Raw genomic sequence first — 57,671 nt, forward strand, 5'->3', positions numbered from 1 at the left:
ACAATCCGCCTCAGCAGCGGATATGATATGCCGATAGTTGGTCTCGGCACATACAGCCTTACAGGCGACGTGTGCGTGAACTCCGTGAAGTCGGCTATCTCTCTCGGCTTCCGAAAGATTGACACCGCGCACATGTACGGCAACGAGGTAGAGGTGGGTCGTGGAGTACGTGAATCGGGTGTGCCGCGTGAAGAAATCTTCGTGGCGACCAAACTCTACCCCAACCAGTATGGCAACCCCGAAGCCGCAATAGATGAGTGTCTTCGCAAACTCGACCTCGGCTACGTTGACCTGATGCTTCTTCATCATCCCGGCACTAATGACGTGAAAGCCTACAAGGCGATGGAACGATATGTCAGGGAGGGAAAGATCCGCTCCATAGGCGTGTCATGCTACTATATCAGGGAAATCGACGAGTTCATCCGTCAGGTCGATATAAAGCCTGTGCTTGTACAGAACGAGGTTCATCCCTATTATCAGGACACTGATGTCGTTCCCCATATCCAGAATCTCGGAATAGCGGTCGAGGCGTGGTATCCGTTAGGGGGCAGAGGGCATCAGAAGGAATTGCTTAACGACCCGGTACTGACCGAAATCGCCGGGCGGCACGGCAAATCAGTCGCACAGGTCATTATGCGCTGGGACTTGCAGCGTGGTGTTATAGTGATTCCCGGATCAAGCAACCCCGACCACATGAAAGAAAACATCTCAATATTTGACTTCGAATTGACCGAAGATGAGATGACCGCGATTGCCGCACTTAACCGCAACGAGAAACATGACTGGTATTGACGTGAAAATTCTTAATCATTTTGTTATTATAATTGTGACATTAATCGCACTCATGGCAAACGCGCAAAACAAAATAGAAATCATGGCAAACGGCCGAACCATGACCGCCACACTTGCCGACACCGAAGCAGCCAGGCAACTGCTTACGCGGCTTGACAACGGTCCTGTTACAATCAGAATGAACGATTACGGCGGCTTTGAAAAAGTAGGTGACCTCCCTTGGTCGCTCCCTACATCCAACCGTCAGATTACGACCTCAGCCGGAGACATAATGCTCTATCAGGGTGATAACATCGTGATATTTTACGGCTCCAACTCATGGTCCTATACTCCTCTTGGACGTATTGACGGAGCCGGTGTCTCTGAAATCCGCGATTTCCTGTCGGGAAGTTCAATCAATGTGATTTTTGCAAAACAGGGGCAATCAGGAATCGACGACATCACTGCCGATACATACAAAGAGCCTGAGATATACACTTTGCAAGGTCGTAGAATCACTCTTGCAGGACGGAAAATATCAGACCTGCCCAAAGGTATATATATCATAAACGGAAAGAAACAACTCATAAAATAACCAAACTATGTTAGGAAATTTCATATATGCCAACCCCACTAAGCTATTCTTTGGTGACGAGGCGCAGAAAAATCTCGCAAAAGCTCTCATACCTTTCGGGAAAAAGGTATTACTCACTTATGGCGGAGGATCTATCAAGCGCAATGGAGTCTATGATGATGTCATCTCCGCGCTCAAATCCGTTGGTAAAGAAGTGGTGGAACTACCCGGCGTAATGCCTAATCCTACGGTAGAAAAATTGAATGAGGGCATTAAGGTTGCGCGTGAGAACAACGTGGATTTCATTCTTGCCGTAGGCGGAGGATCGACAATCGACTATGCCAAAGCGGTCAGCGTTTCGGCGTGGTATGACGGCGACGCATGGCAGCGATTCTGGGTAAGACAGGAAGACCCAACACCCGGTGAAAGAATAATCCCGGTAGGTGCTGTTCTGACAATGGCAGGTACAGGCTCGGAAATGAACGGAGGCTCGGTGATCACCAACCACGCCGCCAAGATGAAAATCGGCAAGGTGTTTGGTGAAGATGTGATGCCGAAGTTTGCGATACTCAATCCTAAATATACTTTCAGTCTGCCACAACGCCAGTTGGTAGCCGGAATATTTGACACCATGAGCCACATTATGGAACAGTACTTCTCCGGCAATGACGACAGTACATCCGATTATCTCGCCGAAGGACTTATGCGCTCTGTAATCGCATCGAGCCGCGTGGCTGTTAAAAATCCGGAGGATTATGAAGCCCGCTCCAACCTCATGTGGTCGGCCACATGGGCACTCAACACCCTCATCGGCGAGGGCAAACCACAGGACTGGATGGTACACATGATAGGTCAGGCTATAGGTGCATATACTGATGCCACTCACGGTATGACTCTTTCCGGTGTATCAGTGGCATACTACCGCCACATCATGAGATACGGACTGGACCGCTTCGTGCGTTTTGCAGAAGTCGTATGGGGCGTTCTTCCTGAAGGAAAGACTGATGAGCAGATTGCTTCCGAGGGTATTGAGGCTCTTGAATCATGGATAAAGGAAATAGGCGCAGCTTCCGATATATCATCGCTCGGTGTCACACCTGACATGCTCGACGGAATTGCTGATTCCACCATCATTCTCACAGGCGGCTATAAGACACTTGACCATGCTGAGATTGTTGACATACTTCGCAATAGCCTCTGATCATAAACCGCATGAACAGACGCGATGCGATTAAACGGATGGGGGTACTGACGGCTGGTGCTGTTATTAGTTCAACAGGACTGGCGGGTGCCTCCGGTCTAATTAGTGAGGATAATAGCTCGATGAAGATACTTGCGATAAATGGCAGCTCCAGAAAACAGGGAAACACCGGTGACATGATTGATATTGTCCTATCGGAATTGTCAGGTCAGGGACACCAAGTAGACAAAATAGATCTCGCCGGACACACTATAAATCCGTGTAAAGCATGTTTTGCCTGTGCCGGAAAGCGAAACTGCGTGTTTTCCGACGACATATTCCGAGATGTTTATGAACGGATGACCGATGCGGACGTAATAATAATGGGATCTCCGACTTATTCGGCAGATGTCTCGTCGACATTGAAGGCGGTAATTGAGCGAGCAAGTGTTGTCAGCGACACCAATCCCGGAATGTTCAGCCACAAAATTGGTGCAGGAATAGCGGTAGGACGCCGTGCCGGAGCGATGAACGTGCTCGACACCATCAACCGTTTCTTCCTGAACAAAGAAATGTTTATTGTCGGCTCTACCTATTGGAATATCGCATACGGCAGATTACCCGGCGAGGCACTGAAAGATGCCGAAGGCGTGGAAACTATGCGCAACCTCGGCAAAAACATTTCGTGGCTCCTTTCCAGAATATCATAGCCTTGTTATTTATAATAAAAAGAGACTGACTGATCTCAAAAAGTAAATACAGGTCTTGCATTTCCTTTGGGGCGTTTATCATGAATTCATGAATTTATTTTGCCGGATATGAATTAATGCTTTTTATTCTGCCGGTGTAGAAATCTCAGGATTTATATGTAACTTTGCAATATTAACTAAACCGATTATTGCTTTGTCACGTAAACGTAGAGAGCTCCCGCTGTTGGAGCGGATTGAGATAACCGATGTCGCTGCTGAAGGCAATGCCCTTACGCGGGTTAATGACATGGTGGTGTTTGTACCGTTCGGTGCCCCCGGCGACATTGTGGATATACAGCTTACCAAAAAGAAAAAGAATTATGCCGAGGGCAGGATTACTGCTATTCATCAGCCTGGCGATGTGAGGGTAGAGCCTAAGTGCAGTCACTTCACGGTTTGCGGCGGTTGCCGTTGGCAGCATCTTCCCTATGAGTTCCAGCTTGCATGTAAGGAGCGGCAGGTAAAGGATGCTATCGAGCGCATTGCCAAAGTTGATGCCCCGGAAGTGTCGCCTATTCTCGGTTCGGAAGAGATATGGTGTTACCGCAATAAGATGGAGTATACTTTCTCCAATAAAAAGTGGCTCACCTATGAGCAACTTTCATCGGGCGAGGAGTTCAGTGACCGTGATGGAGCCGGATTTCATATTCCAGGAGCGTTTGACAAAGTGCTTGACATAGACTGTTGCTACCTGCAGGATGATTTTGGCAACAGATTGCGCTGCTTTGTGCGTGATTTCGGAAAGGAGCATGGCTATACATTTTATGACCTGCGTCAGCAGCAGGGACTGCTGCGCACACTGATGATACGCATTGCCTCGACAGGAGAGATTATGGCGGTCATGGTGTTTGGAGAGGATGATGCCGACAGGATAAATACACTGCTTTCAGCTGTGAAAGAGCGTTTCCCCGAGATAACGTCGTTGCTTTATGTGATAAACACAAAAGTCAATGATACAATCGGAGACCAGGAGATTCTTACGTTCTCAGGCAGGGATTATATAGAGGAGAGCATGGAGTCGCTGCGATTCAGGATTGGCTCGAAATCATTTTATCAGACCAACTCACGTCAGGCTTACAGACTATACAGTGTAGTGAGAGATTTTGCCGGTCTTACAGGAAACGAGCTGGTATATGACCTCTATACCGGAACCGGTACTATCGCTAATTTTGTTGCCGGAAAAGCCTCTAAGGTAATCGGTATTGAATATGTGCCCGAGGCTATTGCCGACGCAAAGATAAATTCGGAGGTCAACGGTATTGAGAACACTCTCTTTTATGCCGGAGACATGAAAGATGTGCTCACTGATAGTTTTGTCGCTGAGCATGGTCGTCCCGACGTGATGATTGTAGATCCTCCGCGTGCCGGCATGCATGAGGATGTTGTCAATGTGATTCTTAATGCTGCGCCGCGCCGTATTGTCTATGTCAGCTGCAACCCTGCCACTCAGGCACGCGATCTTGCACTGCTTGATGCCAAGTATAAGGTGGAGGCTATTCAGCCGGTGGATATGTTTCCCCACACGGCACATGTTGAGAATGTCGTGAATCTTACCTTGAAATAACAAGAACCCGCGGTCTATGTATTTTGTAACAAAACGACTTGAAATATCGGCGGCTCACAGTCTTTCGCTGAGCTATGAGAGTAAATGTAGTCGGCTGCACGGTCACAATTGGGTGATTACCGTGTGCTGTATGTCTCGTGAATTGAATGTTGACGGAATGGTATGCGACTTTACCGCTATAAAAGAGATGATTCACGGCTATCTCGATCATGGCAATCTTAACGAGCTGCTGCCGTTTAACCCTACGGCAGAAAATATTGCGAGATGGATTGTCGACCGTGTCCCTCAGTGCTACAAGGCATGTGTAAGGGAGTCGGAAGGCAACGAGGCTGTCTACATTGATGAAGAGAAGGCTGGAGTATGGCTGAGACTTACCGAATAAACGAGATATTCTATAGCATCCAGGGTGAGGGCATCCATGCGGGCGTGCCCGCCGTGTTTGTCAGGTTCAGCGGCTGTAATCTGAAGTGTCCTTTCTGTGACACCGACCACTCTTCTTTTCTTGAAATGTCGCGTGACGAGATTGTCTCGGAAGTGAAGCGCCATAAAGGCGTGATTGTCGTGCTGACAGGTGGTGAACCCGGGTTGTTTATTGATGCCAGACTTGTCAGTGAGTTGAAAGATACAGGTAAAAAGGTGTGTATCGAGACCAATGGCACCTGTGCCTTGCCTGACAATATCGATTTTGTAACGATGTCGCCTAAAGACGCTTTCTGTAGCAATGCTATGCCGGTCTTGCGTAGATGTGATGAACTCAAGATAGTATATAGCGGTGACAATAACCCTGCTGATTACGATTATATAGAGGCTACCTTCCGTGTTCTTCAACCGTGTGATACGGGTGACAGCCTGAAAAATGAGAAGTTGACTGCTGCCGCGTTTGAATATTGCCTTGACCATCCGCAGTGGCGTCTTGGTCTACAGATGCACAAGCTGCTGAATGTGAGATGACTCTATGTCATTGCCCGGCACGTCCGGCGATGGCTGAGTTGTAATATGCCGGGTCGCCCGTAACTTCTTTCCCGATGAAGGGGGGAATGGCAAACCGCTCGTCGGGTGACGTGAGCTCGATTTCCGCGACCACAAGACCGGCGACCGGCGACTTGAACGAGTCGATTTCCCAGCGTTTGCCCTCATAGTCTACGATGTATCTGGTCTTCTCGATAACCGTGCCGGTGGTAAGCCTGTCGAGCATCTCTGTCGCGTCTTTGACCGGAATTGGATATTCCCACTCATCGCGTACAGCGCCGTCGTTTTTCCCTTTGACTGTCAAAAAGGCGTTGTCATCCACGATGCGCACACGTATTGTCGCCTTGATCTCAGTCGACAGATAACCCTGTATTATATGCTTTTTGCCTGATGCGACATCTTTGTAGGAATCGTCCTTAACAAGAAACTTACGCTCGATTTCTTTTGCCATAGGTCATAATTATAGTAAATTTGCAAGCGGTAACGGCTTGTGCCTGTTACCGAACATTGCAAAGATATATTTGTTTTTTGAGAAAGATACAATTTTTAGAGTAAAAGTTTTGAAAAGTTCCCTGCTGAGGTATATTTTATGCTGCCTGCTTGTTATGGTGCAATTTCTGCCTGTGAGGGCGGCAGTAGGCGCTACCGCTTTGTCCGGGTCGGTGATTGATTCGCTCACTCATGAAGGCGTGCCTTACGTGGCGGTATATGTAGAGGGGACCAACACCGGCACCATGACCGATGATTCCGGGCATTTCAGAATTTCAGCAAAGATTCCCGGCGACTCACTGCGCTTTTCGATAATGGGATACTCTTCCAAGACAGTGGCGGCTGTGCCTGGTCTTGTCGTGGAACTTGTGCCTACCGGGGTCACGCTTAACGAGATAGTGGTGAAGCCCAAGAAGGAGAAGTACAGTAAAAAGAATAATCCCGCCGTTGATTTCCTTAACCGTATAAGGGCTGCTGCTCCTCTTACCGACCCTAGGCGTCATGATTATTATAATTATGACAAGTATGAGCGCATCAACATGGCAATCAATGATTTTGACCCTGATAAGAATTACAGTTGGATAGGCAATAAGTTTAACTTTCTGAAAGAGCATCTTGATTATTCAGAATTGTCGGGAAGCCCTGTCTTGAACTTCCTGACAAAAGAGAAGTCATCGGAGGTAAATTACCGGAAAAAGCCTGAGGCGACGCGAGAGACTGTGCTTGGTTTGCGTCAGGTGGGACTTGATGAGATGACGTCAAACAAGGATGGGGCGCGCGAGGCGCTGGAGGATGTATTTCGTGAGATTGACATTTATAATAATGATGTCACGTTGCTTCAAAATAGGTTTGTGAGTCCGTTGTCGAGTATAGCTCCCGACTTCTATAAGTTTTATCTTACCGACACGCTTGAGGTTGACGGCGATTCTTGTGTCGTGTTGAGCTTTGTGCCTCACACCTCGGAGACATGGGGCTTTATCGGCAAATTGTATGTGCCTAAAAATGACTCTACGATGTTTATAAAGCAGATAGAGTTGCACTTGCCACATACGATTAATGTGAATTTTCTTGATGCGATGACTGTGAGGCAGAAGTATGAAAAAGCGCCTGACGGCACCCGTCTCAAGAAGACCGATGACATGATTATTGAATTTTCGGTGCTTCCTGCACTGCCGAAGCTTTATTCCCACCGCAACACGGTTTATCAGAACCACAATTTTGACCGCCCAGGTCTGGAGGCGCAGGTGTTTGACGGGACTCCGCCTGAGATAATTCTTCGTGGAGCGCGTGACAGGGATGATGATTTCTGGCAGAATCACCGCCTTATCCCGTTGAAGCGCGGAGAAGGGAGTGTGGAGACGATGGTGCAGCGGTTACGGTCTGTCCCGCTTTATTACTGGACGGAAAAGACACTTAAATTGCTTGTCATGGGGTATTGGCACACCGGGAATCCGCCTAAATTTGACTACGGACCTGTTAATACGAGTATTTCCTACAACACAGCAGAGGGTGTGAGGTTACGTGCCGGAGGAATGACAACGGCATATCTTTCGCCACGTTGGTTTGCACGCGGTTATGTCGCCTATGGATTCCGTGACCGAAAGGTGAAATATCGCGGAGAGGTGGAATACTCATTCCGTGACAAAGAATATCATTCCAGGGAATTTCCCGTCCATTCGTTACGTCTTACATCCCTGTATCTCCTTGACGAACTCGGACAGAACTACTCGTTTACCAATGCCGACAATGTGTTTCTCTCGCTGAAGCGCATCGCAGATACGCGAGTCACATACAGGCGTGCCACAATGCTTGAGTACACGCTTGAACTGTATAATAACTTTTCTGTCACTGCAGGCGCGGCGTTTGAGCGGCAGGAGGCGACTCGGTGGATTCCGTTTATTGACGGATACGGACGTGATTTCGGCCATTACAATGAAATGTTGTTTAACGTCAAGCTACGTTATGCGCCGGGTGAAAAATTCCTTCAGGGTACTACCAACCGCAGCCCGATTAATATGGATGCACCTGTAATCGAACTGATGCACACCTACGCGCCAAAGGGTTTTCTGGGAAGCATGTTTACTGTCAACCGCACTGAAATGCGCTTCTTTAAACGCATTTGGCTCTCTGCATTCGGCTATATAGATGCCGTAGTCAAGGGAGGTCATTCATGGTCGCCGTCGCCTTACATGAACCTGTGTCTGCCAAATGCCAATCTCTCTTATACAATCCAGCCTGAAAGTTTTGCATTGATGAACCCGCTTGAATTTATCAATGACTCCTATGCGATGGTTGACCTCACCTATTGGATGAACGGGTTGATATTCAATCACATTCCACTGGTGAAAAAGCTGAAACTGCGTGAAGTCGTGAACTTCCGCGGACTGTGGGGACATCTTAGCCGCAAGAATAATCCGGCTTATGACAAGTCATTGTTCATTTTTCCTGAAAATGTACATACTACGCCAATGACCGATATGCCATATATGGAAATCAGCGCGGGCATTGACAATATATTCCGTATTATAAGGATTGACTCGGTGTGGCGTCTCAGCTACCGACATTCATTCGAGGCACCTGACTGGGGCATACGGTTTGCGCTTCACTTCTCATTCTGACCGCCGCCCGAAAGTGAACATTCTTTGTGGTCTCACGTTTATAAGAGAAAACGAAGAATTGTTATGAAAAAAATTGGAATATTCTATGGCTCATCAACCGGAATGACTGCCGAGGTGGCGCAGGAGATAGCAAAGAAACTCGGTGTTGCTGATGGCGATGTTCACGATGTCGCAAAATCATCGCCTTCCGATGTGGCACCCTACGATGTCTTGATACTCGGCTCTTCCACATGGGGCGCCGGAGAGCTTCAGGATGACTGGTATGATTTTCTTGACGGACTTGAGGTGCTTGAGCTGAAGGGAAAGAAAATCGCGTTGTTCGGTTGCGGCGACGAGTCTATGAGCGATACGTTCTGTGGTGCTCTCGGTGAACTTTACAACCGTCTTCAGAAGACAGGCGCGGGATTTGTCGGATACTTCAATGCCGAAGGTTATGACTTTGACGAGAGTCCCGCTTTCATTGACGGTGTATATGTAGGGCTTTTGCTTGACAATGTCAACAAAGAAGAGCTGACTGAAAACCGGTTGAACGAGTGGGTCGCTAAGGTAAAATCGGAGATTTAAGACAGGAATACCCAAAGGATTTGTCAACGGGTAATCCTGCTCCGGTAGTTTGCGGGTGAGATTGTGGTTTGTCACAATCCTCATCCGCTTAGGTTTTTTAGAACTGTCTCAAAGACTTTACACTCTTTACTTGCCTTTTCTTATCAGTATTTCTTCGTTGATGTCGCGACCGCGCCCTAAAATGATTTTGGTCACATAAGCCTTTATGAATCCTGTGCCGTATCCACCAAGCTGTATTATGGCGGCAGGTATGGCAAGTGTGGCGATTTTTGCACTCCGGGTCGATAGCAGCGCTGTAATCCAGATTGCCGCTATATAAAGAGCAAGGGGAAGCAAGAACCACGGACTTACAGTAATTGCAAGCACGACAAGGAGCAATGCGCCGATTACAGCTATCGCCGGCAGCCAGTGAACGAGCTTCATCGAGCCGGGATAGAGCAGCTTTAAGGTGATGCGCGACATGCCGAAGACATGTACCTGCCGGAAAAATTTCTTGAAATCCACGCGACGCTTGTGGTAGACGTATGCTTCTCGGATAAGCGCAATGGAGAATCCCGCATTTTTGATGCGGGTGCTCATGTCTATGTCTTCCGAAAACATTTCCCTGAATCCGCCTACTTTTTCATATACCTTACGGCTGAACCCCATGTTGAAGGTGCGCGGTGTGAATTTTTCAAGGCTCACTTTTCCTCCGCGTATACCGCCGGTGGTCAGAAACGACGTCATCGAGTAGTTAATCGCCTTTTGTGTGTCGGTAAATGAATCGTGAGCGGCATCCGGTCCGCCGAAGCAGTCTACCGGATGATTGGTGAGAGCCTTGTCAAGATTCTCAAAATACTCTTCAGTAATCACGCAGTCGGAGTCAAAAAAGATGAAGTATTCACCGCCGGCACGTTCCATGCCATAGTTTCTGGCTATTGAGCGTCCTTCATTTTCTTTGTGATAATACTTTATGGAAATTTTTCCTGCATACCGATCTACGGCTTCAATGCATGGAGCCGTAGATCCGTCTTCTACGATAATAGTCTCAAAATCCTTGAAAGTCTGTCGCGACAGACTTTCAAGAAGGTCCTCCACCTCGTCGAGGCGGTTGTAGACCGGGATTATTACAGAGTATTTCATCAACTCATGCGTGTTTTGTAGTCATTATAATCAAAGCGGCGCAGATAGCTGCATCGACCGTTGTGGTTGCAAAGCACTATCGCCGGATGCTGGATGCCGTTAAACATGGTGGTCTTTACGGTCGTATAGTGGTTCATGTCCTTCAATGTCAGCCTGTCGCCTGTTACAAGCGGTTTTTTGAAATACCAGTCGCCTACGTAGTCGCCGCTGAGACAGGAGTTGCCTCCGAGGCGGTAGGCTATGGTGTCGTCGCCTTGCTCACAGCTTTCCGCTATGGCAGGCTGATAGGGCATTTCAAGGCAGTCAGGCATGTGACAGGCAAATGAAGCGTCTATGATTGCGGTCTTGACTCCTTGATTTTCAACTACATCTACAACAGAGGTGATGAGGTCGCCGGTTTGCCAGGTAAACGCGCTGCCAGGCTCCATGATTACTTCAAGATGAGGGTGGCGTGACTTGAACTCTTTCAGCAGAGTTATGAGATGGTTGACATCATAATCTTTCCTTGTCATAAGATGTCCACCGCCCATATTTACCCATTTTACCCGGTTAAGGTACTTCCCAAACTGTTGCTCGAAGGCTTCAAGTACCTTTGCTAAAGCATGAGAGTCTGACTCACACAGCGAATGAAAGTGCAATCCTTCAATCCCTTCAGGTAGAGAGTCACCAATCATGTCGGCCGTCACGCCGAATCGAGAGCCGGGTAGTGCAGGATTATAGATGTCAGTCTCTATTACCGAACACTGTGGATTGACACGTAACCCCGGCGACACGTGGTGATTGCCACAGTCAGAGTTCCATTTGTCCACATATTCTCTGAAGCGCTTCCATTGACTTATCGAGTTAAAAGTGAGGTGACTGCTGCCGGCAATAAATTCGTTTATTGTTTCCGGTGTATAGGCAGGACAGTAACTGTGGACCTCCCCGCCGAGCATTTCGTTGCCGAGATACATTTCGTTTAACGAGCTTGCAGTCGAGTCGGCTACGTACTCGCGGATTATGGGAAATGTCTTCCATAACGCGTTTGCCTTGAACGCCATGATTATTTTTACTCCGGCTTCGCTTTTCACGCGGCTTATGAGTTCAAGGTTTTCTCGAAGTTTATCTTCGTAGACTATATAAAACGGGGTGGGGATGTCTTGTGGTTTCATTATCCTATTATTTTAAATCGAGCAAATTTAAGAAGCAGTTTTTTGCTTCCTACCGTATCAAATTTTACTTCTATTCTGGCATCGGTGGCGTCAGTATCGATGGTTAGTATCGTGCCTTTGCCGAAGCGGCTGTGTTCTATCCTCATGCCTTCTTCAAGTTCCGAAGCGGCATGTTGTCCTTCTCCTGCGGCAGAGACTGCCGATGAAGCCGGTTTCGGGGATGGAGTGGACGCGCGGTCGACAAGCGGATGGCTGAATGACTGGCGTTTGGGCGGAGTCATTGAGCTGCGGTAGTTGTCAATCGGGTTGATGAACGAGTCAGGGTGAACAAAATCGTTGCCGGTGGCGAGATGCAGGTAGCTCCTGTCGATGTCATTCAGAAATCGCGATGGCTGGCAAGTCTTTGTCTGCCCGTTGCGAAACCGTGATGAAGCGTAGCTTATCGTGCAGTTTATTTTCGCGCGTGTAATCGCTACGTAGAGCAGCCTTCTCTCTTCCTCTATTTCGGCAGGTGAGTCACTGCTCATGGCTGACGGGAATAGCTCCTCCTCTACGCCGACGATAAATACATTGTTAAACTCCAGCCCTTTTGCTGCATGGACTGTCATAAGCGTTATTGACGCCTCGCTGACATCCGTATTGTCCTGGTCGGTGGCAAGCGACACTTCGCCGAGGAAGTCGGTGAGAGAGGTGTCCTCGGCTCCTTCTTCGATTTTATTTGCCACAAATTCTTTTACGCCATTAAGCAGTTCCTGAAGATTCTCCTGTTTTGAGATGCTTTCCGGAGTGCGGTCGGTAAGCAACATACTCAGAAGTTGTGTTCGGGTGATGATGTAACGCGCTACACTCTCGGCATCTTCACCGGTCGAGTTCTTGTCGATAAATTCCTGTATGAGGTCACGAAATCCGAGCAGTTTTTTTGCTGTCCCGGAGTTTACGCCTGTGTCGTAGGAGGCGAGGTTACTTATCACTTTCCATGCGCTGACATTATTGTCGATAGCACAGCGGAACACCTTGTTCAGTGTAGTCTCGCCGATGCCACGTGCCGGGAAATTGATTACACGCTTCAGCGCCTCGTCATCATCGGGGTTGACCGACAGACGGAAATAGGCTATGGCATCCTTGATTTCCTTGCGCTGGTAAAATGACAATCCTCCGTATATGCGGTAAGGTATGTTTCGTTTGCGCAACGACTCTTCAAGTATTCGCGACTGGGCGTTGGTGCGATAGAGTATGGCATACTCCTCGTAGCTGTCTTGCTGGCGCATCTTCAACTGGGAGATGCGGTTGGATATGAGATATGCTTCCTCATAGTCACTATAGCTCTGCACTACCTCTATGCGTGACCCGATGTCATTGCGTGAAAACACATTTTTGCGTATCTGCTCCTTGTTTTTGGCAATGAGCGAATTTGCCGCGTTGATAATATTCTGGGTAGAGCGGTAATTTTGTTCAAGCTTGAATATGCGCAAGTCGGGATATGCGCTTTTCATGTTGAGGATATTACGGATGTTGGCTCCTCGGAACGAATATATGCTTTGTGCGTCGTCGCCTACTACACATAGGTTTTTACTCGCTTCACATATTTTTGACACAATCAGGTGTTGCGCGAAGTTTGTGTCCTGATACTCGTCAACGAGTACATAACGGAAATACTCGCTGTAATGGCGCAGCACTTCCGGATGGTCGCGGAGCAGAATGTTGGTGTAGTAGAGCAGGTCGTCAAAATCCATTGCTCCGGCAACGAAACACCGGTCGCGGTAGATTCGGTATATCTCGTGCAGTCTCGGACGCTTGGCGCGCCTGTCGGCCTCCATTATGTCAGAGGCAAGTGCATAGCGGTCAGGCGATATGAGAGCATTTTTTGCCGATGATATTGCCGACGCCACTACGCTTGGCTTATAGATTTTGTCGTCGAGCTGCAGGTCTTTTATTATGGTTTTTATCAGCGATTTTGAGTCTGATGCGTCGTAGATGGTGAAGTTGCTTTTAAAGCCGATAAGCTCTGCATTGTTTCGTAATATGCGGGCGAATATAGAGTGAAACGTGCCCATCCACAGCTTTGCCGCCGTGGCTTCACCTACCACATTCTTGATGCGTTCACGCATTTCCTTCGCAGCCTTGTTGGTGAAGGTAAGTGCGAGTATGCGCCAGGGTTCATAGCCTTGTGTGAGCAGGTGTACTATCTTGTAAGTAAGTACACGTGTCTTGCCCGACCCCGCGCCTGCAATCACAAGTTGCGGACCTCCGGTGTATAGCACCGCATCCTGTTGCTGTTTATTTAGTTTGCTTATATAGTCTTCCATATTGTATATAGTGCAAAATTAACAAATAATCCTGACATATGACACTTGTGATTTTGCAATATGGCGGGGAATGTCTAAATTTGTATAACGAAAACTATGACTGAAGAAACACTCCGTAAACTAAAAATACTTGCCGAGTCGGCTAAATACGACGTGTCATGCTCGTCGAGCGGGACTGTGCGCCGTGGCAGGAAAGGCGATGGTGTCGGCAATACTGTCGGCGGGGTGGGTATATGTCATAGTTTCGCTGACGACGGAAGGTGCATATCACTGCTGAAGGTTATGCTTACGAATGTCTGCATGTATGACTGCGCCTATTGCATAAACCGCCGTAGCAATGACATTCCACGCGCCACGCTTTCGGTGACAGAGCTGGTAGGCATAACAATGGAATTTTACCGGCGCAACTATATAGAAGGTCTGTTTCTTAGCTCCGGGGTGGTGCGTAATCCCGATTATACGATGGAGCGGCTTGTGAGAGTGGCGCAGGATTTGCGTACAATCCACCGCTTTAACGGCTATATACATCTGAAGAGCATCCCCGGGGCATCGCAGGAGCTTGTGAATCTTGCCGGACGATTTGCCGACAGAATGAGCGTAAATATCGAGATACCTGACGAGGGGTCGCTTAAATATCTTGCACCGGAGAAGGATTTCAAGAGTGTCTATGAGCCTATGGGATACATACGTCAGGGTGTGCTTGAAAACAAGGAGGATCGCAAGCGGCTGCGCCATGTGCCGCGTTTTGTTCCGGCCGGTCAGAGCACACAGATGATTGTAGGGGCTTCGCCGGAGCGTGACCGTGACATCCTCAGACTGTCATCGGCGCTGTATGCCACCCCTACCATGAGGCGTGTATATTATTCCGGTTATGTGCCCGTCAATACTTACGACGAGAGGCTGCCGATGCTGAAGCAGCCGCCTCTTGTCAGGGAGAACCGGCTTTATCAGGCCGACTGGCTTATGCGCTTCTATCACTTTACTGCCGATGAGATAGCGGGGGACTCTCACCCCGATCTTGAGCTTGAGATTGATCCGAAGCTGTCATGGGCTTTGCGACATCCGGAGGCTTTTCCGGTAGATGTCAACCGTGCCGACTATGAGATGATACTGCGTATTCCCGGGGTGGGTGTCAAGTCGGCAACCCTTATTGTCAACGCACGTCGCTTCCGGCGTCTTACTTCCGACCATCTGCGCAAGATCGGTGTCGTGATGAAGCGTGCCCGATATTTTATCACCTGCGGAGAGCTTGAGTCGGCATGTGTCGCCGATGTCTCGCCCGAGTATGTGCGTAGGCAGCTTACAGAGCCTCCGCGCAAGGCTCCAAAGGGAGATAATTCGTTACAGATGACTCTTGATTTTGGCGAATGACGGTTTTTCAGTTTGACAGTACATTTGAGGGATTGTTGACCGCACTCTTTGACGCCTATTCATGGAGGTGCTTCCCCGACATGCTCGTTAGGGAGGGTGAGGTTCTTCCCATGTTTTATGATGATTGCCGAGAGGTGATTACCGATGAGGAGAAGGCGGGACGTGTGTGGCGCGCTCTTGAAAAGAAGCTGTCAAGAGAAGCGTTGTCGGCTGTAGTGGCAAGTTTTCTTTGTGAGATTGCCGACTATGACATCGTGCTTTTCCGCTATCTCCGCAAGGCTGTGGATTCACCGGTGAGCATTGAGACTGATTTCAGTGACCCGGATGTGGTGGAGATGACGCGCATGGTTCGTCGTGTAAGGGGTGAGGCTCACCGGGTGAAGCAGTTTGTGCGTTTTCAGAAAGCTGCCGACGGTACATACTTCGGCATGATTGAGCCGATTTACAATGTGCTTGCAATTGCTGTGCCTCACTTTGTCGACCGGTTTTCGACCATGAAGTTTCTCCTTTATGACAAACGGCGTGGATTTGGTTATTACTATGATGGCAAGGATGCCACTCGCGTCACTCTGCCGGAAGAGCTCTCTCATATCGCCACCGGAAGACTGTCGCCCGACATGATGGATGAAGAAGAGCTACTGATGCAGGACATGTGGCGCACATATTTTAAGGCAATAGCCATTAAGGAGAGATCTAATCCACGCAAGCAGCGTCAGGATATGCCGGTGAGATTCTGGAAATATCTTACGGAAAAGCAGTGACGATTCTGAAACTCGGGGTCGCCACTTTTGCAGGTAACAGACTTTATGGATAAAAATATTGAAATATCGTCTATTGGTGTGGAATTCCGATAATTTTTCGTAATATTGCAGGCGGATTAAAAAAATATTTATGAAAAAGTATATTGCATTTCTTGTTCTGTCTGTTCTGTCTGTGTCTGGCGTAATGGCGAAGCGTGTTGCTGTGGTTGATGCCGTAGATGCCTCGCCTTTGGTAGGAGCCACAGTTTTTTCGTCGTCGGGTCTTATTCTCGGTACTACCGACGTCGATGGTTTTACGCCTGATGTTTCTGCATCGCTCTTTCCTTTAAATGTGCGTTCGCTCGGCTATAAGGAGGGTGTGGCTTCTGTAATGTGTGACACTCTTAAAATGATAGCTGATACTTACACGCTTCCCGAAGTCACCGTAGTGCCGGGAGATCGCCCGATAACAAGGGTAATCTACTATGCCAGGGAATATGACACAGGCGCTACCGACAGAGACACCCTAAAACTGTTTTCGGAGTATATGATCGATACATATAACATAGAGAAAAATGCCAAAGTTAAAGGGTATAGACGTTATGACAGTATCCCTAAGTTGAAAGCGGTGAAGCGTTATGCGCATTATACGGGAGCTGATGGTTGTGATAGTGTGGCGTCACCCGAAGATGCTGATTATATTTCAAATATCAGGATGCTGTTCAGTGCTGATGTAGACATGGATGAGCCGGAAGCTATATTGAACGGTGCTGTCACGGATACAATTATGGGAAAATATTCCTGGAATGCTGTGGCTAAAAAGTCAGGCGGCTTGTTTACTGTAACTGTTGATGTTCTGTCAAACTATAAGAATCATAAGTATTCGCCTAATTTTATGAAATTATTGGGCTTAACTACTGATTTCCGAGAATTGTCGTTGTCTTTCGTTTATAATGCTAATGACAGAGGGAAATATAATATACATGATTTGATTTATCGCGTGACATCGGCTAATCTGCTTGGTCGGGGAAAGTGGATAAAAAAAGAGTTCAAGACAAAAAATCCTGTTGAGATGAACAGCTATGTTGAGTTGTATCCTATTGAGATAGATTATCTTACGGTCGAAGAATATATGGAATTGCGTGATGACAAGACTAAAATGGAGTTTCGCGAGCCCGACAATCTTCAGCCTTTGCTCCCCGCTGTAGAGCGTATAATCAAGCGTGTCAACTCATCAGGCATTAAGCTATAAGACTTTTAGTTAAGCCCGGCCCCGCTCAACGAGTGGGGCCCTTTTTGCGTTATGGCTATTGTAAGTAGCTGTGTCATAAGTATGTCGCTTGTGATGATGGCTTGTGCTGTATGTTTTCTTATTTAAAATCATTTTAAATTAATGCCGTGATTGTTTCGTAATTCGGTTGAAAATTGTGATATTTGCACTCTGAAATATTAACTAAAAAAATTCAAGCATATTATGAGACTATCGGAGCTTAAAACAGGCGAGTCCGGTATAGTGGTCAAGATATTGGGACACGGTGCATTCCGCAAGCGTGTCATTGAAATGGGATTTGTTAAAGGGCAGGTGATAAAAGTGTTGCTAAACGCCCCGCTCAAAGATCCTATAAAATACAGTATCATGGGTTACGAGCTGTCACTTCGCCGCAGTGAGGCTGACATGGTTGAGGTGCTTCCTGTCGGTCAGGAAGAGAGTGTTGCCGACCCGGTTCATGTCGGGTCTGTTTCGTCGGGAAGCGAGTCGGTTACTGTGCATCACGACTTCGAGGGAAGGTCAAAGACTATTAACGTGGCCCTTATCGGCAATCCTAACTGTGGCAAGACATCGCTTTTCAATATCGCTTCAGGGTCTAAGGAGCACGTAGGCAATTATAGCGGAGTCACCGTAGACGCTAAGAAAGGACATTTTGAATATGGCGGTTACAGGTTTAACATCGTTGACTTGCCGGGTACCTACTCTTTGTCATCTTATTCGCCCGAAGAGTTATATGTAAGACGCTATCTGCGCGATGAGATGCCCGACGTGATAATTAACGTCGTGGTGGCTTCCAATCTGGAGCGAAACCTGTATCTTACGACCGAGCTTATTGACATGGACCGGTCGATGGTGATTGCCCTTAACATGTATGACGAGCTTGAGCGCAGCGGTGCGTCGCTTGATTACAAGCTGCTTGGAGAGATGATAGGAGTGCCCATGGTCCCTACTGTCTCACGTACAGGCGAGGGTATCAACCAGCTTTTCGAGACAGTGATCGAGGTCTATGAGGGACGCGACAGGGCTGTGCGCCACATTCATGTAAACCTCGGAAAGGAGATAGAGGAAGGAGTCAGGGTGATTAAAGACGAAATCAAGAAAGACGGTGCTATCGGCGCTCATTTCTCTCCTCGCTACCTCGCGATAAAGATGCTTGAGCATGATGCCGAGGTCGATGACATGGTAAGACACTCGCCCGACCATAAGAAATTATTTGAATTGCGTGATGAAGAGGTAGGCTTGATTGAGAAGCGTAATAATGACGACATCACTTCGCTGATTGCCAATGAGAAGTACGGGTTTATTACCGGTGCGCTTGCCGAGACGCTTACAGAGTCGACGAGAGAGACTGCGAAGACAACACATATCATAGATGCGTTTGTCACGAACAAGCTGTTTGGATTCCCGATTTTTCTCATCATAATGCTTTTTATATTCTGGTGCACGTTTGAGATAGGCTCTTATCCGATGGAGTGGATTGAATCGGCGGTCAACTGGATTGCCGGCATCGTGCAGGATACTATGCCTGAAGGTCCGCTGAAGGATCTTATCGCCGATGGTATAATAGGAGGAGTAGGGGGAGTGATAGTGTTTCTTCCCAATATTCTCATACTGTATTTTTTTATATCCTTCATGGAGGACTCGGGCTACATGGCGCGCGCCGCGTTTATCATGGATAAAATCATGCACAAGATAGGGCTTCACGGAAAATCCTTTATCCCTCTTGTCATGGGTTTTGGCTGTAATGTGCCTGCTATTATGGCGTCAAGGGCGATAGAGAGCCGCAGCAGCCGCATAATCACGATACTTATAAATCCGTTTATGTCTTGTTCGGCGCGCTTGCCGGTGTATGTGTTGCTTGTCGGCACGTTCTTCAGCCGCCATGCGAGCCTCGTGTTTCTCGGGTTGTATCTTACCGGAATACTTGTGGCTGTGTTGACGGCAAGACTTTTAAGGCGCTTTTGGTTCAAGACCGATGAGACTCCGTTTGTAATGGAGCTACCTCCTTACCGCATCCCGACATTGAAGGCGTCATTACGCCACATGTGGGGCAAGGGCGAGCAGTATCTCAAGAAGATGGGAGGCATAATACTCGTGGCAAGTATAATCGTGTGGGCACTGAATTATTTCCCGCTTCATGACGAGGATTCAAGCACCCCGTCGATGGAGGCTATGATTGCCGGTGACGACTCTAAGATTGACACATCGCGCGATTCTTATCTCGAGATGATAGGTAAGGCGGTCAACCCTGTGATGGAGCCGCTGGGATTTCACTGGCGCACGACTGTCGCGGCTATTGCCGGAGCTCCTGCAAAGGAAATTGTCGTGTCTACGCTCGGAGTGCTTTACACAGGTGACGAGGAGATTGACGACAAGTCGCTGTCCGCACGTCTTACTGTGCCTAATCCCGTGACCGGACGACCCGACTTCACAGCCGCGTCGGCTTTGAGCCTGATGGTGTTTGTCTTGCTTTATTTCCCGTGTATGGCTACAGTGACGGCTATAGTAAGGGAAACGGGGTCATGGAAATATGGGGCGTTTTCTGTAGTCTATAATACAGCTGTCGCATGGCTTGTCGCATGGCTTGTCTATAATGTCGCGCTGATGTTCTGACAAGGGCATTGGCTTATTGCCATAGGGCGGGATCAGGTGGTTACAAAACCTTTTCCCGCCCATTTCATGCTCCACCACCTGCGGGTGAATATTATGCCTCTCGTTATTTCATCGGAAGCAATCATGAACCATAATGCATAAATGCCGAGCCCGAAGTATATGCCTGTAAGGTAGCCTCCTGCAACTTGAAGCGACCACATCACAATCAGTCCTACATAGAACGGATAATTGACATCGCCTGTAGCTCGCAAGGCATTGGTCGCAAAGATGTTGATAGGACGTCCGGTCTCCACGAGCACGTCAAGCCAGAGTAAAGTGGCGCCGATGGAGATAATCTCCGTATTGTCGGTCAGCAAAGACAGAATCCAGTGTCCCGCAGTGGCGATTGCGACCGAAAGCGTGACGGTGATTATGAATGCCAGGCGCATGACATATTTGCCGAGTATGAATGCTCCACGCACTTTGCCTCTTCCTACGAGATGACCTATCGTGATGGCTCCTCCCTGAGATATGGCGATACAGAACAGGTAGCCGAACATGACGATATTTACTACATATGTGCGGGCGGCAAGGACCTCAAGCCCGAGCATATTGATGAAAAATGTCATTACAATCTGAGCAGAGCTGTAGCTGAATTGCTCGCCTGCCGAGGGAAGACCTATTTTCAGTAGATTGGATAGCTCGCGTTTCGGAAATCGGCGGAATATCTCCCACGGGATTCGCTTTACGACAGTGTGAAACAGGATGATGGTCAGTATAATCATGGCAATCGCACGGCTTGTGGCAGTGGAGATCGCGGCGCCCTCCACTCCGAGTGCCGGAGCGCCGAACTTTCCGAATATCAGCATGTAATTGCCTACGATGTTAAGGATGTTCACAATGCCTACCACCACCATCGGATAGATGGCGCGGTTAGATGCGCGGAGGGCGGCTGATGCAGTGAGCGACAATGCCTGGAAAAATGCAAACGCTCCTACGATACGCATGTATCCGACACCCTCTCCAAGCAGCATGTCGTTAAGTCCCATAAGCCTGAGTATCGCTACAGCACCGAAATAGAGCATGGCGCTTATGGTGAATCCTATCACGAGATTTACAAGCAAGGACACCCCTACGACTTTCTCCACGCGGTCGTTGAGCTTTGCACCGAGATACTGGCTCACAAGCACCGACGTGCCGAGATTGATTACCTCAAATACAAGAAAGCAGAGCATCACTATCTGGTTGACAACCCCTACGGCGGCTACCGAGGCGTCGCTGTGACGCGACAGCATCACCGTGTCGACGGCGCCGAGAGTCATGATGAGAAGGGTCTCGATAAATATAGGACCGGTAAGCAAGGCAAGCTGTCGCCTTAGTCCTTTGGCTATAGGAAAGTGAATCATTTATTTTATCAGTCAATGTTTATCTCGATTATTGCACCGTAGACGGGAGCATCGGCAAATACTTCTTGCGGAGTCATGCCGCGGAGTGTCACAAGTGCCTGCGCGAGTATGCCGCCATGAGTAAAGATGGCAACGCTGTCGTGTCCGCTTGCTTTGAGGTCATTGATGAAGTCAATAAACCGTGCCTGCTGATCCATGAATGATTCGCCGCCTGTGGGCGCGACGTTTATATAGTCGTCATACCATTCCTGAAGTACAGGGTCGTCAATGTCATCAAAGCGTCTCATCTCCCAGTCACCGAAATTCAGTTCGAGCAGTCGGCGGTCGATTACAGGTGACTCGTGTCCGCATGCCGCCGCGAGTTTTCTGCAACGAGACAGCGGACTGCAATAAACCTTGTCAAATTCATACGCGGCAAGCCGCCTCCTGACCTCTGCCGCCTCTTCAGGGAATGTGTCGGTGACATCGACATCGGTCATCCCGTAACATATCCCTTTTTCAACCTTTACGGATGTGTGGCGTATAAACACTATTTTCATCGTTGTAAGTTATAAGCGGTAAAGGATTACGGCTCCCAGGTAAAATGTCAGTTCCGATATGAGAAATGCCGCTCCGCAGCAGTCGCCGGTGTAGCCGTTGATGCGACGGTGCATAAGTAATATGAGACATGCGACGGTTGCTGCCGGAAACAGTGTAGCCCCAAGAAGAGCGACAGGCATGTAGAGGAGCGGAAGCGCCCCTCCGATTATCGCTGCCGCAAGTTGTCCGCGAGTCATGCGGTTGTAGACAAGTCTGTTTTTCGCTTCATTCTCGGTGCGGGCGTAGGGCAGGAAATTTATTATCTGCGAAGAGCATAGTTTACTCCAGGCGTCGCCGGCAAATATCACGCAGCAGGCTACGCCCGTAGGGAACGCAAGAAGCAGGGAAGAGGCAAGCATGAAGTAAAATATCAGTGAGATGATGCCATAGCTGCCGGTGTGACTGTCTTTCATTATGGCAAGTGTGCGCGTACGGTCGCTGCCGCCGCCCATTCCGTCGCAGAAGTCGGCGAGACCGTCTTCATGAAGGGCTCCCGTGACAAGGACTCTTGACAGGAGCGCGGCAAGAATGGCTGCGAAGGGAGGCAGCAGGTGGGAGGCAAGCCACAGGACGAGACACATTATGCCGCCTGTGAGCCATCCCGCATAAGGCCAGTAGGGTACGACCTCCTTGTAGTAGCGTACATCGACACTGCCGAGACGCCAGAAAGGAAGTCGTGTGAAAAATGTAAGCGCGGCAAATATATGTCTCATCAGTCAAAGTATTTTGTCACGTTTACGTCGGAAAAGGAGTCCATGTGGTTAATCATCCTGACAGCCGACTGTAAGATAGGGTAGGCGCATACCGCACCGGATCCCTCGCCAAGCCGAAGGTCAAGATGTAGGATGGGTTTGGCGCCGATGGCTTCGAGCAACAGCCTGTGACCTGACTCGTCGCCCTGATGTCCAAACACGGCATAGTCCATTACCTCGGGATAGAGCTGGGATGCCGCAAGGATGCAGCTGCTCATTATAAAGCCGTCGACAAGGATTATCATGCCCAGTTCTGCGGCGCGCAACATTCCGCCCGTGGCCATTGCAAGCTCATAGCCTCCGAACCAAGCCATCTTTTCCTCCACGCTGTCGCCGCCACGGTAATTGTCGAGCGAGCGGGAGAGGACTTCAAGCTTGTGTCTGATTCCGGCGTTGTCGAGCCCTGCGCCTGCCCCTATGCAGCGTTCAAGAGGAATGTCGGTGAAAAGGTGCATCCACATTGATGCCGGGGAGGTGTTGCCGCTACCCATTTCTCCGAAACTCACCACGTTGCACCCGCTTTCATGCACCATGTCGACAATCTCGGCGCCTGTCTCGATGCAGCGGTCAAGCTCATCGGCGGTCATTGCCGCCTCATGAAGGAAATTGCGGGTCGAGCGGCGAATCTTTCGGTCTATTATGCCATGTCCGGCGGGTATGTCATAGTCCACGCCTGCATCGACAAGCACGAGCCTGAATCCATGTTGTTCACATAGAAAGTTTATGCCTGCGCCTCCTTTGGCGAAGTGTCCGAGCTGCTGCCAGGTGACTTCCTTGGGTGACACACTGACTCCCTCTTCGATAATGCCGTGGTCGGCTGCAAAGAGTATGTTGCAGGGATTGCGAAGCTCGGGAGTGAGGGTCTGCTGTATAAGCCCTGCCTGAAGGGCAAGTTCTTCAAGGCGTCCGAGAGAGCCTTTGGGTTTTGTTAGATTGTCTATTTTGTCGGTGAGTCGGCGGCGCATCGCGTCATCGGGTCGGGAGATGTTGAATACTCTCATCGCTCTATTTAATTTTTAAGTCAATTCCTGATATAAGCATGTGAACCTCATCGGCACTCTCTGCCACGTGGCGGTTGGCTATTCCGAGCAGGTCGGTAAACCGTCGCTGCATTGCGTTGCTGCTCGTGCCGCCAAGACCTATTTCATTGGTGACGAAAATAAATGTCGTGTCGTTGCTTGCTATAAGTGCGTCATATTCACGCCTGAACATTGCGAGCGACCTGTCAAAGTTTTCCCCGCAATGAAAAAATATATTGGTCGCCCACATTGTCACGCAGTCGACAAGCACTGTGCGTGATGTCACGTCATGAACAGAAAGATGCAGCTGCTCCTCGATGCTTGTCCATTCGCTGCCTCGACGCTGACGGTGTAGCCTGACACGTTCACGAAACTCATCGTCGCGCGGTTCGGCGGTGGCTATGTACACCGGGTGATCGGATAGCTCCAGAGCAACACGCTCGGCAAACATGCTTTTACCTGACCTCTGTCCACCGGTCACCATTATGATTCTTTTTGCACACATATATCGGTTTTTTGTCGCAAGAAATATGGCGCAAAGTTAAGCAAAAAATCACACTTTTTTATGCAAGCGGAGTCATGATTGGTGTGCTAATCGGTGTATAATTGAGGGATTGCTTGATAAATTGAATATTTTTTATTATATTTGGAAAATTAGATGTGTGGTCAATGGAAAAGCAACGGGCTAAGATAATAGGTATCGCACGGCATCGCCTTTCTACCGACGGCGATGGTGTCACTACGCTTGTGGCTTTTCACGGCTGTCCGTTACGTTGCCGCTATTGTCTTAACCCGCAGTCGTTATGCGACGGCGGACGTTTCCGCGAGTATTCGCCGGAACAACTTTATACCGAGACCCGCATTGACGAGCTTTATTTCATTGCTACAAACGGAGGCATCACTTTTGGTGGTGGAGAGCCTTGCCTGCACCCGCAGTTTATCCGCGAGTTACGTGGGTTGTGTGGCCCGGAGTGGCAACTCAATCTTGAAACGTCGCTCAATGTGCCGGTTGCCAACATCGAGGCATTGCTCCCGGTGGTCAACACCCTGATTATCGACATCAAGGACATGAACCCCGACATTTACCGCGACTACACGGGGCAAAGCAACGCTCTTGTACTCGAAAATCTCCGCCTGATAGCGGGAGCCGGACGGCAAAGCGACTGCATAGTCCGCATACCGCTGATACCCGGATACAACACCGACACCGACCGCGATAACAGCCGCTCTGCGCTTGAAGCCCTCGGCTTCACCAGATTCGATTTATTCACTTACCAAATCCGCAAACACTGACACTATGGCACGCAATATCAACATTATAAGGCTATTGATGGCGGTTGTCTTTTCGACGATTGCTGTTATTGCTTATGCGAATGGCGACCCTGTGGCAAAATTTTCATCGATCTACCGTGTAGCCAATCCTGAACCGTTATCTATTTCCGAGATATACATTATCCATGAGAAGATTGACATAACCCATCTCGACGGATACAACTGTTTTGATATCACATATACCTTCAAAAACAAGTCAGACAAGGATTTTTCGGAAATTCACTATGGTTTTCCGATAGACTATCTTGTAGCCGATGAGTTGGAAACATATCAGTTTACAGGTGATTATTACAGCGAAAGCATTGCTGAAGTCGGATGGAATAAAAAACTTATTAAGGACATTGCCTTTACGTTCAATGGAGAGGCGCTCCCGTTTCACTCTTCAAAAGAAAGCGTGAGAGAAGCCGGGTATATTGTGGAAACTTATGAAGATTACAATGACAGCATACCTGTCGATGCAGTCAATCGTCGTTGGTTTTATACCGCCTTTTCCATGAAGCCTAAAGCAGAGGCGAAACTGAATGTGCGTTATAAAGTGTATGCCAACTCCTCTGTCGGCATTTATACTGACAGTTATGATTTCTCCTATTTTGCACGAAAGAAGGAAGATTCTAACGATATTTTCAATAATCTGCCGTTTGCATACAGATATTTTTCCAATAGGTTTGACATCTTATATGACTTTACACCTGCAAAGCATTTTGGTAATGGCGCACCTTTTGTAATTGATGTGGACATCAACCTATCCAACCTTGATAGCCCGTGGATTAGAGAAACCGATGGCTATTACTATTATGTTAACCGTATAGAGCGCAACATCTATGTATCCGCACAAGATATTAAGCCTATCGACTTTACGGTGAATTTCCGCTCCGATCGCTCGGAGAACAGCATTCAGCGATTGATTAACCAATTCAGAATACCCGAATCAGAATTTACGGCGTCCATGACAACGGATACATTGTATATTGACTTTCAACGGCCGATGTTTGTTTCAGATTTGGTTTGCGATGTCAAGACATCTGTTATCAACAAAATACATTCTATCATAGAGTACGCTGACGGACAGGAAAAGCAATCTGGATATGCCATACAGGATATTAGCGGATATTCAAAATCAGACAATCGAATAAAATCACCGATACTACTCACAATCACCGACTTGTATCAGGACGGAATCACATGGGGTGAAGAATGTATAGATTTCGTTCCTCAAATAGATGGGTTTGATAAGGATAGTTTCAAGATTAAACGAATTAAACTTGTCTTTGATACTGATGCTCCACAGACGCTTTTATGTGAGAAAGTCAATGTGCTTGACACCAGATTTTAATTAAAACCTATTGACTATGGCACGAGGAAAGCAGACCTGCAAGATACTGAAAGAGATACGTCGACAGATAGCCGAGGCCAACGGCATCGAGTTCGCAACGTCGGAATGTCGCTACAAGGGCGACTGCCTCGGCACATGCCCCAAATGCGAAGCCGAGGTGCGCTACTTGGAGCAGCAGCTCCGCTCCCGCTCCCTCGCCGGGAAAGCCGTGGCCCTCGCCGGTATCTCGGCGGCATCCCTTGCCATGCTAATGCCTATCAGCACAGAGGCACAAGTACCTGCTGATATTATTATCTTGCCTACAGATAGCATAACCGCGACAAGTGTCGATTCCGTAAAGGTCAAGGGCTATGTCAGATATGAATTTGAGGCTAAAGTCGATTCAATAGCATCCGAAGAATTGATTGGTGCAACAGTATTGAATCTGACAAACGGCAAAGGCACATCAACTGACATAGATGGAAAGTTTGAAATAGATGCTCAGGAAGACGATTCTATACAGGTTTCTTTTGTAGGATATAAGTCCAAAACAACAGTTGTTACTGATGTCAGAAAACCTATCACAGTTACATTAGATATTAAGACCGTGTTATTGGGAGAAATTCCTATAGTCAAAAGAGAAGAGAATCACTATCTCGATCTAATTGTGTCAGATGAGTATGGCAATCTAATGGAAAGAGATAAATTGGACATTTCGAGAATTTGGATTGACGAGGACGGAGAGGAAGATTACGAACTATCACCGGAATACTTTGACGAGAAGCACCCATGCCGAATTTATTGGGATTATGATTATGGGTTGCAAGACGAAGACGGCAAGCCGTTAAAAGAAGCCATAATCCGAATCGAAGCCGATGGCTACGACGCCCCAGTAACAATCAAGGTCAAATATCCCAAGCGCAACGCCAAGAAAACCATCAAGTTCAAACACAAAAAGAAATAATTGCTCACTCATAAAAAACGTAATGATATGAAATATTCAAGGCTGATTATATTTTATGCGTTTTGTCTGATCTTTATGCCTGCAGCATCTGTTCAGTTGGACTCGTTGTCATATTCGCTTGGCTACATGGCATCTGCTGAACTCTTGTCGGGTGATACCGGACTTTTTACCTCAGATGCGGATATAAAGGGATATATCAGTGGTCTTGAAGAGAATGTTCCTTCCGGATCTGTGGTTGATGATTCCTGCTATATTAAGAATTATTCTATAGGAGTGATGCAGGGCGGCTATATTGTTAATCGCTTGGCTCAAACCAGTGTCGAGTGGGAAACTGCCGCTCGCTGTATTGTTTGGGGAGTAAGGAAGGTTGTTGACAAGTCAGTCTCACTCCCGGCAGATACAATAGGATTGATGAAGCGATTGACTGTTTTGGCTGACTCCAAGGCTTTGCAGATGCTATCGGCTGATGATAAGTGCGACAGGTATATTGAATATGGAATATTCACCGGTCTGCATCCTGAATTGCAGCAGCTTATAGATGAAAATGGCGGTAGCGGGATAAAAGCCGACAATATACATTTTGCGCGGGGCATTATTGACATCATTGAAAGCATGATTCCGTCATCGGCTTATGATTTAGGTCGGTCTACCGGTAAGCTGCTGATTATAAATAGTCTGGTGTTTCCATCCTTTACGATTGATGATTATATAAAAGGTGTAAAGGCAGCGCTTCGATTGACGGAGCCGCTTTTAAGCCAACAAGATATGGAGTCTGTAGTCGAAATGGCATTTGGTAAACGTGAAGCAGCCAATAATGACAGGGAAGAGAAAAAGATAAAATCAGGAAACAAAGAATATGTATCAGGTGATGCATGTAAAGTCAAATGGCGCGTAACAGTAAAACCGGTTGCCGATCCATCTGATTGTCCTATGGGATTGAAGAACGATTATGACCGGGCGATTGAGCAGGTCATGGATCGTTTTGGTATAAAAGAGATGATTCAGTTCCGGTTCAGCGGATTTATGAAGTTTTTCAGAGAGCCGGCTGTCGAGCGTGGTGAACTTATGAAATTAATAAAGTCGCTCAATAAAAAGATGAAGCAAGGCTACAAACTGTTTTGCTTTAGGAGTCTGAGCGGAGAGTGGACAATTGGACTTGCTTCTGAGAAAGATGGGTTTGACGCACAGGTAGGAGAAGTGGTTGTTGACATCTACAATGAATCGCAGCCTGTAGTTGGACTTTCATTCGTTTTCTCCTGCAAGGTTGAGCAGTGGGCAGAATTTACCAAATCCAATGTAGGCAGGGTAGTGGTGATGGAGATTAATGATGATGCCGTTATGGCGCCATTGATTAATAGCGAAATCACAAGCGGGGCTTGCTCAATCACAGCATCTTCAGTGGAAGAACTTGAGCGATTGCTTAATCTCTGAGAGTTATGAAACATTTCCATTATCGGTGTAATTCTATTTATTTTCACCTATGTAATAATTTTCAAATAAAATGAGAGCAATGATTGTACGCTCGTGGTGCATATCTCAGCTTCTCCGTTTTTATAGTTTTTCTGATTTTAATAGCCCGCTGATATGATACCAATCATCTTGATTTTGTGTGCAGTCATTGCATTTGTCGGATTTATGGTTAAATGGCCAAAGCCGGGAGTGTACTTATATAAAGTGGCTGTCTTTGTATTGTTTCTGCCGGCATTATTCTTTGCTCTGTTCTTTACACTTATGGGATTGAGTGTAAATGCACTTAACATTGACCTGCACCCTTGGAGGGAATATGTCATGTATAGGTTCATGTTTGCAGCTACTGTTACGGTAGTGTCCTTTGTTGTGTCGCAAATCCCATTGATGTTTATCCGACAGCTTTCTAAACAAGAAAAACTAAAAATAATTAAGATAGAAGGGCTTATCTATATTGTCATCTTGGCAATTGGCACCGGACTGCTCTATTATGCCGTTAAGGATTCAACCCATACTGAAAACTATGTAATTGAACGCATTAACGATTATCATAAAGAAAACGACTGCTATCCTGATAGTTTGGCTGAGATAGGTGTGCCTTCCGATACCACCTCCCATTTTGGAGATATACACATTCTGTATTCCCATAACGAAAGCGCATTTACACTATTGGTAAAATCGGAATTCGAAGAATATGTCTATGATAGCCGCAATGATATGTGGAATGATATACCGGAAGGAGAGTCCGGGGCGGATAAAATGATTGTAATGCCTGTGGATTCTGATGACATCATCTTTAGCGATTACGAAAAAGTCGCTTCGTGGGGAATTAGCGAACCTGAGTTCTTTAGACTGACACAATCACAATATGAAAGAGCGAGAGAAATACTCATAAAGCATTTCACCGACTCAATAAAACCGGCTGAAAGCGGGGATTATCTGATAGAGCATCCATCGGGGAGTTTGGAATATACCGCATACCCGTATAATAAATATCGTCATCAGTTTTTCGGATGGAAAGATTCTGGGGGTATTCAATATGCTTACATTATTCTTGTCAGCAAAGAGCTTATTGAGAGAGATATAACTAACGGCTACTTAAACAATGATAAAGAACTGATATGGCTGGAAGATGGCGGAAGTGATGAAGTTGACATCCTCATAAATCTTGACGAAAGCAAACTTGAAGTTTTCGGAGTGCATCAACATGGATAAATTCAAGGATATCACCGTTCAGCGCTGATTTTCACGCACATTTGGGACATTCGTCACATCCAATGTCGATTATTCTTCTTATATTTGCGATATTACAGATATATCGTATGAAACCAACGGCATTTGACAATGAGTAAACTGATTAAAACTGATGCTGAATACTCCCGGTGGATACAGGAGTTAAAAGAACGATACCGCTACAGCCAGATTAAGGCTGCAACACAGGTGAATCGAGAGATGCTGCGCTACTATTGGTCGCTCGGGCGTGACATAGTGGCTCGTGATGCCGAAAATGTTTATGGCAGCGGATTCTATCGGAATCTTAGTCAGGATTTGAAATCGGCTATTCCTGAAGCCGAGGGCTTTTCCCGACAGAATCTGCAATACATGAAGAAGATGTATCTCCTTTATGGTGAGTTGACTACAAATTGCCAACAACCTGTTGGCAATTATGAAGACGAGATATGCCAACAAGCTGTTGGCATATCTCAAGAGATTAATGACAATATTATCTTTTCTGTTCCGTGGGGGCACCATTGCACCCTTATAGACAAATATTTCGAAACAGGAGAACGAGAAATAGCCTTATTTTATGCTCATAAAGTAGTTGAAGAAGGTTGGTCACGGAATGTGTTGAAATCATTTATTGACACCAGTCTGCATCTGCGTCAAGGTAAGGCGTTGACAAGTTTCTCCCGTTTGCTCCCCACTCCCGACAGCGGCCTTGCACAAGAACTGACAAAAGACCCATATATTTTTGATTTTACCGAAATGACCGAGCCATACAAAGAGCGTGAGTTAAAAAAGTCACTTATGTCGAATATCTCCAGGTTCCTTCTTGAATTGGGTTCCGGCTTCGCTTATATTGGTGAGGAATACCGATTAAAAGTCGGACATACGGAGCAATTCATTGATTTGCTGTTTTATAATGTGAAATTACACGCCTATTGTGTGATTGAGGTCAAGACAGGGACATTCGGTGCAGGCGATATTGGGCAGCTGGGAACGTATATGACCGCAGTCAATCATATTCTTAAAACCGAGCAGGATAATCCTACGATAGGTCTTCTGATATGTAAGGATAAGGACAACGTACTTGCCCAATATGCCCTTGAATCATCATCACAACCTATCGGCGTGGCTGAATTTCAACTTACAAAGTTTATTCCCGATGAGTTCAAGAGTTCCCTGCCCTCAATTGAGGACATAGAGTCAGAGCTTAAATAAACTGCATATTCTGCTTAATCCTCATAATGGCTATAGACAATAAGTTTCAGCGACAAGGATTCATAATCCTGATGATATGCTCGGCTATAATGCTTGGCATAGGAATTTATATGTTTGTGGCTGATTTCAATTCGACAAGCATCGTAACGAGTTGGCGCTTCAATCCTTCCGAGCAAACTATATCATGGCAAACTCCGGTATTCGGAGCGATTGTCATGTTCATATTGGGTATTCTAATCAAAATAGACAAGCCCAAATTACCGAAAATGAACACACAAGGTAAACGCACTTTCGTGTTTGAAAAGATAACTGATTACCTGAAAGAAAATGATTTCAAGAAACGAGGCAATCATTTCTTCAAAAGCAATGGCGAGATAGGTTATTGTGCGAACATTCAGAATGATAAATGGAATGACGCCAATAAAATCCGCTTCACATTGAATGTCGGTATATTTACCGAGGCTTTTTGGCTTGAATGTGAGGATTTCAAGAATACCGGGATTATCCCTACTTTCCCGAAAGAATATGAGTGTGCTATACGGGAGAGAATCGGCGGCTTGCTTCCGGTCAAAGAGGATAAATGGTACTGCATTACCTCCAGTACGGATGTTATGAAACTATGGAGCGAAATAGAGCGCGATCTAACCGAATATATACTTCCGTTCTTTACCCGTTACAATACCGAATCTGATGTCATACCCAATCAATGTATTTATCGGAAAGGAGGCAAGCGATGAAAAGGTTAGGCAGAATAATAGCAAATTCCATCGCTGTCGGCATCGTTCTCGTTGTCGGATTGATTATTGTTGCCTCTTATCTGATGGGGTATAATGTGGCAGAAAGAAGAGATCGAGAGCTTGAGAACAGGGATAAAATAATCGAGCGCATAGACTCTTTCCGATCGGCAAACGGACATTTGCCCGAATCGATGTCGGAAGTTGGCTTCAAGCAGACAGGCGGTGGGGGATATTATTACAAAGGAATTATATTTGACTATATCAAGTTAGACGACAAAGAATACGTTGTAGAATATACCTCTGAGGATGGTGTTCTCACGCAGTATCATGATCACTGCTGGAGTGAAGAGCCAGATATTTGCCTGATAGAAATGCCTGTAAACGCAGACACGATAGCTGCAATAAACAGAATTTCAAAATTTGAACAGGATTACAATGTTCCTCCATTGATAGACAGCATATCCTTTAATCAGTCACGGATATGCCCTATTGGCGATTATACTGGACAGCCTGATTCTATCGCATATATTCGTTATCTATACAAAGATGGCAGTATCCGATGCGAGGGATGGATTGCATATTTCGATGACCCGGAAGATGATTTCAGCAACCCATTCGGCGAATGGAAATACTACGATCAGGAAGGCAACTGCTATCGCAAATTCTGGAATTACAAACAAAACGGCAAACCGTTTATATCCTTATGTAGCAGATGAAGAATGAGATATTGAATAAATCACTGCTTGAGCTTGGTGAATGGACTTGGCTCTGGCAACCGTCTGACGATAATTTGCAGTCAGACCGCATTACTATGGAGTTGGACTGTCTAAGCAAGAAGAAACTTTGCGATTATAGTAATTCGGATATATACCTTGCAGTAAGTCAAGAAAAAGGTTTGCGATTTACTCTGCCATTGGCAATCAGACTTATTGAAGATGATATACTGATTGAATGTGGGTTTTATTCGGGCGATCTGTTAAAAGCGGTTCTTCAAATACCAACGACATATTATCAGCTTAATGTCGATGATTTCATCAAAGTGGCAAGTCTGATTTCTTTGAAAGACAACAAAAGAATCATGTTTGATTATCATGACAACAGAGAACTTTGCCGGTTATATAATTTGTGGGGCTATTACCGCAAATCATATTGGGTAAGGATTATCACTAACAATTATAGGCTACCAATAGATGATGTAAAGGATTTTCTATATCAGACAGTTGGAGATGATTCGTCTTCCGAAGTTGATTTTTCAGACTATACACGCTATTGGAAATCAGACAACCAAGGAGAACTCACAGCGATGATTTCAACTGTAATACCTTTTGGAGTACTGCGCAAACGCATTGCCGAACAATGGACTCCGGCAGATAGAATCGGTAACTCATTTGTTGCCAATTCCGGAACAATGGAAATCAACTGCAAGCAAATATCTTGGATTAGCATAGACTTAGAGGATTAATCGATAGGATATGGAAGAAACTATATTCAGGGAAAAGAAGCGCAAAACCATCACATATTGGGTGCTGACGGTTTTCTTTATATTAACATTTGGTGTCTTGTCGGATTGGACGTTAAGACATCCCGCTTGGTTATTGCTTATTATGGTGACCGTTTGCGCGTTAGGTGCCTCATTCCAAACATGGGCATATGTCAAACATCCCAATAAAGTTGTAATCAATGAATTGGGAATTCACGTCTATTACCGGAGTTTTACCCTAAGTTCCAACTCTTCGTTTTGGGAGGATTCATACAGGGTGTATCATTGGGAAAATATCAAGAATGTATATCTTGACTGGGATGACAGTATCAGTAGAGAAAGGCTATATGAGACTTTTATCATAGTAGAGAATGAACAGGGGAACTTAAGCACGGTTTGGATATCCGGCATTTCATATGATAGGAATCTTCTAGCTGAATCAATCGACCATTTCAGCGGCAGCAAATGCTCTTTTGATTATGAAATCACAGCAATAAATAGTAAAAAACGCTTTGGCCTCTGTTTTTGGCCTACGATTCTTCCTCTTATAATTGGAATAGTTCTTAGTGTGATAATATTCAAATGTACGTAAGGATGAATTTATGAAACTGACTGATAAACGATTTTGGATATTTGAGGCATTTGCCATGCTGTCAACGGCTTTGACAATCGGACAGATGGAATTATTTTACAAACTCAGGTTGGATTCTGATGTCTTACCCATTTGTATCATAATTCTTATCACATACCTAATCGGGCACGCTGTGGCTTGGAAGAGCAATAAGTCTTGCGCTTGGTTAAAACTTGGATTTGCGACTTATTTGTTCTCCGCCGTCGCCTTAGCTGTCTTTTTTGCAATCATATCAGTTATAGATTGGCTTTCAGCAACTGAAGTATCTGACGATGTATCTGCTGACGTGCATGTAGGTTTTTCAGCTTTAGATTTAACATTGGTAATAATATTGATATGGAGTATTGTTTCATTTCTTCCGACTATGGTTACCGCTTTTGTAGCCTCACTTTGTTTTAGAGCAAAGACAACGGTGGCAACAGGTATGAAGTTAAGGAGTATTTCACTTGAATCAATTGGTGTGGATGGAATTGCCTATACCAAGAGTGAAGCTCTGAGAATAGCGAAGGAGTATTACAATTTAAATATACCTATTCTTGGTGGTGACGTGTATTTCTTTAATAATGGTAACATTAAACCCACATACGACAATTGGTACTGTAATCAGAATAACTCTGAAACTTCGTATGAGTACGTTGCCCGAAGCTGTCAAGTTACCTGCGACTATATCAAAAAATATCCGGACAATGCTAATATCTTTTTCAGTATCGTTAAAGGACATATAGACGAATGAAATCTGACAGCAAAATATATCGGTTTTTCTTTGGACGGCGAGGTGAGACACGCTTGCCATTTGGCGCTATGTTGCTGATTCTCGTGCCATTTATTATCGGAGGTTTGTATTTCCAAAACCACAAATACAATGCTTTGTCGGCAAATCCGGAACATACATCGACTGTAATTTCAGATATTGTCTATATAGGCAACAGTGGTCCTATAATACATTACAACTTTACAGTGAATGGTGTAACATATAAAGGTGGTATGCATGCCAATGGTTTTGCCGTTGGCGACAGCATAGGTGTGGTATATCAGAAAGATAACCCGGAGAATAATATGACGGTGTTTGAATATTATGATGACCCGTCGTATGGTTCGGTCGCAATATTCGTCCTCGCTGCGATTGTTCTGGCACTATACCGATGGCGAAAAATCAATCGAAAATACAACGACAGCTGCCCGGAGTTGGATGGCTCTGAAAGGTGTAGTATTTACCGCACTGACAAGGAATATATATTTGTTACGGTATATAATGTCACTGCGAGCCTTCCGATTAAATTCCTCCCCATAGACTGTGGTAACGGAGAATTTGAGAATACTCTCATGGAAATATTCCATGCAAGTCTGCATGGCAAATATGTGGAACTGAAAAACGCAGAACTGATCAAAGCCATGAAGCAACGCTCATGGCGACAACTTTACCAACACTCCACATGCGTGTTGCTGAAACACGACAGCCACACTTTGGAGATTTTGCCCACCCGGAAAGCTACTGATGGCAAAGGTCTTGACTGGGATTATGACCGCGCCCTGTCTTTTGACCTTGACGGCGCGTCTTGGAAAGACATCATAAACTCAACCCGAAAACTCCTTGAACACCATGAAACTGACCGATAAACGATTTTGGATAGCATGGTTTGTGCTTCTCATCTTGGCGATTGTGAGTTGTATGGCAGGAGTCTGGAACGAGGATACAGCGTTGCTCGGTGCGGCTTATGCACTGTCGCTACTATCGACATGGCTGTGTCACAGGATCAGACCGAGAGTAGCGTTTGGCAACCTGATAGTGATGATAGCTTATAATGCCGTATTGAGCTACAATCTCGTCTTCAATAGCCACTATGGAGCCGGATTGACATGGTGGTTTTTCGCACTGCTGCTGAACGCAGTCCATTCACTCGTGATGCTTGTCTGTAGCTTTGCTTCAAAGGATAGATAAGCCGTTGTGATAAGTGGGTGGTGGGAATTGCCGGCTGAATGATTGTGACTGATGGCTGTAGCGTCATGGCGGCAAGAAAAAAGTCAGGTGTTTCTCGGATAATTGAATCCGGTGCCTGACTTTTAAATCATCTTTGCCAAGGTTACGAGACCGCGCAATAAGATGTCAAAATTCAAATGTCTCAAGTTTCATCTTGGCATATTTCTGCATTGCCGATACCTCGGTTGCAAAAACCTCTGAGTCGCTATGGGCTTTCAGAGCCTCATTGTCGCGCCATGTCTCACAAATCATTATGACATCGGGTCGGGTGGCGCTGGTGAATACGTCATAGGCAATGCAGCCGTCCTGAAGCAAAGACGCCTCGGTAAGACGCTTTGCTGCATCGATGACAGTGTCGCGGTGGGAGCAGTCGGTGACTGCGATAAAGCAATTCAATCTTAACATAATCGGTTCGGTATTATTAGTTTGTAATTTTTGTAGTTCGGGATTAATAACAGCGCAGGGTGTGTAATTGTCGCGTCGCTGATTGCATGTTGACAGATTTTAACATAGCGCGGTCATGCTACGGCGCGGGATGTTACGGCCCGTATGCGAAAGCCAACCCATGCAAACAGGAGAGTGAACATTGGGCTCGCAATGTTGAAGATGCAGTAGGGCAGGTAGTGGAGTGTTGCCACGCCGAGCACAGCCGACTGAGTGAGTCCGCACGAATTCCAAGGAATCAATACCGACGTTACCGATGTCGAATCTTCAATCGAGCGGCTCAGCAGGCGCTGTTCAAGTCCGTTGCGCCTGTAAAGGTTACGGTAGAGGTTGCCGTTGAGGATAATGGACAGATACTGGTCGCCGGTGCAGGCGTTGAGCATCAGTCCGCTGCCCACTGTCGACAGCACGGTGCTGCGCGACTTGCGTACACGCTTGATGATAGAGTGGGTGATGGTCGATAACATTCCTGAGCCCATCAGTGCGCCTCCGAATATCATCGCGCTGAGAATCAGGTAAATCGTCGGTAACATGCCTTCCATGCCTCCCGTGGAGACAAGGGAGTCAAGCAGTTCATTGCCGGTCGATATTGAAGTCTCGGTTACGAGCAGGTGGATAATGGTCATGACATGACCGATGGCAGATGTCTCGCCCGAGCCCTCAAGCATGTTCAGGACCGATGGCTGGAATATGAATATTCCGGCGATGCCCATTGCTGTGCTTATCGCGAGAGTGAGCGCTGTGTTCAGGCGCAAGACAATCAGGGCCACGGTCGCTGCCGGGATAATAAGACACCACGGAGTGAGGTTGAATATACCGGAAAGCTGGTCGACCATCAAGTGGGACTGTTGGCTGTCATTGATGTCGGTAAACAATCCTGCAATGCCGAAGACGACAAGCGCCACGGTCATTGACGGTATTGAGGTCCACATAAGGTAGCGTATATGAGTGAACAGGTTGACCCCGCATGTCGATGATGCAAGCACAGTCGTGTCAGACAGCGGCGACACCTTGTCGCCGAAATATGCACCGGAAATAATGGCCCCGGCAGTCCACGCCGGGTTATATCCCCACACTGTGCCTATGCCCATGAATGCAACTCCGATGGTGGCGATTGTGGTCCACGAGCTGCCGCTTAACACCGAAATCACCGCGCATGTGGCACAGGCTGTTACGAGAAAAGCCTTGGGCGCAAGCAATTCAAGCCCGTAACTGATAAGAGTGGGCACGACACCTGACAGCATCCATGTCGCCGACACGGTGGCAATCATCAGCAATATGGGTAGGGTGGGGAGTACCTGAGTCGCGCTCTTTCTCATCCCCGTGGACATGGCTCTCAGCGGTCGCCGGCAATAAAAGAATGCGATTGCCGCACTTACAGCCGCCGCGGCAAGAAGCACACCGTGGCTCATCTGCTGAACGGCATCGGCGCCAAGAAATATAACTATGGAAATCAGACCGGCTATAAGCACGGCTATCGGGATGAGAGATATGACAAGCGACGGTTGTCGGCGTGATTTTATATCCATCTTCAGTGAATCATATTGAGAGTTGGTTACGTAATAAAATTTACTAATAAAAACTGAAATGACGGGAAAATATTGTACATGTCAATATAAATTAGTAATTTTGCAGATGTAATTACACAATAATTCGGGGCTGACTGGCTTTGACAGCGCGAAGAAGTGGTGTGTAAGCATGCAGAGCAATGATGGCTACGCTCTATAATCAGGGACATCACAATTTTAAATGGCGAAAATAACTACGCTCTTGCTGCTTAATCGAAGTACAGTAGATTAGCTTAATCTCCTCCACAGTGGGGGAGACAAGACATCGCCCGATTGTCCTTTTTCCGAGACGGATCGACATGGCGGTGCAGATAAATCGGGAATAGGAAGTCAAGAGCCTTGCGCGACTTCTGAAATTTTAAAGGCTAAGGCAACGGTTGGTGGTCTTGATCCTGCCGGTGCCCTACAATCAAGTCAAGACTAAGCATGTAGAAAGCTCATTAGTTCCGCGTTTGGACGAGGGTTCAATCCCCTCCAGCTCCACTTAGCGGGTCGGACAGATTCCGGCCAACAAAAGTCTAAACAAGACTAAACCGCAGAATATCAATCAATTCTGCGGTTTTTTCGTGCCTAAAAATGACGACTCAGGACCGTCATCGGACAGAAAAAAGACCGCTACGGACAGCCATTCGTTACCAACTCGTTACCACTTTTTTTAAAATCCAAAATGGTAACGGTTGGGTAACGATTAGTGCTGCATAAAACATAGTATCAATGGGTTACGAGAACCTAACTCGGACATAAGTCGGAAAAAGGCGGTCAAAAACAGGACATCGTTATGAGTATTTCCAAATCCCTGTTTTACCATTTTTCTGATTACCGAGAACAACGATAATTCCATCATTCATAACGAGGTGTTCGATACCGATTTGGTAAATGTCCGACATTAGTCTGACATTGGCCAAAGTCGGTCTAAGCAAACTAAAAGTTAAACTCGTTATCATGTCAAACCACGGCGAACCCGGGTTTATGATAACCACCAAATCCTCGTTAGATGAAAAAGAACACATTCAAAGTTCTATTTTACATCCGCGGGAATCGTATCAACAAAGACGGTAATGTGTCCGTCATGATACGAATAACTGTGGACGGAGAAATGGAGCAGCTAAATTCCAAATTGGTTGTAAACCCTGAAATTTGGGATGCAAAAACAGGCAGGGCTATTGGCCGCTCGGCAAAGGTTCTCGAACTTAATAGCCGTCTGAATGATATACAGGTCATTCTTAAAGAACACTATTATGACATCCAGCGTCGTCACGGCTTCGTTACCGCCGAAATGGTACGCAATGCCTATATGGGTATCACCCAAAGAGAAGAGTCGCTTCTCAAAGTCTATGAGCAACACCTCGAAGACACAAAGAAACTCGTGGGATTGAGCAAGGCTGACCCCACCTACCGCAAGTATGAGCGGATGTACCGCCGTGTGGTGGAGTTCATGAAGAAGAAATACAACATCACCGACATACCGCTCCGCGAAATCAAGTACCAGTTCATAGTGGACTTGGAGTTCTTCCTGCGTACCGAGTATAAATACTCTCAGAACACGACCTACAAGTGCATGAAGTTCTTCAAGCAGGTAATCAACAAGGCCATCCGCGCCGGGCTTATCACCGTTGATCCCTTCAACGGCTACAAAATCTCAATCGAGCGCGTTGACCGTGGCTACCTGACCGAAGACGAGCTGTGTAAGATGATGCAGAAGGAGTTCGCAAGCAAACGCTTGGAACAGGTGCGCGACATCTTCATCTTTGCCTGCTTCACCGGACTGGCATATATCGACCTCGCCCACCTACGAGTCGATAACATACAGAAGATGTTCGACGGTCGCCTGTGGATTGTTACCCACCGCCAGAAAACCAACACAAAGGTAATGGTGCCGCTGCTTCCGCCGGCTCTGAAAATCCTCAACAAATATGAGGGTTGCTACAACGACGGCCAGCTAATGCCGATAATCACCAATCAGAAGCTCAACTGCTATCTGAAGGAAATTGCCGACATCTGCGGCATCGAAAAGAACCTGACCTTTCACCTCGCCCGGCATACTTTCGCCACGACCATGACCCTCGGACGCGGTGTGCCCATCGAGTCGGTCAGCAAGATGCTCGGCCACACAAACATCCAGACTACACAAATTTATGCGAGAATAACCGCTGATAAAATCGGAAAGGATATGGACATCCTATCAAGAAACCTAGGCAATCTCGATTTCTAAGCTGAACATTCCATAAGCCTCATGTGAGTGCCGTTCGGGAATGCTCGGACGGCACTCGCTGTGTCCTGACGTAAGATTTTCAAAATATTTTCCACAAATTTCGATTTTAACACTCATTAAGAGTGTTTATATAAGTTGCTGTTATTCAATGGCAAAACATTGTAAGGATAAGAAAAACAGGCGTTTTTTATCCTACGATTATCCCAACTCTATCCCGGAGCTATCATAGATGCACCTCCTTTTCCCGAAGTAACTTTGCATCACACAACAACCGCTAAACCCACCTGATATGGACAATTACGTTATGTTCCCCCCTCAGCCCGATCTCGCACAAGAGGTACAGAGGATGCAAGGCACTCTTAGTCGTCTTGAAAAGTATCTCGCGGCTCAGGATGAGAAAATCCAGAAAGCCGAGGAATATGGATTTATCCATGAGCGGCTTCCCAACCAGCCGATGGTTAGCAAGAACGAGGCCGCAGCCATACTCTGCGTATCACCCAGACACCTTCAGCGCATCCGCAAGCGATTGGTGCTGAAATGGAAGAAGGTCGGTCGAGAAACCCACTACTTCCTGAAGGAACTGGTGGATGCAATCGAGAAGTTCCAATGCCCTTGGAATCCGGTAGCATACGAGAAAGCGATGAAACGTGTAACCCGATTACCCCGATATTGATATGACAGTATTAGAGAAAAGAGCAATCCTCTCTGATTTTAGAGCCATAATTGATGAGCTTCGAGCCGAAATCAAATGTGAAATCAGACGCGAAATCAAGGAAGCGAGCAAAGAAATTTATGCTGTCCTGACAAATCAGGGTATAATCGAGCCGGAAGAAAGAGTGCTGACCAAGGCGCAGCTCATGGAAATGTATAATGTAGGCAAAACCAAAATAGAATCCATGATGGCTGACGGCACACTGCCATTCATAAAATCCGGAGACAGCCGCCAGTCCCGCGTGACTTTCCGCTGGGCAGATGCCAGAATAGCATTTGAGACCACAAGAAGATAAAAACCATACCACACCATACACCAATAAATAACGTACCCATTATCGGGTACAAGTTTCCAACCCCAAAACACTTTTATTTTATGGCACAAGACCAAAATTTAGAAGAAGTCCTTATCGCCCGCGACAACGATACCGGGCAGGTAGGCGCAGTGACCGGACTCAACGAGGACGGCACACCCAAAATGACCGATGTAAAGTCGGCAAAACTCTCTGACCTCGTGAAATTCCAGAAAGGTCAGAACCCCATCGAGGCATTCCTGTCGAACTTTGTCCGGCAGTGCCAGAACCCATCAAGATTCGGATTCTTCCGAGTTCCGGCTGACCGCTATGACACTGTCGGCACCGTAATCGGCGACCTCGCCAAAGACCCTGAGGCGAATGCCGAGATGCTCAAAAACAATAAGGTAGAGCTTACACCGGCAGAACAGAAAGTCGAGCAACCCACTCAGACGGCGACCCCTACGGAGCAACCCGCACAGACGGAATCCATTGTTGAACCGTCTGCACAGACAGCGGACGAGTCTCAAGCTCAGACAACCATATCGCAGGAACCCAAGTGGCAGGCTATCGACCAGTCGAAAATCGACTGGGATACGCTCAAAGAGAAATGGGGTATTGACAAGGAGGCGCTCGAAGCCTCCGGCGACCTGAAGGAGATGCTCTACAACCGGAAGTCCAAGCCGGTAAAAATCACACCGACTTTCGGTGGCGAGAAATTCAACATCGAAGCTCGCCTCTCTTTCCGCACCGACCTCGACGGCAGCGTCAAGCTTGTTCCTCACTTCATCCAGAGCGAGCAGAAACTCGATGAGTTCATGGGCTACAAATTCGACAAAATCGATCAGGCCAATCTCAAAGAGAACGGCAACCTCGGTCGAATCGTAGAATTGACCGACCCGGTCACCGGGGAGAAAGTTCCCTCGCTCATCAGCCGCGACCGCTACACCAACGAGCTGCTGGCAATTCCTGCAAAGGATGTCAAAATCCGTGACATTTTCGGTCAGACGAAACTGACCATGCCGGAGATCATGACACTGAAAAAGGGTCTCCCGCTCCCTCCAAAAGAGGTAGTATGCCGTGACGGAAAGACCCGAACAGGAATACTCCAGTACAATGTTGACAGAAAGGCTGTCGAATTTGTGCCCAACGGAATGCACTGGTATGAGAAGGTGCAGCAAGCGAAGCAGGCCGCCGAAGCAAAGAAAGAACACAAGGGCGAGACTGTCTCGACCGTGACAACTGAAAAGCAGGCTGTGAAAAAGCCCAAATGGACACTTAAAGACGGCAGCATCAAGCCTCTCGGACAATGGAACAAGATTCCTCTTACCGAGCAGCAGAAGGATGACTACGCCAACGGTCGTGTAGCCAAGCTCGACAACATGGTCGATGAGAAGGGACAGCCCTGCACCGTCTATCTCTACTTCGACAAGGAGAAACAGCGTCCGATGACATCGCTCAATGACCCGCGCGTCAAGGTCGCCAACGAGTCGCAGACACAGAAGGCGGTCAACAACGACGGTCTCACCAACGAGGCGACGAAGAACATCACCGACCCTCTGACCAAGGGACAGACCCAGCAGAAGGACGATGCCCAGCAGAAGCAACAGCGTAAACCAAAGGGGCCGCGACTCTGATTCCCATAGCAGAGTATAAACCACAACCACTGAACCCACGCAGATGAAACGCCGAGGGAGGGTCCGGAACCACCCGAAGCTTTCATCTCAAAAATCCCAATAATCAAACAAATTAAAACATTTGAAATATGACAGAGAAAACACTCGTAACGGTTGTTACCTCAAACCGTTTCATGGCAGAGACTATCGCTCGTGCAATCGATGCAAACACCTATCACGAAGGCTACTATTACGGCAACGGCTATGCCGTGACATGGACCAACGGCGAAATCATCGAAGCCGAATACAAGCGTGGCGAAAAGTTCGTCATGAACTCCGGTCAGGATATGCGCCAGATGTATGCGCACCACTTCAACTTCAGAATGCGCAATTATGATGCGCTCCTTGGCTGGGAGAAGTCGAAAGCAGACGAAGCTCAGCTCTCCATCATAAAAGCACTGTGGGCAAAAAGCAGTGCCGTTGTAAACGCTATGGAACCCACCTTCGAGGGTGAACTGGCTTTCCTCAACCTCTACTGGTATCTCCGTATGCCGGTGACAGTGCGTCGTGCGTGGCTTTCCCGTCTGCGTAAGCGCATCATAATCAATGCTGTTGAGAAAGGGACATGCTCTCCCGACAAACATGAGAAGTGGCTCGCAGGGGAACTCGTGAATTTTTTTCTCAAAGCCGATGCCATGGCCGGAGAAAACGCCCTCGACATCGAATCGGCAGAGAACAACCCGACTGACGAAGGTAGCGATGTAGAACTGAATATCGTGAAGGGTCAGACTCTTCATAACATGGTCACTCTGTGGATGGATGCCACAATGGAACTCGGCTACGACTTTGAGCCGACATTCCTCATCGCTCACAAACTCTACGCCAAGGGACTGATTTCATACCCCTATCTCTACCAAAACGGAATCCCCGGCAACGTATATGATTCCATGCGCCGAGACTTCCGCATGCTGGAGCACAACGCCCAATACGGTCATATGGCCAAGGAAGTCGGATGGCTCAGCACCCGCAACACGTTCCACAATAGTGAAACGCCCTATAACGGTCATGGCATAGTCACGACCGGACTTCATCCTACCGATCTCAGCCGAGACGAGGAAAGACTGTATAATCTCATCGTGAAGCGTGTCTTCGAGGCCTTCTCTCCTGACGAGAATGAGTATCAGAAAAAGTCTCACAGTAAGCGTAAATCCTGCAAGAAAGCGGGTTAACAGACCTGGAAATCAAGTAAAATATCAATAATTCCTCCCGAATGTCCCAAAGATTTTGTATCTTTGCACTTGATTCAACGTCATATAATGTTTTTGTTTCATTTTTGACGTGGATTTAGTGGTTGGACATCGGGCGGGAACCCGGTGTCCTTTTGCTTATATACCTACCATCCACCACTTTAAGCAAATCGGAATCCCGGCAAACCACTAAATTCCCCTCCATAATGAAACAACCTCTTGAAAAGGAGATGGACTATTTCGCAGCCTATCTCTACGGTCACCTTCGTGACCACCGCTTTCCCGAAGTAACGGACACAGAGTTTATCAATGCCCGCGCCGGCGAGGCATACAAGACCATGACCCGACTTATCCTCGAAGGGCGCAGTCAGCCTGTTGCCGAGGAACTCGCCATGCGTGTTCTTCTCAACGGCTACTATGTATCTCGCTGGGATGTGATTTTCAACCTCCTCGAAGAACTGTTCCACAACGACCTGCCGACGGAAGAAGCAAAAATTGAATGGGCAGATTTACTGCTTGGCCTCCGTTATATCAACGCCATACTTGACAAGTATGAGGTAAACGGGGACTTCCTGTCGCGAGATGATTACCAGCCGCTTCAGAATGAGTTGGCCGGGATGATTTCTGAAATCATAAAAAAGACTCGCGATGTCCTTCAATAGGCTTCAGACTATGCGCGACAACATCGAGGCGATAAGGCTTGTCCTGAGCCTCGGTGTTGCCGGACGCACGGCGCAGACTGCCGAAGAAATTGCAGTGCTGCGCAAGTATGCCGGTTTTGGCGGGTTGAAGTGTATTCTTAATGATGCCAACGAGCTGGTGGATGCTGCCAAGTGGAGTAAGTCTGATATAGAGCTGTTTGCGCCGACAGTGGAACTGCGTCGTCTTATTCACGACTATTCGCATGACGACAAGGAGTTTAACCGCTATATGGAGTCGCTTAAAGCGTCAACGCTGACGGCGTTCTATACCGACGACCGCATTGTAAATGCTATCGCTGATGCACTGAAATATCAGGGTGTCGAAGTGAAAAAGTTTCTGGAACCGTCGGCGGGTCAAGGTGTTTTCGTGGATTCATTTCTGCGTACTTATCCCGGCACGGAATGTCTATCGTTTGAGAAAGATTTGCTGACTGGCAAAATCTTACAGGCTCTGCACCCGTCCACTACTGTAAATATCGAGGGCTTTGAGCGCATCGATCCCGATTTCAACGGATATTTCGATGTTGCGGCCTCAAATGTTCCTTTCGGTGATTTCGCTGTGGCAGACCCGAAGTATGCGACGAGCAAAGAGATAGGTTACCGTCAGGCGGCAAAGTCTTTGCACAACTACTTTTTTCTCAAAGGTCTTGACCAAGTGAGAGAGGGAGGACTGATTGCCTTTATCACGTCGCAAGGTGTGATGAACGCTGCTTCGCCCTTTATAAGAATGGAGTTAGTGAAACAGGCTGACCTCGTGGCTGCTCTGCGTTTGCCCAACAACACTTTCAGCGACAACGCCGGAACTGATGTTGGCTCTGACCTGATTATTTTCCAGAAGCACACCGGAAAGAAAGTATTATCGGCTGATGAAGAGTTTTTTATCCAGTCGGTTGTTGACCGAGGCACGAAGGTGCCGGGAAACAAATTCTTTCAGGCTTTTCCTAAGAATGTGATATGCACTGATGCCAAGGTTGGTACTGACCAATATGGCAAACCGGCTATCGTGTACCACCATGACGGTGGTATCAACGGCATAGCCGAGGACTTACGCAATACGCTTGACGAGTCGCTGCACCTGCGCTTGAATCTGGAATTGTATAATTCCAACGCTATCAAGCCGCCTACGCCTGATCCCGTTACACCTACGCCTACGCCCAAACAGGAGGCTAAGGAGAAAACTCCGAAGGCGGAAAAGAAGTCGAGCCTCACCAATACGCCTCTGATGCAACAGTATCAGGAGATGAAGAAGAAACATCCCGATGCTGTACTGCTGTTTAGAGTGGGCGATTTCTATGAGATTTTTGGCGAGGATGCGGTAAAAGCGTCGGAGATTTTAGGTATTACACTGACCCGCAGAGCCAACGGAAGTGACAAATATATCGAGCTTGCCGGATTTCCACATCATGCGCTCGACACCTACCTGCCCAAACTCGTAAGAGCCGGGCAACGTGTGGCAATATGTGAGCAGCTCGAAGACCCGAAACTGAAAAAGACCACTAAGCAGAAAGTGGTCGAGACGGTTACACCTAACCAACCACCAAAAGCAGAGGCAAAGCCTGAGCCTCCGAAGGTAGAACCTACCAAGGAGATTGAAACTGACGGCAGTCCCGATTATACCGATAATCCCGACCCTCGCCTGTTCGCCTACAATCTTTTCGGTGAATTGGAGCCTATTGGCAAGCCTCGCCGTCAGCCAAAACCTGCGGAGGATGCTCCCAAGCCGAAGCCAAGTGTTGAAGTCAAGGACATTCCGGTTAAAAATTTCCGCCCGCTCAATGAAAAAGAGTTGGAATTTTATGGCTCTCTGAACTGGGAGGACAATCCGCCAATCAATGGTTTTTACGAAACCATGATGTCGATTGCACACCGTCAGTTGGAGGAAATGCGTCTTGAACGTGAGGCGGAAGAAGCGGCTAAACAAGCAACCGCCAATGGTGAGACTATCCAAGAAGGCGGTACCACAGTCCTGCGCACCGAAGGCGACCTCGTACCCGGCAGACAGCCAAGAGTGGCTACACAAAAGCCGGAACCTGTCAAGGTCGATATGTCACCCCGTCCATTCTCGGAGGATATCCAATTCTTCCACCACAACGGCAGTATGGTCGTTCAGGACGGCATGGTGGGCTTCCTCTCGGAAGTCCGCAAGAATGGCGCAACATTTAATCCGTTGGAATTGAAGTCCGAACAGGCGAAACGCGCCATGCTCTATGTTACAATGTCGGAGACATACCAGCAACTCTACAACTACGAGGCTGGGACACATGAGGCAAGTGCAGAATTGCGCGAACACCTCAATCAGTATTACGATGAGTTTGTAGAGAAATACGGCAACCTCAATGAGAAACAGAATGTGAGATTTATATTGATGGATGCCAACGGCAGGGACGCTCTTGCATTAGAGCGTGGCGAGAACGGTCGGTTTGTCAAGGCTGACATTTTCGACCATCCGGTATCATTCTCCGTTGACGAGGTGACTTCGGTGGATACACCACTGGAGGCACTGACTGCATCGCTCAATAAATACGGTGTCGTCAATCTTAAATATATGTCATCACTTGTGGATATGGATAAGGTTTCCTTGTTGGAAAACCTCGAAGGTCACATTTTCTATAATCCGCTGGTCGAGAATTACGAGATTAAAGACCGCTTTATCGCCGGAAATGTCGTAGCAAAAGCCGAAGCAATCCGCTCATGGATTGACAGAGAGGAAGAACGCATCAAAGGTTTTCCCGGCTATGACGGTATAGAACCATTCATTGACTTCTCCATAATATCCCTAAAAGCGTTGGAGGATGCACGCCCCCGCCGTATCGAGTTCGACGAACTTGACTTCAACTTCGGTGAGCGATGGATACCCACCGGCATCTACTCAGCCTATATGTCATATCTGTTCCACACCGATGTGAAGATTGCCTATTCTTCCTCAATGGATGAGTATTCGGCAGAGGCGAGCCGCAAGAACATGACCATCTGGGAAGAGTTCTGCGTCAGAGGCTATTACCGCACTTATGACGGTATGAACCTGTTGAAACACGCTCTTCACAATACTGTCCCCGACATCAAGAAATCGGCTGGCAAGGACGATAACGGCAACGACATCAAGGTGCCGGACAACGAGGCTATCCAACTCGCCAATACCAAGATTGACGAGATACGAAACGGATTCAGCGAATGGCTCGAAGCACAGTCGCCGGAGTTTAAGGAGAAACTCGTAGACCTCTACAATGACAAGTTCAACTGTTTCGTGCGTCCGCAGTATGACGGCAGTCACCAGACATTCCCTGATCTCAATATGAAATTATTGGGTGACAGGTATGGAATCCACTCTATCTATCAAAGTCAGATGGACTGTATATGGATGCTGAAACAGAATGGCGGTGGCGTGTGCGACCATGAGGTTGGGACAGGTAAAACGCTGATAATGTGCATAGCAGCGCATGAAATGAAGCGTCTCGGACTGGCTCACAAACCGATGATTATCGGTCTTAAAGCCAATGTCGCCGAGATTGCCATGACATATCAGAGTGCCTATCCCAATGCCAGGATACTGTTTGCCGATGAAAAGAGCTTCAAGGCGGACAACCGCGTCAACTTCTTCAACCAAATCAAGAACAACGATTATGACTGCGTGATAATGTCGCACGACCAGTTCGGCAAAATCCCACAGTCGCCGGAAATGCAGCAGCAAATCCTTCAGGCGGAGCTTGACACGGTTGAGGAGAATCTTGAAGTGCTGAAACAGCAGGGCCACGACGTAAGCCGTGGTATGCTCAAAGGTCTTATCAAGCGTAAAGAGAACCTGACCGCAAAGATTGCGACCATTCAGTACCAGATGGACCAGAACAGGGATGCTGTCGTTGACTTCAAGCAGATGGGCATCGACCACATATTCGTTGATGAATCGCATCAGTTCAAGAACCTGATGTTCAACACCCGACATGACCGTGTGGCGGGTCTCGGCAACTCGGAAGGATCACAACGTGCGCTCAATCTTCTCTATGCCATACGTACAATTCAGGAGCGTACGGGCAAAGACCTCGGAGCAACATTCCTGTCGGGTACAACAATCAGTAACTCGCTTACTGAATTGTATCTGTTGTTCAAGTATCTCCGGCCCAACGAGCTGGAGCGTCAGGATATTCGGTGCTTTGACGCGTGGGCGGCAATCTTTGCAAAGAAGACTACCGACTTCGAGTTCAATGTGACCAATCACATTGTGGCGAAGGAGCGTTTCCGCTACTTCATCAAGGTGCCTGAATTGGCGGCTTTCTATAATGAGATTACTGATTACAGAACCGCTGAAGATGTGGGAGTTGACCGACCAGAGAAGCGAGAGATTCTTCACAATATCCCGCCGACACCACAGCAGGAGGCTTTCATTGAGAAACTGATGAAGTTTGCCGAAAGTGGCGACGCCACTATACTCGGCAGGGCACCGCTTTCAGAAACTGAAGAAAAGGCAAAGATGCTCATTGCTACGGACTATGCCCGCAAGATGGCTCTTGATATGCGTATGATTGACCCAAATGCTGATGATGACCCGAACAACAAAGCCTCGCACTGCGCCAAGATGATTGCAGAATACTACCGTAAGTATGATGCTCAGCGTGGTACACAGTTCGTATTCAGCGACCTCGGAACCTACAAGCCGGGTGAATGGAATGTCTATTCCGAAATCAAGCGTAAGCTGATAGAGGATTATGGGATTCCGGCGCATGAAATCAGGTTTATACAAGAGTGTAAAACCGAAAGGTCGAGAAAGGCTGTAATCGAGGCTATGAACAGTGGCGATGTGAGAGTTTTGTTTGGCTCAACAACGATGTTGGGTACCGGAGTCAATGCACAACAGCGGTGTGTCGCAGTCCATCACCTCGATACACCCTGGCGCCCAAGCGATTTGCAACAGCGTGATGGTCGGGCAGTTAGAGCCGGCAACGAGATTGCCAAACTCTATGCTGACAACAAAGTTGATGTAATCATCTATGCGGTTGAGAAATCATTGGACTCCTACAAGTTCAATCTTCTTCACTGCAAGGCGACATTCATCGACCAGCTCAAATCCGGTGCACTCGGAGCGAGAACCATCGACGAGGGTGCAATGGACGAGAAAAACGGTATGAATTTTTCGGAATACATGGCTATCCTTTCGGGTAATACAGATTTGTTGGAGAAAGCCAAGTTGGAGAAACGTATCGCGGCACTGGAGTCTGAACGCAAAGCCCACAACAAGGGCATTTCCGATTCCAAGTTCAGGCTCCAGACCATCCGCCTCGATATTGCCAACAATGAGGTGGCCATCGAGCGGATGAAGGAGGATGTCGAAAGGTATCAGAGAGTTGTTCAGAGAGATATGAGCGGCAACCCTGTCAACAATCTGATTTTAGACACTTGCCATCTTCGTGACGAGCAGAATATGGGTATTCACCTGCAAGGTCTGGCATTGAAAACAGACACTCACGGTCAATATCGGCATATTGGAGAAGTCTATGGCTTCCCCATCAGCATTATCTCGGAACGTACAGTCGTTGACGGCAAAAAGTCTGTTCAGAACCGCTTTGTGGTCGAAGGGAACTACAAATACAAGTTTAACAACGGATTCATAGCCATGAGCGACACCCATGCCGCCTGCATGAACTTCGTCAACGCTCTGGAGAAGATACCCGGCATCATAGCCCAGTATGAGGAACGCACCGCCAAACTCAAAGCCGACGTTCCGCAGCTCGAAGCCATAGTCGCCAAGCAGTGGGGTAAGGAATCCGAGTTGAAAGACCTGAAGAGTGAGCTTGCCGCCTTCGACCGTAAGATCACCGCCGCCCTCGCTCCCAAAAAGGAAGAACAGGACGGAGAGGAAAACAAGCAGGTCAATACCGTAGAGGTTCCAACCCAGACCAGCGATTCCAAGAAATCGATGGTGGCTGAGCCTGTAAATCCTTACCAGCGAGAGCCGCTTAGGTCTCGTATTATAATCGGAGGATGCGGAGCCACTCCACCCGGAGGGTTTCGCGCCGCCGGTCCCAAACTGTAATTTTAAGACAGCCGACTGCAATCATAAGTTGTAGCCGGCTGTCTTTTTATTTTTGATTTTTTTGTTTCGCAATATTTTTACGCTCTCTTTCCTCTCTTTGTTTTTTCTTGATTGGCGGCAAACCGAAGCCCTTAGGAATTTCCAGACCCTCCATTAGGTTATAAAGATGGCTTCGAGAAACGTCAAGTTCCTTGGCAGCTCTTGTAACCACTCCTTTGTGTTTCAACAAAGCCGCTTTGATACTATGACTCTGGTCGATTAGAGTATCATTCTTGTCAAGGTGAGGCGACAAGTTCAAATGTATCGGCTTTATATAAGTAGAGTCAGCCATCATATAGCTTTGTTTTAGCACTTGGAACAAACCTCGAAGGTTCTCATCCCATACATGAGAACGAATTGTGTCCAATGCGTCTTTAGTTAATTTTCGATCAGGAATTCTCTCGGTAAGGCAATAAGCCCTTAACAAATTTTCTGCAAGCATAGGTAATTCATCCTTGAACTGGCTAAGAGACGGGATATTGATTATATGATCGCTTATCAACGAGAACAGTTCTGTCGAGAAGTTTCCTTTGCCTACATCCTCTTCGAGATATTTGCTTGTAGCACAGATTATAAGACGAGGATTTTTCTCAGATACAGGCGCATCCACTACCTTCTTTATTTCCTCAAACATAATATGTTGTGCCACAATGTCAAGTTTGTCAATGCCATGAAAATATACCGACCCCCTGTCAGACTGGTCAAACATATGTCGTATGCTTCTGCGTAAGCGGTTCTCACACTCGGCAGTCCAGATATTATCATTCAAGCCTCCTGTTTCCGAGGGACTGCAATTAGCGAATACGAACAGGCCTTCACATCGTTGGCTACTGAAATGGGCAATTTGTGCAAGAACTGCTTTGGCTGTTCCACTGGCACCTATTATCATCACAACATTGTTTCTCCGATGGTCTAGCCTTTCTCTTATTTGCAGACATTCGCACTTCGCATGGCTCAGCCATTTTATTGGTGTTTCCTCTGTATATAATACACTTAAAGGCTCGGTCAACGGGTCTATTCCAATCATTGAATGAGTGAAGATTTTTCCACCGGAGAGTTTCCATATATCTATCTCACCGCTTGGATGACCGTTTACGCCGAGATAATAAGTCTCAATATCCGGATGGTTGACATGCACCCATGTCATTATTCTTCTGGCCATCGGATTCTGTTTAGTGACGTCAGACATCACATGGGTATAGTTTCCATGATTAAGTGCCTCAAGCGCTTTTTTGACATCATAGATTATTGTAATCCGTGACTTCAAAATCGGTATTGAGTTTAGAAGGAGCGCAAGAGGCTCATCCTTTGAGGCAAAAACAAGCACCTTCCATTCAGATAGAGGTGGTGAATTCGGTCGTTTTTTCATTTTTTCTCCTATATGGCCGTTTTATGTAGAGAAAATAAAGTCTCTATTTTTCGACTACAAAATAAGTAACATACTATCAGTAAATAATGTTTTTTGCTACGAATACAGATTATACACATTAATTTGTCGTAAATACATTTATAAATACACTCTGACTACACATTGCTACATAAAAAACACTAATATAATGTGTTGTAGCATAGCGGATAAAGAACAAATATTACCGCAGTGCTTGTTATGATACCGTACTCACGGTTGAGTGCCTCGGAACCCACTAAAAAACTATTTGCTTATGGAATCAAGACGAACGGATCTTTTCCACTTGACAAATCTTGACGTGTTCAAGAATCTGCGTCAGGGCCTTTTCTCCGCAGAACTTCCTGCGCAACTCACCGACCTCATTATAACTATTCACGAGGTCACGGCAACAGGCTCACCAATGCACAACTATGCGCTGGAGTTGCTAACTATCGCCGACATACAGTTTTCGGAAATCAAGAGCCGGATGATGCTCAATCAAGTCAATGAAGCGTTGGCATCAGCGTTCAATACCGCACACAGTTATGTGGTGCGAAAGCTTCAGTCACTCTCGGCTATGACCGGATTCACACCCGAAACCGGAATGCCAGACATCAAAAGCACACTCCGCTGGCGCAAACCAAAATCCCACTTCGCGCACCTGTGTCATGCCATAAAGGTCGGCGGCTGCATTATGGACGATGATTCGTTCTCTGAGCTTGTACGCAACATGGCTGCGGCACTCAATCTCGACGTGACAGTACACTACGTCAACAATATAATATCGTCGCTCAAATCCAAACAGTCAAGCAAAAGCCTTACTGAGTTTCTTGACAGTCTGAAGAAGGGTGTAGAAGAAGACATCCAGCGCAGACTTGACAATGAAGACGATAGAGCCTGATGTCCATCCACTAAATCCGAATTTCCCCAATATGAAAGAATCCATACACTTTAACAGGGCACAGTTTGCCGAACTGTTTCACGCTCTGAAAGAAGACGGATGCTTCAATGAAGACATTCCGCAGGAAGAACTCATAAGAATCTTCGCAGACGCTGTAACCTCAGACGCCCCCGAAGATGAAGTATTCAAATCGATAACCTCCACCGGTCACTTCGAGGGTTTCGACTCAGACGAAGAGGAAGACAACTTCGAATATATCGAAGATGACTTCGACGAATATGACGACTTCGATGAATACGACGAATACGAAAGTTTAAGTGCATAAATCACTATGTGAAAGTGTAATGCAATGAAAATCCCGACCCATTCATTGACGGAATGAGTCGGGATTGCTGTTTACATACCCTTGGGGAGTAATCTACATAGAACCGGGTCTTCCTTGATACGTTCGATTTCTCGATCCACGAGGTCTCGGACATCTTTCTTTACCTGCTCGTAATTCTTCTGAATCACATACTTCATTTTTGATTTGTCATCGGTATCATCCTTGAAGTCTGTGAGAATCGGAATAGGTTGGTATCTTGCTTCTTCCGCTTTGACCTTTTGGGAATCCACAACTATCTCGGCATGAAATATTTTCTGGTCAATACGCTGGTCAATGTTGTCGGAAACGGAACCGACAAACATACCCTGTGTCAGAGTGGAGATTTTACTCTGAGGGATAAGGCTGTCCATCTGGGTGTTGAATGAGTGACTCACGTCATTGCGGTTGATGCTCATGGACTGACGTTGCTGGAGCACCTTGCCGAAACGCTCAGAGAGAGTCTTTGCGGTTTCTCCGACAACCTGACCGGAGAATATATTACCGACGGTGTTCATCACGACGGCGGCCTCCTTGTCGCCATAGTCGCGTTTCAACTGCGAGAAGTCCTGAAAGCCGAGGCAGACGGCAACCTTGTTGCTTCGTGCCGTGGCGATAAGGTTGTCAAGACCCTTGAAGTATATGGTCGGGAGTTCGTCTATGATAACTCCGGATTTCAACATTCCTTTCTTGTTTATGAGTTTTACAATTCTGGAATTGTAAAGACCGAGAGCCGCACCATAGATATTCTGACGGTCGGGGTTATTGCCGACACAGAGTATCTTCGGCTCTTTGGGATTGTTGATGTCAAGAGTAAAGTCACTGCCTGTCATAATCCAATACAACTGAGGCGAAATCATGCGCGTAAGAGGAATTTTGGCAGATGCTATCTGTCCTTGAAGCTGCTCCTGTGCATTGCCTTGCCATGCGTCGATGAATGGCGAGAGATAATTTTCCAACTCAGTATAGGAAGTCAGGATTGGGAATATTTTCTCATAAGGACGACACAGGAACTCAATGGCATGGGGAAAAGTGCAATACCTGCCATTCTCAAAACGCTTCAAATACCAAATGATAGCCGCGAACAATACGATTGGAGACTCCACAAAGAAGTCGCCCTGCTTTTGTAACCAAGTGCGGTTCAAGTTCATCATTATGGTATATGCAGATTCATAGGCATCGGCAATGTCTGTCATGAAGTCCGGGTGTATTGGATTACAACGATGGGAATGTTCCGGATCATCGAAATTGATAAAACAGAACCGAGGTGGATATTTGCCATATTTATCCATGTTCATCAACATATGATTGTATGCAATCATCGTCAGATCAGGACTTTTGTAGTCATACACGTATAAGCTGAAGCCCTTCTCAATCTGCTGTTTGATGAAGTTGTTGACCACTGCGTATGACTTGCCGGAACCGGGTGTGCCAAGCACGATTGTCGCCCTGAATGGATTCACGACATTTATCCAGCCTTTATTCCACTTCTTCTTATAGAAAAATTTTGTGGGCAGATTTATTGAATACTCATTTGTCTTTTTCTCTGTCTCCTGCATAAACGATTCGTTTTCCTCGTTGAAGCGGTCGTCCATCATATTGTTCTTCAGCAGACGGCTCATCCACACGCCTCCTAACAACAGGCATACGAAACCTGCCACAGTTGTGATGATATAGAGAAACGTCCAAGGGATATAAAGCATCCACCAGTTGAGAAAGAACAGAGCCGCCCCGACTGACAGGATAATCCAGATTTGCCGCCATTGGATTTTCTCATTCTTGACACCTTTCGTGCCGAAGCACGAAAGGGCAAGAAAAAGCAGTGCCCACCATTTGGCGTTCCACGGATTAGAGAACAGACTCCCGGCATCATTGAGACCACTGAGCACCTTCATGGTCTCGGGGTGGAATCTCCACCCTGCAACCAGCTCCCGACAGAACCAGTATATATTGGCGACCACAAGTATCATGGCTACCCCTCGGAGCATATCCATGATTTTGGCAAGTGACCGCAGATCATCTTCTTGTTGTGACATACTTGTTAAGATTTAGAAATTTACAATTAGAGTTTCGGACCACGACGTTTCTTCTTTTTACGCCGCTGCATCTCGCGATAGAAGGCTTCCTCTTCCGGGTCGAAAGACGGGCCCACGCTGAACAGACCGCCAAGACCGAAGTCCGGCGTATAATCATAGTCGTTAGACTGACTGTGATTTGTCGTACTATGCGACTGAGAATTGCCATGAATATTACCGGAATTATCCGATGCCTGACCTCGGGTGTTCCCCTGAGTGGTATCGTCTGATTGTTGTACCGGGCGTAACGGTACCGGGCGTTCATCAGGATTCTTGAACCACCTGTCAAGAGCATTGGCAGAGAACTCCTTGCCGAGACGAGAGCCGTTGAGTACCGTCTTGGTGTTATGGTCTATATATGTCGCTCCATATATTCGGCCATCATCAGTATAGCGCATTATGAGATCAATATTATTGGCTTTGAGCCTGACGATGAAGTCATCCTTGTCTGAGGATTGATACATCACGCTACTGACTGTTCTCAAAGTCGGTTTGACATCAATACTCTCTTTGGCTTTCTGATAACGCCGGTCAATAGCCTCTCGTCCGGCAAACTTACCAAGCCGGGAAGCCTTGAAAGGAGTTGAGATGGTCTTGCCGTCATCATCCATTGCAAAATATACCAGCCCGTGATACTCACGTCCATTATAGCGACCGTCGGCTTCCTCACACCTTATATTATATAAGGAGAGTATTGCATTGTATTCTCCAAAAGTCTGGAACTTGTAGCGCATACCAACCATCTTCACAGCCATAGCCACCTGACGCTTTACGTCTCTATTTGGGTCAACCTTGGTGATTGGCATATCCGGAGTAATCTTCTGACGTTCGGCAGTATGAAGTCCATACTTCTTTTCAAGCTCGCGGGTTATCTCCTTGCTCTTGTAAAAGTTGTTCTTGGTGGATATTGCCGTGCCGTCCGGTCGTACACGAAGTGCCACAATATGGATATGGTGTCTGTCAATATCCTCGTGTTTCACGACTAAGAAAGGCATGTCACCGAAGCCCATCTTCTCCATATACTCATGTGCCAACTGAGCATACTCGGCATCGCTCAGACGGTCGTCTGGATGCGGATTCAAAGATATGTGCATCATCGGTTTCTCTGCCTTAGTGGATTGAGGCATCCACATCTTGAAGTCCTCGAAAGCACGGTGGATATTGATGGTGCCGCTGCCGTCATTGTAGATTTTATTGGTGGCAAGCACCTTGCCTTTCTCCTTGTTGATCTTTTCTCCGTTATAAACCAAACTTCCGTAGAGCGAATTGCCTACTGAGATTTTTGCAACCATTGCTCATCGAATTTTTTGGCAAGAGCGACAATATCACGGTTGAGCCTGACCAGTTTGATAGTCTCCTGCTCCAGTGCATAAAGACATTTCAGAGCTTTCTTTTCGGTGAAATTCTCCTTCAATGTCTGCACCAAGAGGTCGTAATCATTCACAATCCGACGATACTGATTATTGAAATCGGAAAGATTGCTGATGAAGATTCGGCTGTTATCATCAATATAATGTACCTTGAAAGTTTTACCAAAGACCTGCATTTTGATGAATGCCGAGAGCGACTCAATGCCGGATTTTTCCTGCATGTCGAGTAATCTCGCTTGTTCCGAAGCGGTAAAATTCACCGAACATCGGAATGCTGTGGAGGGGTCGGCCTTCTTATGACGCCCTCCACGGTAGTTTGATTGTTTCATAATCTGGATGGAATTTAGTGGATAAATAGAGATACTGCCCCGTAGGGAGACCTTCGGCGATTACGACTTTGGAGTAATCGCAAGCCCCATGCAATGGCAAGGCGGTTTATGCTGCAAAATGAGTTTCATGCAGCGTAAACCATACCTTGCAATGCACGTTTGTGCATCCTGTTCGATAGAAAAATCTTTGCCGGGATAATGACATCACTCCAGACAGTGAAAACATATCTTCAATGTAGTGCTTTCACCATATAATCAGTCCG

General features: G+C 47.0%; 50 protein-coding genes and 1 other RNA gene (1 of these 51 only partly in view). 36 read left to right on the forward strand and 15 right to left on the reverse strand.

Annotation, left to right across the window (positions count from 1 at the left end; genetic code table 11):
• The 7 genes from E4T81_RS03475 to E4T81_RS03505 all read left to right on the forward strand — a co-directional run.
• Positions 1-792 carry the 3' portion of a flavodoxin gene (locus E4T81_RS03475; protein WP_135041449.1) on the forward strand. It extends 687 nt beyond the left edge of the window, so 792 of the gene's 1,479 nt are visible here — the last part of the coding sequence; the start codon falls outside the window, past its left edge; its stop codon occupies positions 790-792.
• Positions 793-874: 82 nt separating this feature from the next.
• Positions 875-1,366, forward strand: coding sequence for a cyclophilin-like fold protein (locus E4T81_RS15560; RefSeq protein ID WP_209308148.1), 492 nt, complete (start codon positions 875-877; stop codon positions 1,364-1,366).
• Between the two features lie 7 nt (positions 1,367-1,373).
• The gene (locus E4T81_RS03485) at positions 1,374-2,546 is read left to right on the forward strand and encodes an iron-containing alcohol dehydrogenase (protein WP_135041451.1); all 1,173 of its coding nucleotides are present in this window, start codon (positions 1,374-1,376) and stop codon (positions 2,544-2,546) included.
• Between the two features lie 11 nt (positions 2,547-2,557).
• Positions 2,558-3,235, forward strand: coding sequence for a flavodoxin family protein (locus E4T81_RS03490; protein WP_135041453.1), 678 nt, complete (start codon positions 2,558-2,560; stop codon positions 3,233-3,235).
• Positions 3,236-3,428: 193 nt separating this feature from the next.
• Entirely contained in the window at positions 3,429-4,838 is a 1,410-nt protein-coding gene (gene rlmD / locus E4T81_RS03495) for a 23S rRNA (uracil(1939)-C(5))-methyltransferase RlmD (protein ID WP_135041455.1), read from the forward strand.
• A gap of 16 nt (positions 4,839-4,854) precedes the next feature.
• The gene (locus E4T81_RS03500; protein WP_135041457.1) at positions 4,855-5,220 is read left to right on the forward strand and encodes a 6-carboxytetrahydropterin synthase; all 366 of its coding nucleotides are present in this window, start codon (positions 4,855-4,857) and stop codon (positions 5,218-5,220) included.
• Complete coding sequence (locus tag E4T81_RS03505; protein WP_135041459.1) at positions 5,199-5,789, forward strand: 7-carboxy-7-deazaguanine synthase QueE; 591 nt, start codon at positions 5,199-5,201, stop codon at positions 5,787-5,789. Before E4T81_RS03500 ends, E4T81_RS03505 begins: the two co-directional genes overlap by 22 nt.
• Positions 5,790-5,796: 7 nt before the next feature.
• On the opposite strand, the gene E4T81_RS03510 is transcribed toward E4T81_RS03505, so the two are convergent.
• Positions 5,797-6,258 (reverse strand): CYTH domain-containing protein, encoded by a 462-nt coding sequence (locus E4T81_RS03510; RefSeq protein WP_135041461.1) that lies wholly within the window; start codon positions 6,256-6,258, stop codon positions 5,797-5,799.
• Positions 6,259-6,412: 154 nt separating this feature from the next.
• Here E4T81_RS03510 and E4T81_RS03515 point away from each other — a divergent pair, with 154 nt between their 5' ends.
• Entirely contained in the window at positions 6,413-8,914 is a 2,502-nt protein-coding gene (locus E4T81_RS03515; RefSeq protein WP_135041463.1) for a DUF5686 and carboxypeptidase-like regulatory domain-containing protein, read from the forward strand.
• Between the two features lie 63 nt (positions 8,915-8,977).
• Complete coding sequence (locus tag E4T81_RS03520) at positions 8,978-9,478, forward strand: flavodoxin (protein WP_135041465.1); 501 nt, start codon at positions 8,978-8,980, stop codon at positions 9,476-9,478.
• 126 nt (positions 9,479-9,604) lie between these two features.
• Here the strand turns inward: E4T81_RS03520 and E4T81_RS03525 are convergent, their stop codons facing one another.
• Genes E4T81_RS03525 through E4T81_RS03535 form a run of 3 tightly spaced genes read right to left on the reverse strand, consistent with a single transcriptional unit; the run spans position 9,605 to position 14,057 of the window.
• On the reverse strand, positions 9,605-10,600 hold the full coding sequence (locus E4T81_RS03525) for a glycosyltransferase (protein WP_167761636.1): 996 nt from the start codon (positions 10,598-10,600) through the stop codon (positions 9,605-9,607).
• Positions 10,600-11,751, reverse strand: coding sequence for a carboxynorspermidine decarboxylase (gene nspC / locus E4T81_RS03530; protein ID WP_135041469.1), 1,152 nt, complete (start codon positions 11,749-11,751; stop codon positions 10,600-10,602). Before nspC ends, E4T81_RS03525 begins: the two co-directional genes overlap by 1 nt.
• A complete protein-coding gene (locus tag E4T81_RS03535; RefSeq protein ID WP_135041471.1) occupies positions 11,751-14,057 on the reverse strand; it encodes an ATP-dependent helicase in 2,307 nt (768 codons plus the stop codon). Before E4T81_RS03535 ends, nspC begins: the two co-directional genes overlap by 1 nt.
• A 96-nt stretch (positions 14,058-14,153) precedes the next feature.
• Here E4T81_RS03535 and E4T81_RS03540 point away from each other — a divergent pair, with 96 nt between their 5' ends.
• The 4 genes from E4T81_RS03540 (at position 14,154) to feoB (ending at position 20,051) form a co-directional block, all read left to right on the forward strand.
• Positions 14,154-15,428 (forward strand): putative DNA modification/repair radical SAM protein, encoded by a 1,275-nt coding sequence (locus tag E4T81_RS03540; RefSeq protein ID WP_135041473.1) that lies wholly within the window; start codon positions 14,154-14,156, stop codon positions 15,426-15,428.
• The gene (locus tag E4T81_RS03545) at positions 15,425-16,189 is read left to right on the forward strand and encodes a TIGR03915 family putative DNA repair protein (protein WP_135041475.1); all 765 of its coding nucleotides are present in this window, start codon (positions 15,425-15,427) and stop codon (positions 16,187-16,189) included. The genes E4T81_RS03540 and E4T81_RS03545 overlap by 4 nt, the downstream gene beginning before the upstream one ends.
• A 130-nt stretch (positions 16,190-16,319) precedes the next feature.
• Positions 16,320-17,420 carry a hypothetical protein gene (locus E4T81_RS03550; RefSeq protein ID WP_135041477.1) on the forward strand — a complete coding sequence of 367 codons (1,101 nt, stop codon included), beginning with the start codon at positions 16,320-16,322 and terminating at the stop codon, positions 17,418-17,420.
• Between the two features lie 222 nt (positions 17,421-17,642).
• Complete coding sequence (gene feoB, locus E4T81_RS03555) at positions 17,643-20,051, forward strand: ferrous iron transport protein B (RefSeq protein ID WP_135041479.1); 2,409 nt, start codon at positions 17,643-17,645, stop codon at positions 20,049-20,051.
• A 32-nt stretch (positions 20,052-20,083) separates the two neighbouring features.
• On the opposite strand, the gene E4T81_RS03560 is transcribed toward feoB, so the two are convergent.
• The 5 genes from E4T81_RS03560 to E4T81_RS03580 are packed head-to-tail and all read right to left on the reverse strand — an operon-like array spanning position 20,084 to position 24,291.
• Positions 20,084-21,436 carry an MATE family efflux transporter gene (locus tag E4T81_RS03560; RefSeq protein WP_135041481.1) on the reverse strand — a complete coding sequence of 451 codons (1,353 nt, stop codon included), beginning with the start codon at positions 21,434-21,436 and terminating at the stop codon, positions 20,084-20,086.
• Positions 21,437-21,444: 8 nt separating this feature from the next.
• A complete protein-coding gene (gene cobC, locus E4T81_RS03565; protein ID WP_135041483.1) occupies positions 21,445-21,975 on the reverse strand; it encodes an alpha-ribazole phosphatase in 531 nt (176 codons plus the stop codon).
• A 9-nt stretch (positions 21,976-21,984) separates the two neighbouring features.
• Positions 21,985-22,728, reverse strand: a complete 744-nt coding sequence (gene cobS / locus E4T81_RS03570) for an adenosylcobinamide-GDP ribazoletransferase (protein WP_135041485.1) — start codon at positions 22,726-22,728, stop codon at positions 21,985-21,987.
• Entirely contained in the window at positions 22,728-23,768 is a 1,041-nt protein-coding gene (gene cobT / locus E4T81_RS03575) for a nicotinate-nucleotide--dimethylbenzimidazole phosphoribosyltransferase (RefSeq protein ID WP_135041487.1), read from the reverse strand. Before cobT ends, cobS begins: the two co-directional genes overlap by 1 nt.
• Positions 23,769-23,772: 4 nt before the next feature.
• Complete coding sequence (locus E4T81_RS03580; protein WP_135041489.1) at positions 23,773-24,291, reverse strand: bifunctional adenosylcobinamide kinase/adenosylcobinamide-phosphate guanylyltransferase; 519 nt, start codon at positions 24,289-24,291, stop codon at positions 23,773-23,775.
• Between the two features lie 164 nt (positions 24,292-24,455).
• Here E4T81_RS03580 and E4T81_RS03585 point away from each other — a divergent pair, with 164 nt between their 5' ends.
• From E4T81_RS03585 to E4T81_RS03645, 13 genes are all read left to right on the forward strand, one after another.
• On the forward strand, positions 24,456-25,079 hold the full coding sequence (locus E4T81_RS03585) for a radical SAM protein (RefSeq protein WP_135041491.1): 624 nt from the start codon (positions 24,456-24,458) through the stop codon (positions 25,077-25,079).
• A gap of 4 nt (positions 25,080-25,083) precedes the next feature.
• Positions 25,084-26,451, forward strand: a complete 1,368-nt coding sequence (locus E4T81_RS03590; RefSeq protein WP_135041493.1) for a hypothetical protein — start codon at positions 25,084-25,086, stop codon at positions 26,449-26,451.
• Positions 26,452-26,467: 16 nt separating this feature from the next.
• Entirely contained in the window at positions 26,468-27,394 is a 927-nt protein-coding gene (locus E4T81_RS15565) for a carboxypeptidase-like regulatory domain-containing protein (RefSeq protein WP_167761639.1), read from the forward strand.
• Between the two features lie 27 nt (positions 27,395-27,421).
• Entirely contained in the window at positions 27,422-28,825 is a 1,404-nt protein-coding gene (locus E4T81_RS03600; RefSeq protein ID WP_209308149.1) for a hypothetical protein, read from the forward strand.
• Between the two features lie 153 nt (positions 28,826-28,978).
• Complete coding sequence (locus tag E4T81_RS03605) at positions 28,979-30,076, forward strand: hypothetical protein (RefSeq protein ID WP_135041497.1); 1,098 nt, start codon at positions 28,979-28,981, stop codon at positions 30,074-30,076.
• A 129-nt stretch (positions 30,077-30,205) separates the two neighbouring features.
• Positions 30,206-31,303: a YhcG family protein gene (locus E4T81_RS03610; RefSeq protein ID WP_135041499.1), complete on the forward strand. Its 1,098-nt coding sequence runs from the start codon at positions 30,206-30,208 to the stop codon at positions 31,301-31,303.
• Positions 31,304-31,329: 26 nt separating this feature from the next.
• Positions 31,330-32,040 (forward strand): DUF4304 domain-containing protein, encoded by a 711-nt coding sequence (locus tag E4T81_RS03615; protein ID WP_135041501.1) that lies wholly within the window; start codon positions 31,330-31,332, stop codon positions 32,038-32,040.
• On the forward strand, positions 32,037-32,756 hold the full coding sequence (locus E4T81_RS03620) for a hypothetical protein (RefSeq protein WP_135041503.1): 720 nt from the start codon (positions 32,037-32,039) through the stop codon (positions 32,754-32,756). The genes E4T81_RS03615 and E4T81_RS03620 overlap by 4 nt, the downstream gene beginning before the upstream one ends.
• A complete protein-coding gene (locus tag E4T81_RS03625) occupies positions 32,753-33,502 on the forward strand; it encodes a contact-dependent growth inhibition system immunity protein (RefSeq protein WP_135041505.1) in 750 nt (249 codons plus the stop codon). The genes E4T81_RS03620 and E4T81_RS03625 overlap by 4 nt, the downstream gene beginning before the upstream one ends.
• A 10-nt stretch (positions 33,503-33,512) precedes the next feature.
• Positions 33,513-34,112, forward strand: coding sequence for a hypothetical protein (locus E4T81_RS03630; protein WP_135041507.1), 600 nt, complete (start codon positions 33,513-33,515; stop codon positions 34,110-34,112).
• 10 nt (positions 34,113-34,122) lie between these two features.
• The gene (gene imm40, locus E4T81_RS03635; RefSeq protein WP_135041510.1) at positions 34,123-34,884 is read left to right on the forward strand and encodes an Imm40 family immunity protein; all 762 of its coding nucleotides are present in this window, start codon (positions 34,123-34,125) and stop codon (positions 34,882-34,884) included.
• A complete protein-coding gene (locus E4T81_RS03640; protein WP_135041512.1) occupies positions 34,881-35,768 on the forward strand; it encodes a hypothetical protein in 888 nt (295 codons plus the stop codon). The genes imm40 and E4T81_RS03640 overlap by 4 nt, the downstream gene beginning before the upstream one ends.
• Positions 35,752-36,090, forward strand: coding sequence for a hypothetical protein (locus tag E4T81_RS03645; RefSeq protein ID WP_135041514.1), 339 nt, complete (start codon positions 35,752-35,754; stop codon positions 36,088-36,090). Before E4T81_RS03640 ends, E4T81_RS03645 begins: the two co-directional genes overlap by 17 nt.
• A gap of 165 nt (positions 36,091-36,255) precedes the next feature.
• On the opposite strand, the gene E4T81_RS03650 is transcribed toward E4T81_RS03645, so the two are convergent.
• Together E4T81_RS03650 and E4T81_RS03655 are read right to left on the reverse strand one after the other, a co-directional pair.
• The gene (locus E4T81_RS03650; protein WP_135041516.1) at positions 36,256-36,534 is read right to left on the reverse strand and encodes a putative quinol monooxygenase; all 279 of its coding nucleotides are present in this window, start codon (positions 36,532-36,534) and stop codon (positions 36,256-36,258) included.
• 113 nt (positions 36,535-36,647) lie between these two features.
• The gene (locus E4T81_RS03655; RefSeq protein WP_135041517.1) at positions 36,648-38,102 is read right to left on the reverse strand and encodes a Na+/H+ antiporter NhaC family protein; all 1,455 of its coding nucleotides are present in this window, start codon (positions 38,100-38,102) and stop codon (positions 36,648-36,650) included.
• A gap of 126 nt (positions 38,103-38,228) precedes the next feature.
• Here E4T81_RS03655 and ssrA point away from each other — a divergent pair.
• The 8 genes from ssrA (at position 38,229) to E4T81_RS03695 (ending at position 50,946) form a co-directional block, all read left to right on the forward strand.
• Positions 38,229-38,627, forward strand: a transfer-messenger RNA (tmRNA) gene (gene ssrA / locus E4T81_RS03660).
• Between the two features lie 508 nt (positions 38,628-39,135).
• The gene (locus E4T81_RS03665) at positions 39,136-40,353 is read left to right on the forward strand and encodes a site-specific integrase (protein WP_135041520.1); all 1,218 of its coding nucleotides are present in this window, start codon (positions 39,136-39,138) and stop codon (positions 40,351-40,353) included.
• 289 nt (positions 40,354-40,642) lie between these two features.
• A complete protein-coding gene (locus E4T81_RS03670; protein WP_135041522.1) occupies positions 40,643-41,026 on the forward strand; it encodes a hypothetical protein in 384 nt (127 codons plus the stop codon).
• 1 nt (position 41,027) lies between these two features.
• A complete protein-coding gene (locus tag E4T81_RS03675; protein WP_135041524.1) occupies positions 41,028-41,360 on the forward strand; it encodes a hypothetical protein in 333 nt (110 codons plus the stop codon).
• A gap of 80 nt (positions 41,361-41,440) precedes the next feature.
• On the forward strand, positions 41,441-42,994 hold the full coding sequence (locus E4T81_RS03680; RefSeq protein WP_135041526.1) for a DUF4099 domain-containing protein: 1,554 nt from the start codon (positions 41,441-41,443) through the stop codon (positions 42,992-42,994).
• Positions 42,995-43,122: 128 nt separating this feature from the next.
• A complete protein-coding gene (locus E4T81_RS03685) occupies positions 43,123-44,202 on the forward strand; it encodes a DNA topoisomerase (protein WP_135041528.1) in 1,080 nt (359 codons plus the stop codon).
• 224 nt (positions 44,203-44,426) lie between these two features.
• On the forward strand, positions 44,427-44,882 hold the full coding sequence (locus tag E4T81_RS03690) for a DUF1896 family protein (RefSeq protein WP_135041530.1): 456 nt from the start codon (positions 44,427-44,429) through the stop codon (positions 44,880-44,882).
• On the forward strand, positions 44,869-50,946 hold the full coding sequence (locus E4T81_RS03695; protein ID WP_135041532.1) for a helicase-related protein: 6,078 nt from the start codon (positions 44,869-44,871) through the stop codon (positions 50,944-50,946). The genes E4T81_RS03690 and E4T81_RS03695 overlap by 14 nt, the downstream gene beginning before the upstream one ends.
• A gap of 46 nt (positions 50,947-50,992) precedes the next feature.
• Here the strand turns inward: E4T81_RS03695 and E4T81_RS03700 are convergent, their stop codons facing one another.
• Positions 50,993-52,354 carry a sigma 54-interacting transcriptional regulator gene (locus E4T81_RS03700; RefSeq protein WP_135041534.1) on the reverse strand — a complete coding sequence of 454 codons (1,362 nt, stop codon included), beginning with the start codon at positions 52,352-52,354 and terminating at the stop codon, positions 50,993-50,995.
• A gap of 292 nt (positions 52,355-52,646) precedes the next feature.
• On the opposite strand from E4T81_RS03700, the gene E4T81_RS03705 reads away from it, so the two are divergent.
• Both E4T81_RS03705 and E4T81_RS03710 read left to right on the forward strand, forming a co-directional pair.
• On the forward strand, positions 52,647-53,273 hold the full coding sequence (locus E4T81_RS03705) for an RteC domain-containing protein (RefSeq protein WP_135041536.1): 627 nt from the start codon (positions 52,647-52,649) through the stop codon (positions 53,271-53,273).
• A complete protein-coding gene (locus E4T81_RS03710) occupies positions 53,254-53,598 on the forward strand; it encodes a hypothetical protein (protein ID WP_209308150.1) in 345 nt (114 codons plus the stop codon). Before E4T81_RS03705 ends, E4T81_RS03710 begins: the two co-directional genes overlap by 20 nt.
• A gap of 71 nt (positions 53,599-53,669) precedes the next feature.
• Here E4T81_RS03710 and mobC read toward each other — a convergent pair whose 3' ends face one another.
• Genes mobC through E4T81_RS03725 form a run of 3 tightly spaced genes read right to left on the reverse strand, consistent with a single transcriptional unit; the run spans position 53,670 to position 57,408 of the window.
• Positions 53,670-55,670, reverse strand: coding sequence for a conjugal transfer protein MobC (gene mobC, locus E4T81_RS03715; RefSeq protein ID WP_135041540.1), 2,001 nt, complete (start codon positions 55,668-55,670; stop codon positions 53,670-53,672).
• Positions 55,671-55,696: 26 nt separating this feature from the next.
• Complete coding sequence (gene mobB / locus E4T81_RS03720) at positions 55,697-57,001, reverse strand: conjugal transfer protein MobB (RefSeq protein ID WP_135041542.1); 1,305 nt, start codon at positions 56,999-57,001, stop codon at positions 55,697-55,699.
• Positions 56,980-57,408, reverse strand: a complete 429-nt coding sequence (locus tag E4T81_RS03725; RefSeq protein ID WP_135041544.1) for a MobA protein — start codon at positions 57,406-57,408, stop codon at positions 56,980-56,982. Before E4T81_RS03725 ends, mobB begins: the two co-directional genes overlap by 22 nt.
• Positions 57,409-57,671 lie beyond the last annotated feature (263 nt).

Source organism: Barnesiella sp. WM24 (genome assembly GCF_004570975.1).
Classification (GTDB): Bacteria; Bacteroidota; Bacteroidia; order Bacteroidales; family Muribaculaceae; genus Muribaculum.

Bases quoted from the DNA above. Each gene is read 5' to 3' on its own strand.
- E4T81_RS15560 (WP_209308148.1), top strand. From the start codon at position 875: ATGGCAAACGGCCGAACCATGACCGCCACACTTGCCGACACCGAAGCA.
- E4T81_RS03485 (WP_135041451.1), top strand. From the start codon at position 1,374: ATGTTAGGAAATTTCATATATGCCAACCCCACTAAGCTATTCTTTGGT.
- E4T81_RS03490 (WP_135041453.1), top strand. From the start codon at position 2,558: ATGAACAGACGCGATGCGATTAAACGGATGGGGGTACTGACGGCTGGT.
- E4T81_RS03500 (WP_135041457.1), top strand. From the start codon at position 4,855: ATGTATTTTGTAACAAAACGACTTGAAATATCGGCGGCTCACAGTCTT.
- E4T81_RS03505 (WP_135041459.1), top strand. From the start codon at position 5,199: ATGGCTGAGACTTACCGAATAAACGAGATATTCTATAGCATCCAGGGT.
- E4T81_RS03510 (WP_135041461.1), bottom strand. From the start codon at position 6,258: ATGGCAAAAGAAATCGAGCGTAAGTTTCTTGTTAAGGACGATTCCTAC.
- E4T81_RS03515 (WP_135041463.1), top strand. From the start codon at position 6,413: ATGGTGCAATTTCTGCCTGTGAGGGCGGCAGTAGGCGCTACCGCTTTG.
- E4T81_RS03520 (WP_135041465.1), top strand. From the start codon at position 8,978: ATGAAAAAAATTGGAATATTCTATGGCTCATCAACCGGAATGACTGCC.
- E4T81_RS03525 (WP_167761636.1), bottom strand. From the start codon at position 10,600: ATGAAATACTCTGTAATAATCCCGGTCTACAACCGCCTCGACGAGGTG.
- nspC (WP_135041469.1), bottom strand. From the start codon at position 11,751: ATGAAACCACAAGACATCCCCACCCCGTTTTATATAGTCTACGAAGAT.
- E4T81_RS03535 (WP_135041471.1), bottom strand. From the start codon at position 14,057: ATGGAAGACTATATAAGCAAACTAAATAAACAGCAACAGGATGCGGTG.
- E4T81_RS03540 (WP_135041473.1), top strand. From the start codon at position 14,154: ATGACTGAAGAAACACTCCGTAAACTAAAAATACTTGCCGAGTCGGCT.
- E4T81_RS03545 (WP_135041475.1), top strand. From the start codon at position 15,425: ATGACGGTTTTTCAGTTTGACAGTACATTTGAGGGATTGTTGACCGCA.
- E4T81_RS03550 (WP_135041477.1), top strand. From the start codon at position 16,320: ATGAAAAAGTATATTGCATTTCTTGTTCTGTCTGTTCTGTCTGTGTCT.
- feoB (WP_135041479.1), top strand. From the start codon at position 17,643: ATGAGACTATCGGAGCTTAAAACAGGCGAGTCCGGTATAGTGGTCAAG.
- E4T81_RS03560 (WP_135041481.1), bottom strand. From the start codon at position 21,436: ATGATTCACTTTCCTATAGCCAAAGGACTAAGGCGACAGCTTGCCTTG.
- cobC (WP_135041483.1), bottom strand. From the start codon at position 21,975: ATGAAAATAGTGTTTATACGCCACACATCCGTAAAGGTTGAAAAAGGG.
- cobS (WP_135041485.1), bottom strand. From the start codon at position 22,728: ATGAGACATATATTTGCCGCGCTTACATTTTTCACACGACTTCCTTTC.
- cobT (WP_135041487.1), bottom strand. From the start codon at position 23,768: ATGAGAGTATTCAACATCTCCCGACCCGATGACGCGATGCGCCGCCGA.
- E4T81_RS03580 (WP_135041489.1), bottom strand. From the start codon at position 24,291: ATGTGTGCAAAAAGAATCATAATGGTGACCGGTGGACAGAGGTCAGGT.
- E4T81_RS03585 (WP_135041491.1), top strand. From the start codon at position 24,456: ATGGAAAAGCAACGGGCTAAGATAATAGGTATCGCACGGCATCGCCTT.
- E4T81_RS03590 (WP_135041493.1), top strand. From the start codon at position 25,084: ATGGCACGCAATATCAACATTATAAGGCTATTGATGGCGGTTGTCTTT.
- E4T81_RS15565 (WP_167761639.1), top strand. From the start codon at position 26,468: ATGGCACGAGGAAAGCAGACCTGCAAGATACTGAAAGAGATACGTCGA.
- E4T81_RS03600 (WP_209308149.1), top strand. From the start codon at position 27,422: ATGAAATATTCAAGGCTGATTATATTTTATGCGTTTTGTCTGATCTTT.
- E4T81_RS03605 (WP_135041497.1), top strand. From the start codon at position 28,979: ATGATACCAATCATCTTGATTTTGTGTGCAGTCATTGCATTTGTCGGA.
- E4T81_RS03610 (WP_135041499.1), top strand. From the start codon at position 30,206: ATGAGTAAACTGATTAAAACTGATGCTGAATACTCCCGGTGGATACAG.
- E4T81_RS03615 (WP_135041501.1), top strand. From the start codon at position 31,330: ATGGCTATAGACAATAAGTTTCAGCGACAAGGATTCATAATCCTGATG.
- E4T81_RS03620 (WP_135041503.1), top strand. From the start codon at position 32,037: ATGAAAAGGTTAGGCAGAATAATAGCAAATTCCATCGCTGTCGGCATC.
- E4T81_RS03625 (WP_135041505.1), top strand. From the start codon at position 32,753: ATGAAGAATGAGATATTGAATAAATCACTGCTTGAGCTTGGTGAATGG.
- E4T81_RS03630 (WP_135041507.1), top strand. From the start codon at position 33,513: ATGGAAGAAACTATATTCAGGGAAAAGAAGCGCAAAACCATCACATAT.
- imm40 (WP_135041510.1), top strand. From the start codon at position 34,123: ATGAAACTGACTGATAAACGATTTTGGATATTTGAGGCATTTGCCATG.
- E4T81_RS03640 (WP_135041512.1), top strand. From the start codon at position 34,881: ATGAAATCTGACAGCAAAATATATCGGTTTTTCTTTGGACGGCGAGGT.
- E4T81_RS03645 (WP_135041514.1), top strand. From the start codon at position 35,752: ATGAAACTGACCGATAAACGATTTTGGATAGCATGGTTTGTGCTTCTC.
- E4T81_RS03650 (WP_135041516.1), bottom strand. From the start codon at position 36,534: ATGTTAAGATTGAATTGCTTTATCGCAGTCACCGACTGCTCCCACCGC.
- E4T81_RS03655 (WP_135041517.1), bottom strand. From the start codon at position 38,102: ATGGATATAAAATCACGCCGACAACCGTCGCTTGTCATATCTCTCATC.
- E4T81_RS03665 (WP_135041520.1), top strand. From the start codon at position 39,136: ATGAAAAAGAACACATTCAAAGTTCTATTTTACATCCGCGGGAATCGT.
- E4T81_RS03670 (WP_135041522.1), top strand. From the start codon at position 40,643: ATGGACAATTACGTTATGTTCCCCCCTCAGCCCGATCTCGCACAAGAG.
- E4T81_RS03675 (WP_135041524.1), top strand. From the start codon at position 41,028: ATGACAGTATTAGAGAAAAGAGCAATCCTCTCTGATTTTAGAGCCATA.
- E4T81_RS03680 (WP_135041526.1), top strand. From the start codon at position 41,441: ATGGCACAAGACCAAAATTTAGAAGAAGTCCTTATCGCCCGCGACAAC.
- E4T81_RS03685 (WP_135041528.1), top strand. From the start codon at position 43,123: ATGACAGAGAAAACACTCGTAACGGTTGTTACCTCAAACCGTTTCATG.
- E4T81_RS03690 (WP_135041530.1), top strand. From the start codon at position 44,427: ATGAAACAACCTCTTGAAAAGGAGATGGACTATTTCGCAGCCTATCTC.
- E4T81_RS03695 (WP_135041532.1), top strand. From the start codon at position 44,869: ATGTCCTTCAATAGGCTTCAGACTATGCGCGACAACATCGAGGCGATA.
- E4T81_RS03700 (WP_135041534.1), bottom strand. From the start codon at position 52,354: ATGAAAAAACGACCGAATTCACCACCTCTATCTGAATGGAAGGTGCTT.
- E4T81_RS03705 (WP_135041536.1), top strand. From the start codon at position 52,647: ATGGAATCAAGACGAACGGATCTTTTCCACTTGACAAATCTTGACGTG.
- E4T81_RS03710 (WP_209308150.1), top strand. From the start codon at position 53,254: ATGAAGACGATAGAGCCTGATGTCCATCCACTAAATCCGAATTTCCCC.
- mobC (WP_135041540.1), bottom strand. From the start codon at position 55,670: ATGTCACAACAAGAAGATGATCTGCGGTCACTTGCCAAAATCATGGAT.
- mobB (WP_135041542.1), bottom strand. From the start codon at position 57,001: ATGGTTGCAAAAATCTCAGTAGGCAATTCGCTCTACGGAAGTTTGGTT.
- E4T81_RS03725 (WP_135041544.1), bottom strand. From the start codon at position 57,408: ATGAAACAATCAAACTACCGTGGAGGGCGTCATAAGAAGGCCGACCCC.